51 protein-coding genes and 9 pseudogenes (1 of these 60 cut by a window edge) are annotated in these 57,202 nt (G+C 61.9%); 33 read left to right on the top strand and 27 right to left on the bottom strand.

The features are described 5' to 3' along the window. Positions 1-188 precede the first annotated feature (188 nt). The 7 genes and pseudogenes from L5014_RS26655 to L5014_RS26685 all read right to left on the bottom strand — a co-directional run bounded on the left by L5014_RS26655 (position 189) and on the right by L5014_RS26685 (position 9,290). Positions 189-1,742, bottom strand: a complete 1,554-nt coding sequence (locus L5014_RS26655) for a sugar ABC transporter ATP-binding protein (protein WP_238466805.1) — start codon at positions 1,740-1,742, stop codon at positions 189-191. Positions 1,743-1,832: 90 nt separating this feature from the next. After that, positions 1,833-2,861 carry a hypothetical protein gene (locus tag L5014_RS26660; RefSeq protein WP_238466806.1) on the bottom strand — a complete coding sequence of 343 codons (1,029 nt, stop codon included), beginning with the start codon at positions 2,859-2,861 and terminating at the stop codon, positions 1,833-1,835. A gap of 42 nt (positions 2,862-2,903) precedes the next feature. Further along, complete coding sequence (zwf, locus tag L5014_RS26665; RefSeq protein WP_238466807.1) at positions 2,904-4,385, bottom strand: glucose-6-phosphate dehydrogenase; 1,482 nt, start codon at positions 4,383-4,385, stop codon at positions 2,904-2,906. Positions 4,386-4,399: 14 nt separating this feature from the next. Further along, positions 4,400-5,338 carry a carbohydrate kinase family protein gene (locus L5014_RS26670; RefSeq protein ID WP_238466808.1) on the bottom strand — a complete coding sequence of 313 codons (939 nt, stop codon included), beginning with the start codon at positions 5,336-5,338 and terminating at the stop codon, positions 4,400-4,402. Between the two features lie 36 nt (positions 5,339-5,374). Next, the gene (pgi, locus tag L5014_RS26675) at positions 5,375-7,039 is read right to left on the bottom strand and encodes a glucose-6-phosphate isomerase (RefSeq protein ID WP_238466809.1); all 1,665 of its coding nucleotides are present in this window, start codon (positions 7,037-7,039) and stop codon (positions 5,375-5,377) included. A gap of 147 nt (positions 7,040-7,186) precedes the next feature. Next, a pseudogene (locus L5014_RS26680) lies at positions 7,187-8,407 on the bottom strand (ROK family transcriptional regulator); the annotation flags it as partial. Between the two features lie 361 nt (positions 8,408-8,768). Next, a complete protein-coding gene (locus L5014_RS26685; protein WP_238466810.1) occupies positions 8,769-9,290 on the bottom strand; it encodes a hypothetical protein in 522 nt (173 codons plus the stop codon). Here L5014_RS26685 and L5014_RS26690 point away from each other — a divergent pair. The 9 genes from L5014_RS26690 to L5014_RS26730 all read left to right on the top strand — a co-directional run bounded on the left by L5014_RS26690 (position 9,289) and on the right by L5014_RS26730 (position 19,950). Then, on the top strand, positions 9,289-9,717 hold the full coding sequence (locus L5014_RS26690) for a hypothetical protein (RefSeq protein ID WP_238466811.1): 429 nt from the start codon (positions 9,289-9,291) through the stop codon (positions 9,715-9,717). The two genes, L5014_RS26685 and L5014_RS26690, sit on opposite strands and share 2 nt — an antisense overlap. A 695-nt stretch (positions 9,718-10,412) precedes the next feature. Beyond that, entirely contained in the window at positions 10,413-11,702 is a 1,290-nt protein-coding gene (locus L5014_RS26695) for a quaternary amine ABC transporter ATP-binding protein (protein ID WP_238466812.1), read from the top strand. After that, on the top strand, positions 11,699-12,580 hold the full coding sequence (locus L5014_RS26700) for an ABC transporter permease (RefSeq protein ID WP_238466813.1): 882 nt from the start codon (positions 11,699-11,701) through the stop codon (positions 12,578-12,580). The genes L5014_RS26695 and L5014_RS26700 overlap by 4 nt, the downstream gene beginning before the upstream one ends. Before the next feature lie 81 nt (positions 12,581-12,661). Beyond that, positions 12,662-13,540 (top strand): glycine betaine ABC transporter substrate-binding protein, encoded by an 879-nt coding sequence (locus L5014_RS26705; protein WP_238466814.1) that lies wholly within the window; start codon positions 12,662-12,664, stop codon positions 13,538-13,540. Between the two features lie 101 nt (positions 13,541-13,641). Then, positions 13,642-14,937, top strand: a complete 1,296-nt coding sequence (glyA, locus tag L5014_RS26710) for a serine hydroxymethyltransferase (protein ID WP_338019335.1) — start codon at positions 13,642-13,644, stop codon at positions 14,935-14,937. Between the two features lie 73 nt (positions 14,938-15,010). After that, a complete protein-coding gene (locus L5014_RS26715; RefSeq protein WP_238466815.1) occupies positions 15,011-15,898 on the top strand; it encodes a dihydrodipicolinate synthase family protein in 888 nt (295 codons plus the stop codon). A gap of 9 nt (positions 15,899-15,907) precedes the next feature. Beyond that, a complete protein-coding gene (locus L5014_RS26720) occupies positions 15,908-17,239 on the top strand; it encodes an NAD(P)/FAD-dependent oxidoreductase (RefSeq protein WP_238466816.1) in 1,332 nt (443 codons plus the stop codon). Positions 17,240-17,256: 17 nt separating this feature from the next. Then, the gene (locus L5014_RS26725; RefSeq protein WP_238466817.1) at positions 17,257-18,750 is read left to right on the top strand and encodes an aldehyde dehydrogenase; all 1,494 of its coding nucleotides are present in this window, start codon (positions 17,257-17,259) and stop codon (positions 18,748-18,750) included. Between the two features lie 195 nt (positions 18,751-18,945). Further along, on the top strand, positions 18,946-19,950 hold the full coding sequence (locus L5014_RS26730) for a LysR substrate-binding domain-containing protein (RefSeq protein ID WP_238466818.1): 1,005 nt from the start codon (positions 18,946-18,948) through the stop codon (positions 19,948-19,950). Between the two features lie 139 nt (positions 19,951-20,089). Here L5014_RS26730 and L5014_RS26735 read toward each other — a convergent pair whose 3' ends face one another. Further along, entirely contained in the window at positions 20,090-20,818 is a 729-nt protein-coding gene (locus tag L5014_RS26735) for a GntR family transcriptional regulator (protein WP_238466819.1), read from the bottom strand. A 358-nt stretch (positions 20,819-21,176) separates the two neighbouring features. Here L5014_RS26735 and L5014_RS26740 point away from each other — a divergent pair, with 358 nt between their 5' ends. Beyond that, positions 21,177-22,226 (top strand): PDDEXK nuclease domain-containing protein, encoded by a 1,050-nt coding sequence (locus L5014_RS26740; protein ID WP_238466820.1) that lies wholly within the window; start codon positions 21,177-21,179, stop codon positions 22,224-22,226. A gap of 477 nt (positions 22,227-22,703) precedes the next feature. Here the strand turns inward: L5014_RS26740 and L5014_RS26745 are convergent, their stop codons facing one another. The 4 genes from L5014_RS26745 to L5014_RS26760 form a co-directional block, all read right to left on the bottom strand. Then, positions 22,704-24,170 carry a UvrD-helicase domain-containing protein gene (locus L5014_RS26745; RefSeq protein ID WP_238466887.1) on the bottom strand — a complete coding sequence of 489 codons (1,467 nt, stop codon included), beginning with the start codon at positions 24,168-24,170 and terminating at the stop codon, positions 22,704-22,706. A 165-nt stretch (positions 24,171-24,335) separates the two neighbouring features. After that, positions 24,336-24,764 carry a hypothetical protein gene (locus tag L5014_RS26750; RefSeq protein ID WP_238466821.1) on the bottom strand — a complete coding sequence of 143 codons (429 nt, stop codon included), beginning with the start codon at positions 24,762-24,764 and terminating at the stop codon, positions 24,336-24,338. A 90-nt stretch (positions 24,765-24,854) separates the two neighbouring features. Further along, positions 24,855-25,430, bottom strand: coding sequence for a DUF7713 domain-containing protein (locus tag L5014_RS26755; protein WP_238466822.1), 576 nt, complete (start codon positions 25,428-25,430; stop codon positions 24,855-24,857). 614 nt (positions 25,431-26,044) lie between these two features. Further along, complete coding sequence (locus tag L5014_RS26760) at positions 26,045-26,803, bottom strand: TonB family protein (protein WP_238466823.1); 759 nt, start codon at positions 26,801-26,803, stop codon at positions 26,045-26,047. Between the two features lie 346 nt (positions 26,804-27,149). On the opposite strand from L5014_RS26760, the gene L5014_RS26765 reads away from it, so the two are divergent. From L5014_RS26765 to petA, 4 genes are all read left to right on the top strand, one after another. Further along, positions 27,150-27,479, top strand: coding sequence for an undecaprenyl diphosphate synthase family protein (locus L5014_RS26765; RefSeq protein ID WP_238466824.1), 330 nt, complete (start codon positions 27,150-27,152; stop codon positions 27,477-27,479). Positions 27,480-27,630: 151 nt separating this feature from the next. Further along, complete coding sequence (locus L5014_RS26770; RefSeq protein WP_238466825.1) at positions 27,631-29,079, top strand: trypsin-like peptidase domain-containing protein; 1,449 nt, start codon at positions 27,631-27,633, stop codon at positions 29,077-29,079. A gap of 52 nt (positions 29,080-29,131) precedes the next feature. Next, positions 29,132-29,278 carry a hypothetical protein gene (locus L5014_RS26775; protein WP_238466826.1) on the top strand — a complete coding sequence of 49 codons (147 nt, stop codon included), beginning with the start codon at positions 29,132-29,134 and terminating at the stop codon, positions 29,276-29,278. A 74-nt stretch (positions 29,279-29,352) separates the two neighbouring features. After that, complete coding sequence (gene petA, locus L5014_RS26780; protein WP_238466888.1) at positions 29,353-29,973, top strand: ubiquinol-cytochrome c reductase iron-sulfur subunit; 621 nt, start codon at positions 29,353-29,355, stop codon at positions 29,971-29,973. Between the two features lie 177 nt (positions 29,974-30,150). On the opposite strand, the pseudogene L5014_RS39060 reads toward petA, so the two are convergent. Next, positions 30,151-30,845, bottom strand: a pseudogene (locus tag L5014_RS39060) (DUF4396 domain-containing protein). Positions 30,846-31,197: 352 nt separating this feature from the next. On the opposite strand from L5014_RS39060, the gene L5014_RS26795 reads away from it, so the two are divergent. The 7 genes from L5014_RS26795 (at position 31,198) to L5014_RS26825 (ending at position 36,280) form a co-directional block, all read left to right on the top strand. Then, positions 31,198-31,413 carry a CBS domain-containing protein gene (locus tag L5014_RS26795; protein ID WP_238466889.1) on the top strand — a complete coding sequence of 72 codons (216 nt, stop codon included), beginning with the start codon at positions 31,198-31,200 and terminating at the stop codon, positions 31,411-31,413. Continuing rightward, complete coding sequence (locus tag L5014_RS26800) at positions 31,359-31,649, top strand: CBS domain-containing protein (RefSeq protein WP_238466828.1); 291 nt, start codon at positions 31,359-31,361, stop codon at positions 31,647-31,649. The genes L5014_RS26795 and L5014_RS26800 overlap by 55 nt, the downstream gene beginning before the upstream one ends. Beyond that, complete coding sequence (locus tag L5014_RS26805) at positions 31,622-32,107, top strand: BON domain-containing protein (protein ID WP_238466829.1); 486 nt, start codon at positions 31,622-31,624, stop codon at positions 32,105-32,107. The genes L5014_RS26800 and L5014_RS26805 overlap by 28 nt, the downstream gene beginning before the upstream one ends. Continuing rightward, positions 31,989-32,318: a MarR family winged helix-turn-helix transcriptional regulator gene (locus L5014_RS26810; RefSeq protein ID WP_238466890.1), complete on the top strand. Its 330-nt coding sequence runs from the start codon at positions 31,989-31,991 to the stop codon at positions 32,316-32,318. Before L5014_RS26805 ends, L5014_RS26810 begins: the two co-directional genes overlap by 119 nt. 106 nt (positions 32,319-32,424) lie before the next feature. Then, positions 32,425-34,026, top strand: coding sequence for an APC family permease (locus tag L5014_RS26815; RefSeq protein WP_238466830.1), 1,602 nt, complete (start codon positions 32,425-32,427; stop codon positions 34,024-34,026). A 57-nt stretch (positions 34,027-34,083) separates the two neighbouring features. Continuing rightward, complete coding sequence (locus tag L5014_RS26820; RefSeq protein WP_238466831.1) at positions 34,084-36,048, top strand: chloride channel protein; 1,965 nt, start codon at positions 34,084-34,086, stop codon at positions 36,046-36,048. Beyond that, entirely contained in the window at positions 36,032-36,280 is a 249-nt protein-coding gene (locus L5014_RS26825; RefSeq protein ID WP_238466832.1) for a hypothetical protein, read from the top strand. The genes L5014_RS26820 and L5014_RS26825 overlap by 17 nt, the downstream gene beginning before the upstream one ends. 42 nt (positions 36,281-36,322) lie before the next feature. Here the strand turns inward: L5014_RS26825 and L5014_RS26830 are convergent. Next, positions 36,323-36,828: pseudogene (locus tag L5014_RS26830) on the bottom strand (OmpA family protein). Between the two features lie 373 nt (positions 36,829-37,201). On the opposite strand from L5014_RS26830, the gene L5014_RS26835 reads away from it, so the two are divergent. The 3 genes from L5014_RS26835 (at position 37,202) to L5014_RS26845 (ending at position 40,515) form a co-directional block, all read left to right on the top strand. Next, positions 37,202-38,401 (top strand): MFS transporter, encoded by a 1,200-nt coding sequence (locus tag L5014_RS26835; protein ID WP_338019336.1) that lies wholly within the window; start codon positions 37,202-37,204, stop codon positions 38,399-38,401. Positions 38,402-38,479: 78 nt separating this feature from the next. Continuing rightward, positions 38,480-39,793, top strand: coding sequence for a chloride channel protein (locus tag L5014_RS26840; protein ID WP_420800146.1), 1,314 nt, complete (start codon positions 38,480-38,482; stop codon positions 39,791-39,793). A gap of 47 nt (positions 39,794-39,840) precedes the next feature. Then, a complete protein-coding gene (locus L5014_RS26845; RefSeq protein ID WP_238466834.1) occupies positions 39,841-40,515 on the top strand; it encodes a hypothetical protein in 675 nt (224 codons plus the stop codon). 155 nt (positions 40,516-40,670) lie between these two features. Here the strand turns inward: L5014_RS26845 and L5014_RS26850 are convergent, their stop codons facing one another. From L5014_RS26850 to L5014_RS26875, 6 genes and pseudogenes are all read right to left on the bottom strand, one after another. Then, the gene (locus L5014_RS26850; RefSeq protein ID WP_238466835.1) at positions 40,671-40,862 is read right to left on the bottom strand and encodes a hypothetical protein; all 192 of its coding nucleotides are present in this window, start codon (positions 40,860-40,862) and stop codon (positions 40,671-40,673) included. 510 nt (positions 40,863-41,372) lie between these two features. Continuing rightward, entirely contained in the window at positions 41,373-41,684 is a 312-nt protein-coding gene (locus L5014_RS26855) for a Rossmann-fold NAD(P)-binding domain-containing protein (RefSeq protein ID WP_238466836.1), read from the bottom strand. A 36-nt stretch (positions 41,685-41,720) separates the two neighbouring features. Then, positions 41,721-43,808, bottom strand: coding sequence for a poly-beta-1,6-N-acetyl-D-glucosamine N-deacetylase PgaB (pgaB, locus tag L5014_RS26860; protein WP_238466892.1), 2,088 nt, complete (start codon positions 43,806-43,808; stop codon positions 41,721-41,723). Between the two features lie 288 nt (positions 43,809-44,096). Further along, positions 44,097-44,245: pseudogene (locus tag L5014_RS26865) on the bottom strand (transposase); the annotation flags it as partial. Between the two features lie 90 nt (positions 44,246-44,335). After that, the gene (locus L5014_RS26870; RefSeq protein ID WP_338019340.1) at positions 44,336-45,208 is read right to left on the bottom strand and encodes a hypothetical protein; all 873 of its coding nucleotides are present in this window, start codon (positions 45,206-45,208) and stop codon (positions 44,336-44,338) included. A 426-nt stretch (positions 45,209-45,634) separates the two neighbouring features. Then, complete coding sequence (locus L5014_RS26875) at positions 45,635-45,955, bottom strand: hypothetical protein (RefSeq protein WP_238466837.1); 321 nt, start codon at positions 45,953-45,955, stop codon at positions 45,635-45,637. Between the two features lie 417 nt (positions 45,956-46,372). Here L5014_RS26875 and L5014_RS26880 point away from each other — a divergent pair, with 417 nt between their 5' ends. Both L5014_RS26880 and L5014_RS26885 read left to right on the top strand, forming a co-directional pair. Continuing rightward, positions 46,373-46,669 (top strand): DUF4148 domain-containing protein, encoded by a 297-nt coding sequence (locus tag L5014_RS26880; RefSeq protein ID WP_238466838.1) that lies wholly within the window; start codon positions 46,373-46,375, stop codon positions 46,667-46,669. A 24-nt stretch (positions 46,670-46,693) separates the two neighbouring features. Further along, positions 46,694-46,975: pseudogene (locus L5014_RS26885) on the top strand (response regulator); the annotation flags it as partial. 920 nt (positions 46,976-47,895) lie between these two features. Here the strand turns inward: L5014_RS26885 and L5014_RS26890 are convergent. Together L5014_RS26890 and L5014_RS26895 are read right to left on the bottom strand one after the other, a co-directional pair. After that, positions 47,896-48,789 (bottom strand): Tar ligand binding domain-containing protein, encoded by an 894-nt coding sequence (locus tag L5014_RS26890; RefSeq protein WP_338019337.1) that lies wholly within the window; start codon positions 48,787-48,789, stop codon positions 47,896-47,898. A 65-nt stretch (positions 48,790-48,854) separates the two neighbouring features. Then, positions 48,855-49,028, bottom strand: a pseudogene (locus L5014_RS26895) (porin); the annotation flags it as partial. Between the two features lie 159 nt (positions 49,029-49,187). Between L5014_RS26895 and L5014_RS26900 the strand changes: the two are divergent. Then, positions 49,188-49,400: pseudogene (locus tag L5014_RS26900) on the top strand (hypothetical protein); the annotation flags it as partial. 445 nt (positions 49,401-49,845) lie between these two features. On the opposite strand, the gene L5014_RS26910 reads toward L5014_RS26900, so the two are convergent. The 4 genes and pseudogenes from L5014_RS26910 to L5014_RS39065 all read right to left on the bottom strand — a co-directional run bounded on the left by L5014_RS26910 (position 49,846) and on the right by L5014_RS39065 (position 52,024). Beyond that, a complete protein-coding gene (locus tag L5014_RS26910; RefSeq protein ID WP_238466841.1) occupies positions 49,846-50,490 on the bottom strand; it encodes a poly-beta-hydroxybutyrate polymerase N-terminal domain-containing protein in 645 nt (214 codons plus the stop codon). 97 nt (positions 50,491-50,587) lie between these two features. Then, complete coding sequence (locus L5014_RS26915) at positions 50,588-50,776, bottom strand: hypothetical protein (protein ID WP_238466842.1); 189 nt, start codon at positions 50,774-50,776, stop codon at positions 50,588-50,590. 95 nt (positions 50,777-50,871) lie between these two features. Then, a pseudogene (locus L5014_RS26920) lies at positions 50,872-51,005 on the bottom strand (cation:dicarboxylate symporter family transporter); the annotation flags it as partial. A gap of 111 nt (positions 51,006-51,116) precedes the next feature. Next, a pseudogene (locus tag L5014_RS39065) lies at positions 51,117-52,024 on the bottom strand (LysR family transcriptional regulator). A gap of 174 nt (positions 52,025-52,198) precedes the next feature. On the opposite strand from L5014_RS39065, the gene L5014_RS26930 reads away from it, so the two are divergent. From L5014_RS26930 to L5014_RS26950, 5 genes are all read left to right on the top strand, one after another. Continuing rightward, entirely contained in the window at positions 52,199-52,870 is a 672-nt protein-coding gene (locus L5014_RS26930; RefSeq protein ID WP_238466843.1) for an alpha/beta hydrolase, read from the top strand. Positions 52,871-52,887: 17 nt separating this feature from the next. Continuing rightward, positions 52,888-53,292 carry a DoxX family protein gene (locus tag L5014_RS26935; RefSeq protein WP_238466844.1) on the top strand — a complete coding sequence of 135 codons (405 nt, stop codon included), beginning with the start codon at positions 52,888-52,890 and terminating at the stop codon, positions 53,290-53,292. Between the two features lie 24 nt (positions 53,293-53,316). After that, positions 53,317-54,375: an LLM class flavin-dependent oxidoreductase gene (locus L5014_RS26940; protein ID WP_238466845.1), complete on the top strand. Its 1,059-nt coding sequence runs from the start codon at positions 53,317-53,319 to the stop codon at positions 54,373-54,375. Positions 54,376-54,689: 314 nt separating this feature from the next. Continuing rightward, entirely contained in the window at positions 54,690-55,115 is a 426-nt protein-coding gene (locus tag L5014_RS26945; protein WP_238466846.1) for a GNAT family N-acetyltransferase, read from the top strand. A 162-nt stretch (positions 55,116-55,277) separates the two neighbouring features. Then, complete coding sequence (locus tag L5014_RS26950) at positions 55,278-55,721, top strand: hypothetical protein (RefSeq protein ID WP_238466847.1); 444 nt, start codon at positions 55,278-55,280, stop codon at positions 55,719-55,721. A gap of 21 nt (positions 55,722-55,742) precedes the next feature. Here the strand turns inward: L5014_RS26950 and pobA are convergent, their stop codons facing one another. Beyond that, complete coding sequence (pobA, locus tag L5014_RS26955; protein ID WP_238466848.1) at positions 55,743-56,927, bottom strand: 4-hydroxybenzoate 3-monooxygenase; 1,185 nt, start codon at positions 56,925-56,927, stop codon at positions 55,743-55,745. A gap of 182 nt (positions 56,928-57,109) precedes the next feature. Here pobA and L5014_RS26960 point away from each other — a divergent pair, with 182 nt between their 5' ends. After that, on the top strand, positions 57,110-57,202 hold the 5' end (the start) of the coding sequence (locus tag L5014_RS26960) for a helix-turn-helix domain-containing protein (RefSeq protein WP_238466849.1). It continues 780 nt past the right edge of the window; 93 of the gene's 873 nt are visible here — the first part of the coding sequence; its start codon is at positions 57,110-57,112; the stop codon falls past the right edge of the window.

Consider the following 57,202-nt stretch of genomic DNA (forward strand, 5'->3'; position numbering starts at 1 on the left):
CCGTGCTGCCGGAAGTGGGCTGCGTGGATTGCGTGGGCTGGGCGGGCGACGCTGCAACGCCATGGCGGGGAAGACTGCTTTTCATGATGTCGTGCTCCTCAATATCTCTTCGACTGGTGCGTTAGCGAGTGCATCAGCGGGTGCATCAGCAGGTGCATCAGCGGGTGTGTCAGACGAGTTCGTCAAATTCAGGCGGCCTCGTCCAGCGCGCCTTGCGAGCCGGTAGCGAGTTCGATGATGGCTTCCTGCGTGATGGGCTTGCCGGTATAGCCGCCCAGTGCTCCGGCGAATACGCCCTCGCGCATCACGAGCACGCGGTCGGCCACGCCGATGATCTCGGGCAGTTCGCTCGAAATCACGATGATGCCCACGCCGGTTTTGGCGAGCTCGTTGATGATGCGGTAGATCTCCGACTTCGCGCCGATGTCCACACCGCGCGTCGGCTCGTCGAGGATCAGCACGCGCGGCTTCGTTTCCAGCAGGCGCGAGAGCAGCACCTTCTGCTGATTGCCGCCCGAAAGCGCGCCCACGTTCACGCGGGAATTCGGCACGCGAATGGAAAGGGCGCGGATCGAGTCCTTCGCGCGCGACGAGCCACGCGCGAGGTCGAGCACGCCGAAGCGCGCGTCGCGTCCGGCCACGGCCACGTTGATGTTGTCGCGCACGCTCATGTCGAGAAAGAGGCCCTGATGCTTGCGGTCCTCGGTCAGATAGACGAGGCCCGCTTCGATGGCGTCGCGCGGCCCGTGCACGGTGAGCGTGCGCCCGTCGATGGCGATATCGCCGCGCGCACGCGGCTCCGCGCCGAAGATCAGACGCGCCAGCTCGGTGCGGCCCGCGCCCACGAGGCCCGCGATGCCGAGCACTTCGCCCGCATGCAGATCGAGGCTGCAACCGCGCACGCGGTTGTGATCGGCCACATCGCGCACGGTGAGCACCACCTTGCCCGGATCGTAAGGCGCATGCTCTTTTTTGTAGAACCCCGAAATATCGCGGCCCACCATCATGCTCACGAGGCTTTCCGCGTTGAGCGCGTCGCGCATCAGCGTGCCCACATAGCTGCCGTCGCGCAGCACGGAAACGCGGTCGGACAGTTCGTAAATCTCGGCCATGCGGTGGCTGATGTAGATGATCGCGAGTCCTTCCTCGCGCAACTGGCGGATGAGCTTGAAGAGGCGCTCGGTCTCGCGCGAGGAGAGCGGCGTGGTGGGCTCGTCCATCACGATGATGCGCGCGTCGCTATGCACGGCGCGGGCGATTTCCACGAGTTGGCGCTCGGCGATGGAGAGCGAACCCACCAGCGTCGTGGGCCCGAAGGTGGCGCCCAGGCGCTTGAGCACGTCTTCGCAGCCGCGCTCCATGGCGGCGCGGTCGACCATGCCGAAGCGGCCGCCGCCACGGCGCAGCTCGCGGCCCGCGTGAATGTTCTCGGCAACGGAAAGATTCGGCGCGAGGCTCAGTTCCTGGTAGATCACGGCCACGCCCAGTTCACGCGCGGCGAGCGGGCCGTCGATCACGACCGTCTTGCCGTCGATCACGATCTCGCCGCCAGGATCGGCCTGATAGGCGCCCGAGAGAATCTTCATGAGCGTGGATTTGCCCGCGCCGTTCTCGCCCATCAGCGAATGCACTTCGCCGGGCCAGACCGAGAGGCGCACCTTGTCGAGCGCGCGCACGCCGGGAAACGTCTTGCTGATGCCCCGCATTTCCAGCAGCGGGGGCGTCGATTCAGAGCGCGACATGGCTCTCCTCCTGCGCTTGAGCGTAAGGGTTATCCGCTTTCTCGCCGTGATACCGGTCATCGGTGCGGGCATACGTCTGGCTCGCATCATTCATGGCGTCACGACCTCGAATCGATAAGCCATTTCAACCGGATGACCCGGCTCGAGCGAGACCGCGGTTGGAATCCCTCTCGCATTGATGGGGTTTGCCGCCAGCGAAGGGCGGCAGCCGAGTTCAAATGCGCTTGCCACAGGCTCGACGCCCACGCACAGGTTGCGGCCGTTCCAGGGGCTGTAAGTGCGGCCCCGGTTGCTGATCCATAGTAAAAGTGATGGGAGTATGGAGGCGTCCCATGTCAGACGATACGCAACTTCGGATTCCTCATTCTTCAGGGTGACCGCCCCATCCACGCCGCATAGCTGAATGATTTCTTCCGTATCGTGCGCGAAGGGCAAGCGGTCGAACGCCGCCGTTCCTCCCGCACGTAGCGGGACGTGATCGAGTTGCTCGAAAACGGCGCCTGGCGCGGCATGAGACACACCGGGTTCGGGGCCGGCCGGATGAACGACGCCAAAGCGAAACGCGCCAGGCTCGATTTGCAGGGCTCCGGCCATCGACGGCAATGCCAGGTTCGGATGCAGCCCAATCGGCCGGCGTGTCTTGCGGCGAGCCTCGATCTTCACGGAGAAGTCGATTGCGGGGCCGTTGGGGTCGGCACGGATCACGCGCACGACACGGGCGATCGACGACTCAGGCGGATAGTCGAGCGCAATCTCGATCGAGAGATCCGTCTGGCGCACGAGGGTCCATTCACCTACGCAGACATAACCATGCAGCAGATCATCGCTCGCATCCAGTGGGCCATCGTGTGCGTCGACTGACGCAGCGAGACTCTTACGCCAGCTTTCCACGGCCGACTCGGCCGACCAGGGCACCCCGAACGGAACGCAGGGAAATTCGCTTCTGAGCTGGCCGAGCAATCCCGCCTGCCTGGGCGTTTCATCGCTAAGCCAAGGGGCTTCGTAAAACGGCGCGACGCGCCCGTTACCGTTGCGCAGCGAAACGCCGCCGAGCATGCCGCCCCTTGCGTGAACGTCAAGGGAGCCGTGAGGCCATTCCAGGTGCCAGATTTTATCCATGCGCGTTGGTCTCGAGATGAAAGGGGAGAGCGCTGTGCCGAATCAGTTTTCTTCTTCCGGCCAGCAGGTGTTGTGGCGAGCGAGCAGTGCGCTGGCCGCCGCCGGTCCCCATGTGCCGGACGCGTAGGGCTTCGGCAAGCTGGTCTGGGTGGCCCAGTCTTCGAGGATCGGTGCGACCCAGTGCCATGCCGCTTCCTGTTCGTCGCGCCGTACGAAAAGGGCGAGCCGCCCGCCGATTACATCGAGCAGCAAGCGCTGATACGCCTCCATCCGGTCCTGCTGGAAGAATTGATCGAAGGCGAGATCCAGATGCACGCCTTGCAAGGTCATGCCCATGCCCGGCTGCTTGGCGAGGGCGCTGAGGCGAATCGATTCGTTAGGCTGCAAACGGATCGTCAGCCGGTTCGAACCCGGACGCAACGCCGTCGGACCCAGCGCCGAGTGCGGCACCGGCCGGAAGTTGACGACGATTTCAGCGATGCGGCCCGCGAGTCGTTTGCCGGTGCGCAGAAAAAACGGCACACCTGCCCAGCGCCAGTTTTCCACCTCGACTTTCAACGCAACGAAAGTCTCGGTCGTGCTGCCTTGCCGGACACCCGGCTCCGCGTGATACGCGCAGACGGAAGCGTCTTTGATGGCGCCCGCGTGATATTGCCCACGGACCACGCTCTGCCGGATTTCATCGCCAAGCACCGGCTTGAGTGCGCGCAGCACGCGCAGCTTCTCGTCGCGCACCGCATCGGCGTCCATGGAGCGTGGCGGCTCCATCGCGATGATGGAAAGCAGTTGCAGCAGGTGGTTCTGCACCATGTCGCGCAACGCACCGGTCTGATCGTAGAAATTGCCGCGGCTTTCGACGCCCAGTTCCTCGGCGACGGTGATCTGGATGCTCTCGACCCATTCGCGGCGCCACAATGGTTCGAACAACGAATTACCAAAGCGCAGTGCGAGCAGGTTCTGGACCGCTTCCTTGCCGAGGTAGTGATCGATCCGGTAAATCTGGTCTTCGTCGAAAATCTGGCCGACGGCGTCGTTGATCGCATTGGACGATTCCAGATCGTATCCGAGCGGCTTTTCCAGCACGATGCGCGAGCCTTCGGTGAGACCGGCCGACGCCAGCGCGCGGCAGATCGGCACGAACAGCGCGGGCCCCGTCGCCAGATAAAAAATGCGCCGGCCGGGAGCCGTACCGAGCGTATCGCGCAACAAGGCATACGTTTCAGGTTGGCCAGCGTCGAGCATGACGTAGGCGATACGCTCGAGAAAGCTTCGCCATGCCGGGTCTTCGATCGCGGCGCCGGCAATATGGGGCTTCACGTGCTCGCGAACCCACCGCAGATAGCCGCTCGTATCGAGTGCCGTCTGCGCGACCGCGACGATCTGGCCATCGGGCGCGAGCAGGCCGTCACGATGTGCCGCAAAGAGGGCGGGCAAAATCTTGCGCATCGCGAGATCGCCGGTTCCGCCGAACAGGACGAAGGCGAATGGAGGGTGTTCCGGCTCGCGGGTAGAGCGTTTCGTCATGGCGTTCAGTGCGTTCAGTGTTGGAGATCGGGACAAAGACTTGCGGAATCGGTCAGCGCAGCCACGTCGTCGCGTTGCGGCGCGTAGGCACCCTCGTGCGCGCACGTTACTGCGGCACACGCGGCGGAAAACGCCAGATGAGCGTTCAGTGGCGCATCGGGTCGCGTGAGCAGACTCGCCAGCCATCCGCCAAAGCAGGCGTCGCCGCAGCCAACGGTGTCGACCACCCGGGTCGCGAACGCTGGCTGAAACAACACCTCCCGCGCCGTGAACAGTTGCATGCCGTCGGCTCCGCGCGTCAGGAGGATGGCCGCCGTTGGCGCCCACGCGCGCAGTTGAGCGAGTGCCGAGGCTTCGTCCAGTTCGGGAAACAAGCCCCGCAGATCCTCGTCGGACACCTTGATGTAACTGGCCAGCCCGGCCATGCGACGCAGTGTGCTCCGATAGGCCGGGCCGGCCATCGGATCGCGGTAGTTCGGATCGAATGAGATGCGCTTGCCGGCCGCATGGGCGGCCTCCGCAATCTCCAGAAGGTGCGCGGCCAGCGGCTGCCGGACCAGGCTGAGCGAGCCGAAGTGAACGATCTGGGCCGCGTCCAGCCAACCCGAAGGCAAGGCACGAGCGTCGAACGCGAGGTCGGCGCTGTTCTCGCCGACAAAGAAATATTGCGGCGGGTGCTTCGAGACGACCATGGCGAGAAGCGGCGCGTGATCGACCTGGCGCGTGAAGCGCATGTCGAGTCCTGCTTGCTGGCTTTGCTGCATCAACTCGTCGCCGAAGGTGTCGCGGCTAACAGTGCCGGCAAAACCCGTGGGCACGCCCAGGCGCGCGCCCACGCGGGCGACGTTCCAGCACGATCCACCGGGCGCGCTACGCCAGCGCTGGTTGTCTTCGCGGATAAAGTCGGTCAGGGCTTCGCCGAACACGACCAGTTTGGGGAGATTCGTCGTCATTCGAATGGACTCAGTTCACCGAATTAAATTTCCGGCTCAGTTTGCCGATGCGGATTGCTGCTTGCGCCGCTGCCTGAAACGGTCGATCAGACCGTTGGTGGAACTGTCATGGGCGAGTGCCGCGTCCGGCTGGGCAACGTCATGGGCAACGTCATGGGCAACCTCGCGCTCGATCGTCACGGCCAGCCGCTTGCCGAGTTCCACGCCCCATTGATCGAACGAATTAATGTTCCAGATTGCCCCTTGCACGAACACCTTGTGCTCGTATAGCGCGAGCAGGGCGCCGAGCGAGGCCGGATCGAGCTTGTCGAGACAGATCGTATTGGTCGGGCGGTTGCCATCGAAGTTGCGGTGTGGTTCATTCGCCGCTGGCGAGCCATTCATCAGCGCTTCGGATTGCGCGAAGCAATTGGCGAGCAGAATCTCGTGGTGAGCGTCTAGCGCATGATGCGGCTGAATGCAGGCGATGAAGTCCGCCGGAATCAACGCGGTCCCCTGGTGCAGCAACTGGAAGAACGCATGCTGGCCGTTGGTGCCAGGCTCGCCCCAGATGACGGGCCCGGTCGCGTAGTCGACGCGCTCGCCCGCAAGCGTGACGGACTTGCCGTTGCTCTCCATGTCGAGCTGCTGTAAATACGCGGGCAGACGGTGCAGATAGCGGTCGTATGGTGCGATCAGATGGCTCGTCGCGCCGAAAAAGTTGATGTGCCAGATGCCGATCAAGGCGAGCAGCACCGGCAGATTCTCTGCGAGCGGTGCGTCGACGAAATGGCGGTCCATCGCATGCGCTCCACCGAGCATCGCCTCGAAGGCGTCCATGCCGATCGCGAGCGCAATGGGCAATCCGATCGCGGACCAGAGCGAGTACCGGCCGCCCACCCAGTCCCAGAACCCGAACATGTTCTCCGGATCGATGCCGAACCTGACGACGGTTTGGGTATTCGTGGAAACGGCCACGAAGTGCTTCGCGACGGCCGCTTCGGGCGCGCCGCTCGCCACTAACCATGCGCGCGCGGTTTGGGCGTTGACGAGCGTCTCCCGCGTGGTAAAGGTCTTCGACGCCACGACGAAGAGCGTCGTTTCCGGATCGACGCTGCGTAATACCTCGGCGATGTCCGCGCCATCGACGTTGGACACGAAGTGCATCGTCAACGCTTCGTGCGCATAGGGTTTCAGCGCTTCGCAGACCATGCGCGGCCCGAGGTCCGAGCCACCGATACCGATGTTCACCACGTCGGTTATCGCTCGACCGGTGTAGCCGCGCCAGATGCCATCGCGCACGGCGTCGGTGAAGCGGCGCATTTTTGCCAGCACCGCCGAGACTTCAGGAACTACGTCCTTGCCGTCCACACGAATCGGCATGGCGCTGCGTTCGCGTAGCGCAACGTGCAGCACCGCCCGGTCTTCGGTGGTATTGATCCGCTCGCCCGCGAACATTGCGCGCCGCCGTTCTTCCACGCCGGTCTCGCGCGCGAGCGCGCACAGGAGTTCGAGCGTTTCGGCCGTCACCAGATTCTTCGAGTAATCGAGGTACAGGCCGGCCGCTTCCAGCGAGAAGCGTGCAGCGCGATCTGGATCATCGGCGAACAGCTTGCCGATCGTCGCGTGCGCGAGGCTTGCTCGATGCGTGGTGAGCGCGCGCCACGCAGGTGACCGGGTGAGCGTGGGTGTGGCCGGTTGCTGCACGGTCGGTTGTGACATGTTCATCCCGCAGGTGAAAGAAGATAGGAGTCAAGGGGTTTCGCCAGCATTTCGCATTACGGAATCCTAAGTGCCATGCAAAAAATTAATGCTGGAGATCATTCGGCTTCGTCGAGTCTGGATGGCTTGCAGATGAACTGCACAATCGTCACGTTCTTGAACGTCACCGCCTTTTAGCGAGTCAGCGCGTGGAGAAAAGTTAAAGAACATGGGCAGCGTGGCGGCGCCGATCGCACTTGCATGCGCTCCAAACGCACCACGCAGGAGCCTGGGCGTCCCGCGCGCTTGCGGCGCGCCGGCGGCCAGCGCGACACGCAAGCGCCGTATCAGCTGCTCGATGAAGCCGGCGTCGACATCGGCATCGATCACGATCACCGGCACGTCGAGCACGCACACCATCGCGCGCAGGGCCGGGGCGAGCGCATCGATGCAATCGTCGAGCCACTCGTCGAGCGCCGGCAGGCGCCGCGCAATGCAGTCTTCGAGGCTCGCCCGATGCTCGACCGGTTCACCGCGGGAACGCAGGTGCTGTACGAGGGCATCGAGCGAGGCGCGCGAAAGCAGAAGGTCCCATCGACCCATTAGCTGCGGCGCCGACGCTAGCCTGTGGGGCGAAACGGGCATCGCGCCAAAATCGCCCGCATTGCCGCTTGCGCCGCGCAGACAGTCGCCGTCGACGGCGATGCCGCCGCCGATCGCCTGCCCGAGAAACAGGTAGAGAAAATCGTCGCGTTGGCGTCCGCAGCCGTAGAACAGTTCCGCAATCGTGGCCGCCGTTCCTTCGTTTTCACGCCATACCGGCAGCGAAAGCGCTTGCGAAAGTTCAGCCGGAAAATCGACTTCACCCCATGCACGGAGCGCTTCAGGTGGCACAGATTGCCCGCTTGCGGCGTAGTGCGGCTGCGCGACACCTACACCGGCGAGCCGAGCGCGTTCTTCCTCGGTGAGCAACCGCAGCAGGTCGTGAATGTCATCCCGGACGATCGCAAGGGCATCGGACGGATGCGGGGGGACCCGGTCGTGGACCCGTCGCTTGAGCAATTGGCCGGCGAAATCCACCAGCACCGTCTCGATGCGGGTGTGCTCCCGCCGCACGCCGATGCCGAATGCACCGCGTGGTGCGAGGCGTACGCGCGAGGCCGATGAATCACGCCGACTTTCGACATGCTGTTGGGCGAACTCGATCAGTCCGGCTTCGGCGAGTGACGCGATAGCGCTGTCCACGCAGGCGCCGGTCAGATTCGCGAGTCGGGCGAGGTCCGCTTGCGAGGCCTGCCCGGCACGACGCAGCGCCAGCAGCAGCACGCGCTCGTTATGCCGGCGCACATTTGCCGAATGGCGACCCTGGCCAGCATGCGGACCTTTCACGAATCTCCTCCAACGGGCGAGCCGTCTGTGCAGCGATTAATTAATTCAAGTTGATTTATTAAAGCGCGCGAAGGAGCATCTGTCAGCCCAGGGAAATCCCGGTGTGGAATCAGGTTGCCGACTCAGCGGATTGACCGCTCCCGGCGCGGTGGGCGGCGTCGCCATGTCGAGCACACGGACTCGGGCGGGCACACGGTGGCCGATGCTGGGGAGCAGTCGATCTACGCGCACTGAGTGGCGTTTGTGTGACGTTTGGGAGGATGAACGGGCTGCGGTCGGATCGCAGCCTGTGAAACGAGTCAAGATGCGCACTGGCCGCGGTTGCACTCTCGGGACGATCTGCGAGTGCAAGTGCAAGTGCTCATACGGACGTGGCGGGGCGGAAGCATTCCTCTTTCGTGTGCGGATGGCGTGCAAAAATAAGCTCATCGAACGCGTCGATCACGGACGGCGTGTCGTCTTCCCGGCCACGCTGCGAAAGAAGATCGACGCCAGTCTGAGCGCTGCTCGCGCCCGAAGCATGGCAGGCACTCGCAGTCTTTGTCAAAATACTGTTCGCAGGTTCCCACGCGCACCATTGGGCGTTCGTCGGGCTGCCTGTCGCCGCCAACGGCGACGAATATTGCCGAAGACGGCAACCGGAATCCATCCTCCTGCCTATCGCAGGACGCACCGTTACAGCAGGCACGACATGGCACACGAGCGATGCGAACAATGCGGCAACCTGACGCCGCCCTGGGACACCATACACTGCGGCTCTGGCGATGACCCGCTCCGGCTGCTGGGCGACCGGATTGCACTGGGTGCATTTGAGCTTCGCGGAGAACTTCGCGCTGGCTACAGTACGGTGCGCGAGCACATCAACCTGGGTGAGTAGAGCCATGGTCGCAGTCAAGCACGATGATCTTTCCTTGGCCTTCGACTTGGTCAGCTACGCGGCGCCAGCGGAGCATAACGCGTATGTCTCGCTCGATACGGGCAAGATCTATTGGACTTCTGATTCCAGCGACGCTCCCGACGAGGAGATTCCTGAGGACCTTGAAACTTCAGATCGCTACCTTGCGATACCGCACAAGAACGCGCTCGATCTCGGAAGACGTCTCGCCTTGCGCTTTGTCGCACAGGAGTTGCCTGCGTGTTACGACCAGGTCGAAGGATTTTTCCGGCGGCAACGGGCTTATGTGCGTTTCAAGGATTTGCTGGAGCGTGAAGGCGTTCTCGAGGGCTGGTATTCGTTTGAAGCCGATGCTGTCGAATGCGCGCTGAGGCAATGGTGTGCCGAAAACGGGCTTGAGCTTCTTGAGACATGACGGACGCTGTTGGCTCTCGCAACGCCAGGTGTGCTGTTTCCTGTGATCAAGCGCGGACATGTTCCGATGACGCGTCCGGTGCCGCGCAGCGCGATCGCCTGTGGGCCATGCGAAACTCAGCGATTCCACATCGCCAGGGGCCGCCTTTATGAACGTCTGCCGGTCGACGCAGCTACAGCCATATAACGCTCAATTTGAAAGCAAATTGACGCGCAAAATCCGCTTTCCTTCTTAATGCGGCGTGAACCGCCAGGTTTCAGGCCTCTTCCTGGTACTTTCCCTGAGCTGGAACTGGCTAAAACCTCCCAGGACTTTCCCTTGGATCGCCCGGCTTTCGGCAATTGACGAAGAATGGCCGAACGACGCGGTTGGAGTTATCCAGTCAGCCGCAAAGCCCCGCCCATAGAGGATTCCCGCCTCGTTTGCGTATTCGCCAAGCGTTTCATTGCTTACACAGTGTGCCGCTCGCATTACCAAAGGTATGGAAAAGGGTCCAGAAAATGTATCTGGAAGCCGCAATTTGAATTGATACGCTGCAATCACTGCATCAACGGCAGCAGCAGAAGCGAAATTGCCCAGGCATTGAATTCGAAGCCGGGTAAGCACTGATGTTAGCCGGTTCGCCACGCGAGCATTCCCGGCCGTACCGGAGTTCGCCAGTATCAATTTTTGAACCAGCCAGCTGGGAAAACCGAATGAGCCCAAATCTGACGTTCGCGCCGGGAGACGTGATCCCCCCAGGTGCAATCAACACGGCGGGCATGCCTTCAGTGGCCCGCCCCGTTGCCATATCCGGTACCGACATTTTGACGGTCAAGAACCTTTCGAAGATCTTTGGCCCGAAGCCCGAGGTTGCCGCACAACTGGTCAAGCAGGGCCTGGGTCGCGATGAAGTCTTCAAGCGCACGGGCAACATGGTGGCAGTCAACGACGTCAGCCTCAACGTGAAGGCCGGCGAGATCTTCGTCATCATGGGACTGTCCGGCTCCGGCAAGTCGACGCTCGTGCGTCTGCTCAACCGCCTGATCGAGCCGACGGCGGGTCAGGTCGTGCTCGAAGGCCGCGACATTGCACCGATGTCCACGCTCGAACTGCGCGAAGTGCGCCGCAAGAAAATGGCCATGGTGTTCCAGTCGTTCGCACTGCTGCCAAACCGCACGGTGCTCGACAATATTTCATACGGCCTGGAAGTCGCGGGCATGAAGAAGGCCGAGCGCTATGAAATCGCGCGGGCAGCGCTCAAGCGCGTGGGCCTCGGTTCGTACGAAAAGCTCTTGCCGGGCGAACTCTCGGGGGGCATGCAGCAGCGCGTGGGTCTGGCGCGCGCCCTGGCGGTCAATCCCGCCGTGCTGCTGATGGACGAAGCCTTCTCGGCGCTCGACCCGCTCATCCGCTTCGAAATGCAGAGCGAACTGCTGCGTCTGCAAAAGGAAGAGCAGCGAACCATCGTCTTCATTTCGCACGATATCGAAGAGGCCATCAAGATTGGCGGCCGAATCGGCATCATGAAAGATGGCTGCCTGATTCAGGTCGGCACGCCGGCTGAACTGATCCAGTCACCCGCCGACGACTACGTGCGTGACTTTTTCCGTCATGTGGACGTGTCGCGCTTCCTCAAGGCCGAAAGCCTGATGACGCGCGTGGAGCATGGACTGATCTCCGGCGACATTGGCGCGCCTGCCGAGCGTTACCTCAATCAACTGATCGACAGCGGCGCCGAGTGTGGCTATGTGTGCGATGAAGCGGGCCGCTACCAAGGCTGCGTCACGCCCGCTTCGCTGCACAAAGCGGGCGCCCAGCCCCTGCGCGAAGCGTTGCTCGGGGACATGAGCCCGGTCACGCTAGACACCGACCTGCACGAACTCTCCGCGATCGCCCTGAGCCAGCAACACGACGTGCCGGTCACGGACGCTGCCGGCAAGCTCGCGGGCGTCGTGTCGTGCCGAACGATACTCAAGCAGGTTATGGAGCGGAGGGCAGCATGAATTCGTCAGTCATCGGCAAGTTTGCAGAGAACGCCGTCAATTTCCTTTTTAATCATTTCCAGGGCGGCTTCAACGCGTTTTCTGCGGCGCTGGGTGCCGTCGTCAAGCTGCTGGAAAGCGGGCTGGGGGCCATTCCCTTCGTCGCGATGCTCGTCTTCCTCGTTGCGTTCGCCTTGTGGCGCCGTGGTATCGCGTTTGCGGTGTTCGTTGGCATCGCGCTGCTGCTCATTCATTACATGGGACTGTGGCCGCAAACGGTCGCCACGCTCGCGCTCGTCGTGGCCGCCACGGTATTCAGCCTCATCGTTGGCGTGCCGCTCGGTATCTGGGGTGCGCGAAACAAGCGCGTGGAAATGGTGCTGCGCTCGCTGCTCGACTTCATGCAGACCATGCCGGCATTCGTTTATCTGATTCCCGCCGTGATCCTGTTCGGGCTGGGCCGCGTGCCTGCCGTGATCGCAACCGTGGTGTTCGCCATGCCGCCCGTGGTGCGGCTCACCACGCTGGGCATCCGCCAGGTGCGCGAAGAACTGCTGGAAGCAGGGCGCTCGTTTGGCAGTACCGACGCGCAATTGCTCTGGAAAATCCAGTTGCCGAACGCGTTGCCTTCCATCATGGCCGGTGTGAACCAGACCATCATGATGTCGCTTTCGATGGTCGTGATCGCTTCGATGATCGGTGCGGGCGGCTTGGGCGAGTACGTGTTGAGCGGTATCCAGCGCCTTGATATCGGTATCGGCTTCGAAGGGGGGCTGGGTGTCGTGCTGCTGGCCATCGTGCTGGACCGCCTGACGGAGACGTTTGGTGTGAAGTCGAAGAAGAGGAGACCTGTCACGAAAGTGGGCAAGGCGGGCGCTACCGAAGCGGCGCATAGCTAACCGGCCTCAGGCCTGCCCAGCACCACCGGCAGGTCAACCGTGGCGGAATGAGTAGTTTCAATATAAATACGGAGTACTAAGATGATCAGCGATATTCTCAAATCACTCACGGCGAAGGTGGCGCTATCGACAATCGTCGCTCTGGGCGCTGTTGGTTCCGCGGCGGCGGCGGAGCCGATCAAGCTGGCGATTACCGACTGGGCAGACGTTCTCGCCACGGCCAACGTCGCCAAGTACGTCCTCGAAGCCAAGCTGAATCAGCCCGTCAAGTTCGTCAATGCGGACATCGGTATTCAGTTCCAGGGCGTCGCGCGCGGCGACCTCGACATCATGGTGGGCGGCTGGCTGCCGGTTACGCATGCCGTGTACTACGCGAAGTACAAGAACGATCTGGATGACGTTGGCGTCATCTACACGGGCGGCCGGAACGGCTGGGCCGTGCCCGCATACGTGCCCGAGTCCGAAGTTTCGTCGATTTCGGATCTGAACAAGCCGGACGTCAAGAGCAAGCTCGACGGCACGATTCAGGGCATTGGTCCGGGCTCGGGCCTGATGCAGGCCTCCCAGAAGTCGGTCGAGGCTTACGGCTTGAACGGCTACAACCTCCAGTCGTCCAGCGAAGCCGGCATGCTGGCCGCGGTGTCGCGTGCGTATCAGACGAAGCAATGGGTGGTCGCTACGGTCTGGAGCCCGCATTGGCTCTGGCAGAAATGGCAGATGCGCTATTTGAAGGACCCCAAGGGCACGCTGGGCGGCGAGGAGCAGATCCACGCGTTCGCTTCGAAGCAGTTCGCCACCAGGTTCCCGCGCGCCGACGTGTTCTTCAAGCATTTCAAGCTGACGCTGGCCGACGTGGAAGCCATCGAACTTGAAGGCAACAGCACGAACGACTACGCCACCGCCGCGAAGAAGTTTGTCGATGCGCACCCGGACAAGCTGAAAGCCTGGCTGCAGCAGTAACCATAAGGTTCGTGTTCAGGGAGCAGGAAGGGCCCGCTGCCCCCTGGCGATCTTCATGTTCTGGCAGGGCCCCTTGACACGATGACTTCATGGAGTGACCTGTGAGCGAGAATTCGTGCTTCTTTTCTGAAACGCTCCAGAGCCGTGACCCGGTCATTGCATCGGAGATCGCGCTCGAATTGCGCCGTCAGCAAACGCAGATCGAATTGATTGCTTCCGAGAATATTGTTTCGGCCGCGGTCATGGAAGCGCAAGGAACGGTGCTGACCAACAAGTATGCCGAGGGCTACCCGTCGAAGCGCTACTACGGCGGCTGCGAACACGTCGACCGGATCGAGGCGCTGGCCATCGACCGCGTGAAGGCGCTGTTCGACGCAGACTACGCCAACGTGCAGCCGCATTCGGGCGCCCAGGCAAACGGCGCGGTCATGCTCGCGCTCGTCAAGCCGGGCGACACGGTCATGGGCATGTCGCTCGACGCGGGCGGCCACCTCACGCACGGCGCGCGGCCAGCGCTTTCCGGGAAGTGGTTCAACGCCGTGCAATATGGCGTGAGCGCGCAAACGTATCGTATCGACTACGACGCCGTGCGCCGGCTCGCGCAGGAACACCGGCCGAAGCTCATCATTGCGGGTTACTCGGCTTACCCGCGGGCGCTCGACTTTGCAGCCTTCCGCGAGATCGCGGACAGCGTGGGCGCGTTGCTCATGGTGGACATGGCGCATATCGCCGGTATCGTCGCGGCGGGGCGTCATGACAACCCGGTCAAATACGCGGACGTGGTGACGTCGACCACGCACAAGACGCTTCGCGGCCCCCGTGGCGGTTTCATCCTTACCAACAACGCCGACATTGGAAAGAAGATCAATTCTTCCGTGTTCCCAGGCTTGCAGGGCGGTCCGCTCATGCACGTCATTGCGGGCAAGGCGGTGGCGTTCGGCGAAGCGCTGCGACCCGAATTCGCGGGCTACATCGGCCGGGTGCTGCACAACGCCGAGGTGCTCGGCAAGGTCCTGCAATCGGGCGGGCTCTCCCTCGTCACGGGCGGCACCGACAACCACCTGCTGCTCGTCGATCTTCGTGCGAAGCGCATCACGGGCGCGCAGGCCGAGAAAGCCCTGGAGCGCGCCGGCATCACTTGCAACAAGAACGGTATTCCGTTCGACACGGAAAACCCAACGGTGACCTCCGGCATCCGGCTTGGCACGCCTGCCGGTACGACGCGCGGATTCGGCACCGCGCAGTTCGAGCAGGTCGGGCAGATGATTCTCGAAGTCCTTGCGGGCCTGGAGCGTACGCCCGGCGGCGACGACCAGGTCGAGCGCGCCGTGCGTAGCCGCGTGAGAGATCTGTGCAACCAGTTTCCGATTTATTCGCACGCCGACGCGCTCGCCTAAGCCGGGTGGCCCGCCTGCAATTGCAACGCAGTCCAGATTATTTGTTTGAAGATTACTGAAGAGAGGAATCGAAATGAGCTTCGAGGGCGTCCATACTCCGCTGGTCACTCCGTTCAAGGAAGACGGTGAAATCGACCACGTTTTGCTCGGCAAGCACGCAGCGAATCTCGCAGGCCGCGTTTCAGGCCTCGGGATCGGCGGCACCACGGGCGAATACTACGCGTTGAGCTTCGAGGAACGCGTGAAGACTTTCAACACGGTTGCCGAGGCAGCAGGCGGAAAAACGTATCTGACCGCGGGCATCAACGCGACCACGACGAAGGAAGTGATTCGCCTCGGTCTGGAGGCCAAGCGGGCCGGCTTGTCGTCGCTGCTGGTTGCCGCGCCGTATTACACCCAGCCGACACAGGAAGAACTGCTCAGCCACATGTTGAAGGTGGACGACGCACTCGACATGCCCATCATGCTCTACAACTTTCCGGCTCGCACGGGAACGGAAATCGGCGATGGCGTGCTGACAACGCTGCTTGAGCGTCCGAACTTTGTCGCCATGAAAGAAAGCACCGGCGATATTTCGCATCTGCACCACCTCGTCACGCATTTCAAGGAGCGGCTGGTACTCAGTTGCGGCATGGACGACCAGGCGCTCGAATTTTTCGCGTGGGGCGCAAAGAGCTGGGTGGGCGGCGCCTCCAACTTCCTGCCGGAAGCGCACACGGCGCTTTTCGAAGCATGCGTGAAGCAGAACGATTTCGTGCTGGGCCGCACGCTGATGACGCAATTGCTGCCCGTGCTCGAACTGCTCGAGCGCAGCGGCAAATTCATCCAGTACGTTCGCTACGGTTGCGAACTGGTAGGGCTTCCGGTAGGCGTTGCACGTGCGCCGCTCGGCTCGCTCACGCAAGAGGAGCGCAGCGCGTTTGCGCAACTGGTCAAACCTCTGATTCGCAACGCCCAGTAATAACAGACCATGGCTTCGAATCTGGAATTCGCGCGGTTTCCGGCGCCCGATGGCGTCAATGGATGGTGGGAGAGCCTCCCGCCTGCGGCGCCTGTCAAGGCCGTGTCGTCGCAGCATCGTTACGACTGGGTCGTGGTCGGCGGCGGCATTACCGGGCTTTGCGCTGCTCGCCGGCTTGCCGAGCTGGCGCCCGATGCGTCGATTGCGCTCGTCGAGGCCGATCGCATCGGGCGCACGACAGCCGGGCGCAATTCCGGATTTTTCGTCGATTTGCCGCACGACATCAGCAGTGAAAGCTATTCGCGCAGCGTGGCGGAGGACAAGGCCGACGTAAGGTTTCAGCGGCACGGGATCGACTACGTGCGCTCGATCGTGCGCCAGCACAATATCGATTGCGATTGGCGCGACGACGGGAAATTCCACGCCTCGGTGAATAAAAAGGGCTTCGACGCGCTGACGCACTTTGCGCAAGGATTGTCGCGCATCGACGAACCATTCGAGTGGCTCGATCAAGCGGCCATTCGCGCGGTGACGGGTACGGACTTCTATCAGGGCGCACTGTTCACGCCGGGATGCAGCACCGTGCAGCCGGCTGCGCTCATGCGCGGTCTGGCGGCTACGCAGCCCAGGAACGTCACGGTATTCGAGCAGAGTGCGGTGACCGAAATCGAGCATCGCGGCAACGAGAAAGTCCTGCACTTCGCGGGCGGCAAGATCGTCGCCGGGCAAGTGATTCTCTGCACCAACGCTTATGCGGCGACATTCGGCATGCATCCCAATGGCTTGCTGCCCGTCTACACGTTCGCATCGATGACTCGCGTCTTGAAGGCGCAAGAGGTTGCGAGACTGGGCGGCACATCGTCGTGGTCGCTGATTCCCGCGGACCCGATGGGTACGACCGTGCGCCGTCTCGGAACGAACCGTATTTGCGTGCGCAACCATTTCGCATTTCGTCCGCGGCTGCAGGTGTCGGACGCCGATCTCGCGAAGTCGAAAATGCTGCATCAGCGCTCGTTCGCGCGCCGGTTCCCGATGCTCGAGGGCGTCGAGCTCGAGTACACGTGGGGCGGCCCGCTGTGTCTTTCCGCGAACAACGGTGCGCTGTTCGGGCGCCGCGACGATGGCATCCTGGAAGCGGTGGGCTGCAATGGTCTTGGGCTCAGCCGAGGCTCTTCGTCCGGCAAGCTGATTGCGGAATATGCGCTGGGCCGGACCAGTGAACTCGTGCTTCAGCTTCTGAAGCAGCCGCATCCGCGTTCGCTGCCGGTTCGCCCAATTGTGGATGTGGCGGTCTCGGCAACGATCTGGGCGAAGGAAATGTCGGCGGGTGCCGAGCTTTAATTAACCAAGGACACGAGATGACGACGCATCAGGACTGGAAGCACAAAGCCGCAAAACTTTCGCTCGACGGCCGGGCATTCATTGCAGGCGAGCGCAGTCGCGCAGCGTCCGGCGAAACGTTCGCCACGCTCAACCCGGCTTCGGGCCAGGTACTCGCGGAAGTGGCGAAATGCGCCGACAAAGATGTGGATCGCGCGGTCGCCGCCGCCCGGGAGTCCTTCGAATCCGGCGTGTGGTCGAAGGCCTCGCCCGCTCACAGGAAGTCGGTGCTGCTGCGCCTTGCGCAGTTGATCGACGAGCATGCGGACGAACTGGCGCTTCTCGAAGCACTGGAGGCGGGCAAGCCGATCAGCGAATGCCTCGGGCTCGATATTCCCGAGTCAGCGGCCTGCATTCGTTGGCATGCCGAAGTGACTGACAAGCGTTACGACGCGCTTTCGCCTTCGGGTGCCGACGTCGTGAGCATGATCACGCGCGAACCGATCGGCGTAGTGGCCGCGGTGCTGCCGTGGAATTTCCCGGCGCTCATGCTGGCATGGAAAATCGGGCCCGCGCTGTCGGTGGGCAATAGCGTGGTCGTGAAGCCTGCGGAGCAAACATCTTTGTCGACCTTGCGCATTGCCGACCTCGCGCTCGAAGCAGGCGTTCCAGCAGGCGTGTTCAGCGTGGTCACGGGCTTCGGCGAGGGGGCGGGGCAGGCGCTGGGCCGCCATGCCGATGTCGACCTCGTGGCATTCACAGGCTCGACCGAAACCGGCAAGCGCTTTCTGCATTATTCGGCGGACACCAATTTGAAGCGCGTGGTGCTGGAGTGCGGCGGCAAGAATCCGCAGGTGATTCTTCCCGATGTCGCGAATCTCCAAACTGTTGCAGAGCAGGCCGTCGCCGCCGCGTTCTGGAACATGGGAGAAAATTGCAGCGCGGGTTCGCGCATTATCGTTCCTTCGAGCAAGCGCGCAGAACTGGTCGAGAAAGTCGAGGCCGTGCTCGCGGGCTGGAAGACGGGCGATCCGCTCGACCCGGACGCGAAACTCGGCGCGCTGATCGAGCAAAAGCACTACGAGAAGGTGCTCGCGCACATCGAGAAGGCGAAGGCACAAGGCGCGCGCGTGATTTGCGGAGGACGTGCCGCGCTGAGCGAAACGGGCGGGTGGTTCGTCGAGCCCACGATCTTCGATCAGGTCACGCCGGATATGGCCATCGCACGCGAAGAGGTGTTCGGGCCGGTCGTGTGCTTTATCGAATACGACGACGTGGAGGACGCTATCCGGATCGCGAACGACACGTGCTATGGTCTTGCAGCCTCGCTGTGGACGGACAACGTAAACAGCGCCCATAAGGTTGCCGCGCGTATCCGTGCAGGCACCGTCACGGTAAACTGTTTCGGTGAGGGCGATCTTTCCACGCCGTTCGGCGGCTTCAAGCAATCCGGGTTTGGCGGGCGCGACAAATCGGTCTATGCGCACGACCAGTATTGCGAATTGAAGACCACGTGGCTGAAGCTCACTTGACGCGGCAGCAGTCAAGCGCGCGAGGGGCGCGTAGCCCACCGCGCACAATGGCGGCATTCAATATAAGGCCCTGATTCTGGATCTCCTCACTTGCCACCGGGCAAACGGGCTCGCAAACTATTCTCATCCGAATCCCTTTATGGTTCGTGGCGCGCTTGAATGCGCCATGCGAGCACCGTTTATAGAGCGCACGCCATGTTAAAGAAGCAACTATTCGCAGACAGACTCCTCGCTCAGATGCCGTCGCTCAGGGCGCTCCGATGCTTCGTAACAGCGGCGCGGTACGAGAGCTTCACGCAGGCTGCGGAGGTGCTGTGCGTCACCCAGGCCGCAATCAGCAGACAAATCAAGGAGCTCGAAGATTCCCTCGACGTCGCGCTGTTCGAGCGCACGGGCCGGCATATCGCGCTGACCGATGCGGGACGCATTTTGTACAACGCGTCATACCTTTCCATCATGAACATCGCAGAAGCGGCGGAGGCCGTGCGCCGCACGGACAGACATGCGTTGACCATTTGCGTATCGCATACCTTTTCGGCGCTGTGGCTCTCGCAGCGCCTGCCGGCGTTTCGCGAGCGCTTTCCGGAGGTCCGGCTGCATGTGATGGTCACGGAGCACTTCATGGAGCTGGACGAACTCATGGAGCCCGACATCATCATTACGAAAAATCCGCCGCGCGAGCCGGAATACGAGGTCGAGCCGCTGTTTCACGACGTCGTCTACCCCGTGTGCAGCCCGACGTTTTACGACCGGCATTTTCGCGGCAAAAAGCTCAAGCCACTCGACCTGCTCTCGGCGCCCACGCTGAATCTTTCGCTGCTGGGGCGAGCCCAGGTCTGCGAACACGTGGACTGGCGCGTGTGGCGCAACTGGTTTCAGCAGGGGGACGGCACGGACATACCGGGTGAGAACAAGAATCTGGAGAGCAACGACTATCGGCTTCTCGTCGCCCAGGCCGAAGCGGGCGAGGGAACGCTGCTGGGCTGGCATCATCTTCTGCATCTTCAGGTGGAGCAAGGGCGCCTGATACGGCCTGTACCCGACGCGCTCGTCTTCAAAGACCGCTACCACTATCTGATTACGCACCGCAACGCACGGCCCCGCACCGAGTATCTACAGTTTCGAAACTGGCTCAGTGATGAGGCGAGCACCATGATGCACGATTGGCTTGACGCAGGCGTTGCGGTGACAACCGCGTGAATTGGTGGGGGAGACGTGACGGTCAACTGCTTCGGCGAAGGCGACGTGACGACACCGAATCATCTGAAGCAGGCGGGGAGTATGAGAAGCAGGAACAAGGCAACGCTAATCGGTTTCAGCGGGAAAGCGTTCTTGATGCTCAGACGATGCCGATCGGCACATTGACGCCTTCAGGCACGGCGTATTCCGCCATACGGATGCGCGACAGTTCCCAATGCGCCTTAACGAGTTCGCCAGCAGTGAGCGCATCGTGCCGTGCGATGGCGTCGATGATCTGCTCATGCTGGTCGACCGCGTCCGCCATGTCCTGCTGCATGTTTTCGACGGCGGGATGCCGATAGAAAATCTTGCCGAGCCGCGCATGATCGATCAGTAGACGGCGCAGACTCGGCATCAGGTAGTCGTTTTGCGCCATCTTGCCAATTTCCAGATGGAACGCGTCGTTATAGAGCACGCGGCTGTCGACGTCGTCCTCCTTGAGGGCGGTCTTGAGGCGTTGCTGAATTTTCCTCAGGCGATCCACGTCGGCCGGCGTGGCATTGGTGGCGGCCAGTTGGGTTGTGGCAATGTAGATCAGCGGTGCGGCGAGAAAGAAACTGCGCAACGACTGATAGTTCATCGACGAAACGCGAGCAGCGCGATTGGTTTCGAGTTCGATGTAGCCTTCCGCCGCCATCTGGCGCATCAGTTCGCGCACCGGAGGCCTGGAGAGGCCGAATTCTTCAGCGAATGCCAACTCGTCGACGACTGCACCTGGGCGCATTTCCATGTTGAGGATGCGGTGCCGCAAGGCCTCACCCAGCGCCGCCTTACGGTCGGTCGGCGCTGCGGGCTCGGCGTCCGGGTCGATATTGGGGCTTGCTTTCATGAGGGCGCTCTGTCTTTGATTTGTATACTATGGATCTACTCTTTTATAAATTCTAGCCAGGCAGATCCCGCAGAGAGGCTCGCGAAGGGTGGCGCCTCCCGCTTTTAATCTCTGCGCCAGGTTCAACGTCTCGCTCTCGGCTTTCATATCCGAAGTCCGCAAGGGCGCTGTGGTTGCAAAGAGCCCTTGCGGTTGTTTGCTTAAAATTTTACATAATAAAATTTAGCGAAGTTTTTGATGGGGTGCGATGCTATAATCCGGCTTCGACTAGTCGGCCACCGGCCTTGCCGGCTACGTGCCGCCAACAGGATAATTGACCTTCGATGGTCCGACGACCGGTGCATAGCGCCCGCAATGCATGACAAATGACCTCACCAACCTCGCCGGGAGCGACGACTATCGTCGCTGGCTTTCCGAGCTGAAACAACGCGTCGAGCGCGCGCGCCAGCGCGCGGCCGCCAGTGCGAACCGGGAGCTGATCCAGCTGTACTGGCAGATCGGGAGCGATATTCTCCAGCGGCAGCAGCAACAAGGATGGGGCGCCGCCGTCGTGGATCAGCTGGCGCGCGACCTCAAGTCCGCGTTCCCGGACATGCGCGGTTTCTCGCCACGCAACCTGAAATACATGCGCGCGCTTGCGCAAGCATGGCCGGATCCGGAATTTGTGCAGCAGCCTGCTGCACAAATTCCGTGGTTCCACCTTTGCACCTTGCTCGACAAGGTCAAAGGTACCGCGCATCGCGACTGGTATGCCGCCAAGGTGCTCGAACACGGCTGGTCGCGCAGCGTGCTGGTCATGCAGATCGAGACGGCCGCGCACGCACGCGCTGGCAATGCGGTCACCAATTTTGCAGAGCGGTTGCCGCCACCGCAATCCGATCTCGCGCGCGACGTGCTCAAGGATCCGTATATCTTCGACTTCCTCGGCTTGACCGAGAACGCCCAGGAGCGCGACATCGAGCGTGCGCTCACCCAGCACATCACGCGCTTCCTCCTCGAACTGGGCGCCGGCTTCGCGTTCGTGGGGCGCCAGTACCGGCTGGAGGTGGGCGGCGACGAGTTTTTTGTCGATCTGCTTTTCTACCATCTCAAGCTGCGTTGCTATATCGTCGTCGAACTGAAAACGACGCCGTTCAAGCCCGAATATGCGGGCCAGCTGAACTTCTACCTGTCCGCAATCGATGCGCAGGTCAAGGCGCCTGAGGACCAGCCGACCATCGGCCTGCTGCTGTGCAAGGAAAAGAACCGGCTCGTGGCGGAATATGCGCTGCGCGGCGTGGCCAAGCCAATGGGCGTCGCTGAGTATCAACTGATGCGCGAGGTGCCGCCCTCGCTGGAGACTGGGCTGCCGACCATCGATCAGATCGAGGCCGAACTGCGTCCTGACCTGCCGGACGGCACCGTGTAAACATCGCCGGGCGACGCGCGCCGCTTTCACCGGCAGGTACTAGCGTCGGTGACCGCCACATAGACCTGGCGACGCTCATCCTCGTCCGGTATCGGGCTGCCGTCGGCACCGCGCAGGCAGAAATCATTGCCCACCTTGACCCGCTTCCATCCTGGACGCGAGAGATAAAGCTTTTGTGTGCGAGTCCGACTCTATATTTTCAGCCAGCTTGGATCTTCCGCCGCGCGTCCTATACTAGATATGAGCCGCGCGGAAGCCGGCCCTGAAGCAGTAACGGACGGGAAACCCCGTTCAGTGGGGCGCGGTAGCGGGGCCACGGAAACGCCTGCGTGAACAACGTGGGCGTTTTCTTTGGCGGTTCCCGGCCGCGTGGCGCAGCGGGCGAGCGACAAACGCGGCGTCCGTTCGACCGTGCCAACCCGCTCAGCCCGATGCAGGGCCCCCGCAACAATTTTCACCGTGACGGGCCGGCGCGTTCTAGCGCCGAAGACTGAAAAGCCGCAGCAACTCGTCGCGCAACTCCGAGATATCGAGAACATGCTGCGCACGGGTCACGGCTACGTAGAGCAGGCGAAGCTCGCCCTCGTCCGGCATCGGGTTGCCATCGGCACCCCGCAAGCGGAAATCGTTCGCCACCTTGACCCGCTTCCATTCGAGGCCCTTGGCGCGGTGGACGGTCGAGATCACGTAGTCGGCGGTGCCTTCCGCCGCCGAGCGCTGCGCCAGCGCCCGCAGATAGCCGGTGCCCAGTTCGTCGACGATGCGCACAACCGGCAGCAGGTCCTGGCCGAATGCACTGCGCGCAAACGTCTGTGCGTCGCCCCACGTCTCGAACAGCGAAAACGCCGCCGGGCGGAACGCGCGTTGGCCGGCCAGCAGCCGGTCCGCGCCGTCGGCATAGGCGAGAATTTCGGCCGGACTCATCCGTATCGCCGGTCGATGTCCCGCCTCGAGTGCCGCCGCGAACTGCCAGATCGCCGTGACGTTCTTGCGGCACAGGATTGCATCGACCGGCGGCGCCAGCGCGGGGTCTTCCACCATGATCGAGCCGATGGCGCCCTGTCCACGGATGGGCGTGCGCTCACCGAGCAGTGCGAGCAGCCGGCTGGCGAGCGCCGCGAACGTGGTGCCAAAGCGGAACGACTCCGTGAGCGCGCATTCGGGTGCGTCGATCTGCGCCATCGCATTAACCGCGCCCCGCCACTCGTAGATCTGCTGGTAAGGGTCGCCCACGTAGATGATCTGCGCGTGGCGCTGCCGGCCAAGGACCGACAGTATGACACCGTCGCTGTCCTGCGCCTCGTCGAAGAGGATGTAGTCGGCTTCAATGCGTGGCTCCGAGAACGCCCAGAGCTTGAGGAGCACGTCAGGCGAAATGGCGCTCGTGGAGCGCACTGCTGCACCCTCTTCCCACAGCCGCCCGACGTAATGCAGCAAGTAGGTGCGCAGTTGCGCGGCCACCGCTTCGTCGATCTTTTCATCGACGACAATGTGCTGCGCTGCCGGCCGGACATCCGCGGACCGGCAAAACCTGTCCAGCCCATCGGCGATCATCCGCCCGATTTCGAACGGGGCGATCTCGACGGCCTTGCCCGTCACTGTCCGCACTTCCAGCGGGCCAAGCCCGTAACGCGCAGCCAGTTCGTGCGGCGGCTCGCCCTGAAGACTCATCCGGTTTCGCAGCGACGGGCTGACGGAGGCCCACGCCAGCGAATGCATCGTTCGTGCGTCGATGTGAGGTGGAAAACGCCGGGCCGCGCTCGCCGCGATTTCCCGGTTGAATGCGAGGTACGTGCCACATCGCTGGCCGAAATGCTCGGCCACGAGCTGGAGTGTGGAGGTCTTGCCCGCGCCGGCAAACGCCTTGATTTTCAGGTCCCCGGCGTGCAGCGCTGCCTCGATCACGGCCTGCTGCTCGCCCGTTGGGACAAATCTCCTTTTCACGAGATACCAGACCTCATGTGCGGTCGCTCCTGGCGATGTGGAATCGCTGATTTTCGCAGGCCTACAGCCGATAGCGCTGCGCGGCACCGGACGCGCCATCAGAATACGTCCGCGTTTGACGACCGGAGACACCACGCCTTGCGTTGCGGAAGCTGACAGTGCCCTTCACGTCTCAAGAAGCTCAAGCCCGTTTTCGGCACACCACTGCCTCAGCGCGCTATCGACTGCATCGGCTTCAAACGAGTACCAGCGCTCGAGAACGCCTTCACGCTCCAGCAAATCCTTGAAATGCGCATAAGCCCCTTGCCGCCGGAAAAATCCTTCGGCCTGGTCGTAACATGCAGGCAACTCCTGCGCGACAAAGCGCAAGGCGAGACGTCTTCCGAGATCGAGCTCGTTCTTGTGCGGTATCGCAAGGTAGCGATCTGACGTTTCAAGGTCGTCAGGAATCTCCTCGTCGAACGCGTCGCCGGAATCCGAAGTCCACCAGATCTTGCCCGTATCGAGCGAGACATACGCGTTATGCTCCGTTGGCGCCGCGTAGCTGACGAAGTCGAAGGCCAAAGAAAGATCATCGTGTTTGACTGCGACCATGGCTCTACTCACCCAGGTTGTACATGTCAGGTCGGCATACCGGCCCGGGGCCGGGGTTTGCCGCCCGTTTCGCCGCGTCGGCAACACGACTCAAAGCTCTTCGCTCGGGTCAGCGATATCGAGCCGGAATTGCCATCCTTCCGTGCTCATGAGCATTCGCCCGAGATCGTCCCACGAGAGCTCCTTGCCGTCGACCACCACGAGTGGCAGGCGCCCCGCCTGCGACTCGTCCCATTCGATGTGCCCGCGCACCGTGCTGTCAATGATCCGGCGCTCATGAAAATCGATGTGCCTGACCGATAACGCGCGACGTATCTTCTCAACGAGGCGCCCGAGCAGCACGAACACATCGCCGTCGACCTCGCAGATCAGCTGGAACCGGTAACCGGCGCGAAGTTCTCCGCGAAGCTCAAAGGCATCCAGTGCAATCCGGTCGCCCAGCAGCCGGAGCTGGAAATGGAACTGGTGCGGCTCTCCGTGGCAGTCGATCATCCGGATGGGGTCAAACCGGACGTTCTCGAAATCGGTGAATCCAGTGGACTCGGCAATCCTGGCATTGAAGCACTGCGTGCAGAGCAACTCATAGCGGCCATCGCCGGAGCCGCAGTGTATGGTGTCCCAGGGTGGCGTCTGGTTGCCGCATTGTTCGCAACGCTCTTGTCCCATGTCGTGCCTGCTGTAACGGTGCTTCCTGCAATCGCCGGGAGGATGGATTCCGGTTGCCGTCTTCGGCAATGTTCGTCGCCGTTGGCGGCGACTGGCAGCCCGACGAACCCGCAATGGTGTGCGTGGGAACCTGCGAACGGATGCGGATATTTTGACAGAGACTGCGAGTGCCTGCCATGCTTCGGGGGCGAGCAGCGCCCAGACTGGCGTCAAGCTTCTTTCGCAGCGTGGCCGGTAAGGCGACACGCCGTCCATGATCGACGCGTTCGATGAGCTCATTTCCGCACGACGTCTGCACACGAAAGCGAAACGTCCCCGGAACCCCACCACGTCCATATGCATCGCTGACGCAGCGCTACAGGGTCCGGAGCTTCAAAGCCGACACCGCTTCGACCCACAAATACAGGAATGCGAATTAAAATGTGATCATGTTGCTTATGTAAAAGTAAGTTAGAAGACCAGAGTTATTTATTGCCATCGCTGGCTTACACGATTCTGTGAGCCAGCAGACGCGAAAAGCGTCTCGCTGTCGCTAGCAGTCAATCGCCCCAAGGACGCGATTTTTCGCAATCCGCCCGTCTCGATCAGGCCGGGCGATGAATTGCGTGTATCCCTCATCCCTTCGGTCGGAGCGTCATGACGAAGCTCGTCGGTGTGCTGCCATTGCCGTCCGCCGGCATTGGCTCCGAATCCTCGATGGCGGCCACCACGGCACGATCCCACTGCGGATTTCCGCTCGGACGTTGGACCGTTACACTGAGCAGCGCCCCGCTGGGGGTGCACGTGACAGCGACTACCGCTGACGGGTTGCCCTCGATGTCGAAAGGCGCGAGGACGTTGGCGCGCACCCGACGTGCCACTTGCGAGGCATACGCTGCCAACGCGGCATGTCCACCATCTAGCAGCGGCCTCCCGGCCATTGCCTGAAGCGCAGCGAGCCGTGCTGCGCGCTCCCGGTCCAGCGACCGATTTCGCTGCTGCGCGACGCTCGGTTCCGCCGTCCGCGGCGCCCGAAGTGTCGCTCCAGCGCGCGCGATCCTCAAGTCGAGTCCACGCCGTTGCTCGGGCTTGACTGCCGTGTTGCGATGCCGCGCAAGCGGCGCCTGGTTGTTCGCGGCAACGAGCCGGGACTTCCCCGTCAGCCCTGATGCCCAGCTCCGCTTGTCCATGCGCGGGACTGGGACAGCAAGCATCAAAGGCTCTACCGACCCGGAAACGGCCATCTGCGGACCGGCGGATGCAGTTTGATGGTCTCTGGCGCCGGCAAACAGAAACGCCAGCAGCACGATATGCAGGGTCACCGCGAACCCAAACGCAAGCCCCATGCCGTGCTCGCGCGGCGGTCGTAGCTGCAGGCTGGACTTCGTGCTCATGGTGGATTGACGCCGACCCGCGCCCACACTCTGATGACGCGGCGAACTGGTGCCCGGTTTACTGCCACTTCCAGTGTAGTCCCGTTGCGGCGGAAAAACCCGGCCGTTGATTCCCTGATGCGTCGCCGCAACTGCAAACTGAGTTTGGGTCATCCATCAGGTCGGATTGGTGCTTCGCGTTCAAGCCGCGGGGGGGGGGGCGCCCCCCCCTCCGGGCTGTTAAGCAAATCTTGAAGATGCCGTGCCAATCTTGTTTCGTCGGCTGCGGAGGAACTCACTCGTTCACGCCTGAGGATCTGGCATGAGCTAAATCCGTTCGACTGTTTGCGTACCTGATGTGGGGGCCGTGTCGCAGCAGATCGCCATCGTCATCGATGGAAATGGGCAGTGGGTGACGCAGCGTAAATTGCCTGGGATGGCGGAGGCGGTATGCACGATCGTCGCAAGCTGCTCTAAGCGCGGCATCGGCTACCGGACGCTGTTCGCGTTCAGTTCGGAGCACTCGTTTCGCCCTCGCGCAGAAGTACCGTTTCTGATGTGCCTGTTCACCTCGGTGCTCAGCCGTGAGACGGCGCGGCTGGACAAGCACGGCATCCGGCTGCGAGTCGTGAGGGATCGCCGATGTTTGACGCAAGACCGCTCTCGCCTCCTTTCGGGCGAGGGAGCGTCGCAGTGATCGCGCACTTTCAGTCCCAGCGAAACGGCGAAGCCTTTTAAGTTTCTTTTAACGATATCCGCCTATATTGCAAGCGCTGTCATTTGGCGCCTGGCGCCTGCCATTCTAACGGTCTGCAGCGCGCGACGGCTCCGAGGAGCGGAGTGGTGTAATGAAATTCGGCCATCTCAAGGGTCTGGCGACCCTTTTACTGGCGGCGATTTCTTCAGGCTGCGTGGCGCAACCACCATCAATGCAAGGCTATTCTGGCAAGCCGGGCGGCTATGGCAAGGCCGAGTCACCGGGTCACGCACCGGTTATCGTGACGGACTTCTCTACACTCGTTCTCAGGAACGGGCCGGCGGTGGTTAATATCAGCACGACGACCCCGAAACCCACCGCCGAAACGCGGCGTCTCTGGCCCCCGGCGGGCAGAAACGACGATCCGTTCTCTCGCTTCTTTGAACAGTTTTCGTCCGCAACCCCCGGATTTACGGGAGATCCTTCGCAGAACCTCGGATCCGGCTTTATCGTGAACGCCAGCGGCTACATTCTCACGGCGTCCCAGGTCATCACCGGCGCCGCGAAGGTCAAAGTCACCCTCAACGACGGGCGCAAGTTCAAAGCCACGGTCGTCGGAAATGATCCTGCGAGCGGGATCGCGATGCTGAAAGTTCCGGCAACGAACCTTCCGACGCTCAAGATTGGAAGCGTAGCCAGCGAAAAGGCCGGAAACTGGGTTGCATCGATTGGCAATCCTTATGGAATGAGCGACACGGTAACCGCTGGCATCATCAGCAATATGGCGAGGGAACTGCCCCGCAGTTCATATATCCCCCTGATTCAAACCGACATGACGGAAAGCGCGGGCGACGCCGGCAGCCCGGTCCTCGATCCTGGCGGACACGTTATCGGCATGGAAACGCCTGTCATGCGCAGCTTTGGTGGCGTGGACGGACTGGCATTTGCGATTCCGATTGACGAGGCCATGAAGGTTGAGCAGCAGTTGCAACAGCATCATCAGGTCCGGCACGGACGGCTTGGCATCACCGTCCAGGACGTGAGTGCGCCGCTCGCGCAGGCGTTCGGCATGACAAAAACAAAGGGCGCGCTCGTCAGCTTCGTCAACCCGGGTGGGCCAGCGGCCAGGGCGGGTCTGCGCTCGGGCGACGTCATCCTTCAGATCGACGGGGCCGCTACCGATTCCACGCGATTGCCCATGAACGTGGCAGATCTCAAACCCGGCACCACCGTACATCTCGTGTACTGGCGCGACAACGCCGCGCACAACGCGTCGATCGTACTGGGCAAGCGGGGCAACGGCGCGCAATCCTCCACTGCTTCCGCTCGGGCCACGGCATCGGATGGACTCACGGTGCGCGGCCTGACGGCCGAGGAGCAACACGACGCAGGAGTCAAAGGCGGTGTCCGCGTCGTGGAGAGCGCCGGTCCCGCCGCATTCGCCGGCATCGAAGCGGGGGACATCATCCTGATGGTCGACAACAAGCCCATATCAAGTCCAATGCAGTTCCGCGACAAGGTCGACAGCAGCGGGCGTTCGCTTGCACTACTCGTAGAGCGCAACGGTGAACGGATGTTCGTGACCATGGATACGGGCTAGCCTCAATGGGATGCGCACGCCGGTCATCGCATGATCAATCGAGGAAGCCGAAATGAAACGTGCAGCAACGCCGCCGGACGAGCGGCGGGAATCCCATCGGCGCCTCTGGGTGCTCGTTTTCGCGCTTCCCGTGCTGATCATTGCCATGGTCACAGGCCTTGGAATTTTTGGCCTGCTCGTGCGATGGTTCAGCGCCTGAGTGCAATCTGCCTCTCGCGACGATCAGCCGGCACATCATGAACCGATGTCGACAGTCGAAGTACGGAGATTATGATGAAAGCTGCTCTCGATGAACCCGTTGACCCGCAACGTCGCATCTGGGTGATCGCAACCTCGACGGCAGGTGGTATCGCCGGCGTCGTGACGCTCATTCCCTTCATTGACTCCTTTGCGCCGCCCGCGAGCGCCAGGGACGCCGGCGCACCCGTGCATGCGGACCTGACGAATCTCATCCCGGGCTCGATGATGACCGTCGCCTGGCGCGGCAAACCGGTCTTTATCGTCAATCGCACCCCGGAAATGCTTTCTGCCGTAGTGAAAGCGAATCCGATGGTTGCCGATCCATACACCGGGCATCCGTTCTCCATGCCGTTGCCCGCTTATTGCCGCAACCAGTACCGTTCCCGCCCGGACCACCCGAATTTTCTCGTTGTTGTCGGCGTGTGCACGCATCTGGGCTGCACGCCAGTTCCCCGCTTTCAGGCCGGCGCGCAACCGGGTCTTCCGGATGACTGGCCCGGCGGCTTTCTCTGTCCGTGCCATGGCTCGACGTACGACCTCGCCGGACGTGTCTTCAAAGACAAGCCCGCGCCACAAAACCTCGATGTGCCGCGCTTTATGTTCACGTCTGCTACGAGCGTTGTCATCGGTCAGGACGAAATCAGTCAGGACTGACCGCTCGCGGGCACTGTCAGGCACGATGCAGGGACGCACGGCGGCACTGCGCTCGGTGAGCCTCTGGACGGCAGCCGACGCCTCGGCAGATCAAAGCGCCGGTGTCCGGCAATCGCGTTGCTCCACGGCCGCGCATTCACGCGGTTCGTGGATTCGGGCCACCGTGCCGCGATGGCTTCACATCCTCTCCTTCATGCCGTGCCTGATGAGCCACCAGTTCACCGGCCAGGTGGTGACGAACCCCGCTACCATCGCGATCTGCATGAATACCCAGTACCGGGCATCGACCGGCCTGAGCCCCGGAAACCCCTGCGCGAACGCGATCATGCGGCCAAACATGCCCAGCTCGTAGGCGATGAGCGAATGCGTATCGGCTTTCACCGCGGCGACAATGCCGGCGCGCAGTCTGAGTCCACGCATGGGTGCGATGAAAAATACTGGAAAGCGATGCCGATCAGATAGGCCAGCACAAACGCGAGAAGGAGTTTGCCACCAAGCCGTGATCCGGCCACGGTAATCGCCAGTCCGTACGCGAGCCATTCGCCGATAAAATCACCGGGCGCGCAGCCAGCCCCGCAGTGTGTTGCTCCCAGGAACGCGGCACGCCACATCGAAGGCGCACCCGGCGTCTTCCCCTGCCCGCATCGGTCTGCGTTTGCAGCGGGCTGCGCGCGTCCAAAGCGATATAGAAGATGAGCCTCGGAAGCCCCCAGTACAGTATTGTCAACGGCCACACGAAGACCATGACGGCCATCCGCTGATGGCGGGCGCCTCCCGTCACGTCCCAGGTAACCCAGGTGGCCGTAAGCACACTTACTCCCAAAGACTTCAATCATGCATGTCCCATGCGCTGCGCGCTCCGACAGTTGCATGGCCCGGCATCCGGAAGCGGGCTCGCCGGCCGGTGAGCGGGAGAAGGCATTCGTCGCGTCGAGCGACCGCGGAGGCGCAATTGCTGTTCGGCACCGGTGTTTTCCATGCAGGTCGTATCGCAGCAGCGGTCTGGACTGCGCAGCGACGCGAGTTGGTACAGATGGAGGACCGCAAACTGGATTGTGTTCGGCGCTTCACCTGATCTGGTGCAACTGCAGACGTCCGAACGACCCGAGCTCACCGGCTCTCACGGCTGACGCAATCGCTCCCAGCCACCAGTCATCGTAAGAGAGGGACAGCGATACCGCGATCGATGTAATGGCTACCGCGGTGGCCTGCGCACGACCGGACATGACCATTCATGAGGCAGCACGAACGCTTGCCGGCAAACACATCAGCTACATGTCCGTTGTCGACGCAACAGGTAAGCTGGTCGGGACGATTTCCGAAAGTAATTTGCTACATCGCGCGGAAATCGGCACGGAGTCGAAGCGGCGCGGGCGGTGGTCGGAATGCGCCCGCGCGAACTCGCCAGCGAATACGTCAACGAACACGCGCGCCTCGTAGCTGACGTGTTGACCACCGACGTTCTCACGGTGGCTGAAGATGCGTCGCCTGGCAAAATCGCGGAGTTGATGGGCAAGCATCGAATCAAGCGCATTTCCGTTCTGAACAATGGCAGGATAACCGGGCTCGTCAGTTGCGCCGATCCCATTCGTGCGCTGGTGAGTGTCGAGCCCGATTTACGCGGCGTATCACGCCAGGCGACCGAGAAATGCGCGAAGCCATTCGCGCCGCATTGAGCGGGAGCCGCTGGGCGTTGTTGCCGCAGAACGTCATCGTCAGCAACGGCGTGGTGCACCTGTGGGGCGCGATTTCGAGCGAAGAAGGACGCAAGGCCATTTGCGTCACCGCCGGGAATGTCGCGGGCGTCAAGGAAGTAAAAAATCACCTGGACTTACAATGGCCTTTTGCACGACAGCACAACTGCGCCTATATTTTATGTCACACAGTGACCTGTTTCTGGTTCAACGCCCTGAATGGAGCGATCTATGCCACCGAAGCCCCGCAAGGTGACAGAGGAGGTCACGAGGGCCGACCTGGAGGAGCTCTCCGAGTTCCGCTATCGGCTGCGCCGGTTCCTGCGGCTTTCGGAGGCAATCGTGCACGCAGAGGGTGTGACGCCGCTGCAGTACATGCTGATGCTGCACACGCGCGCGTTTCCCGACCGCGACTGGGCCACCGTGGGCGAACTCGCTGAGCGCCTGCAGGCTTCGTCGCACGGCACAGTCGCGCTGGTCACACGCTGCGAGGCTGCAGGACTGGTCAGCCGGGTGCCGAGCGCTCACGATCGCAGGCAGGTTCAGGTGCAACTGACGCCCGAGGGCGAGCGCTGCCTCAAGAGGCTGGCCGCGGCCCACAAGACGGAAGTCCAGGCTTTCGGCTGGGCATTCAGGGAAGAGAGAATCTAGCACCGACAGGCAGCGGCCCGTAGAGCCGCGCCGACATTCAAAACGCCACACACAGGAAGAAGAGCAACGCACAAGGTCAGGGGCGACTGAAAGCAAGGAGTTCGGTATGAGCACACCCTCAAGCCTGACCCTCGAAGGCAAACTCCGGCGCGACGCCGGAATCGTAGGGCTGCTGTTTGCCAGCACCACCAGCATGATCGGCTCGGGCTGGCTGTTCGGCGCGTATCACGCCTCCCGCATCGCAGGACCGTACAGCATCGGCAGCTGGATCCTGGGCGCCATCATCATCATGTTGATTGCGCTGTGCTTCGCGGAGCTGGCCGCGCTCTTTCCGCGCAGCGGCGCGCTGGTCCACATGAGCCACGCCAGCCACGGCGAAGGGCTCGGCCGCATCTGGTGCTGGCTGCTGTTTCTGGCCTATGTGCCGGTGCCGGCAGTCGAAGCGGAGGCGATCGTCACCTACGCGAACAATTATTTGCCGTGGTTCATCCGCCCTGGCAGTTCCGGGCTGCTTACGTTGACGGGGTTCATCGCCTGTGCCGTGCTGCTCGGCGTCATGGCGCTCCTGAACCTGATGGTGGTGCGCTGGCTGCTCAACGTGAACTCCACCATCACGTGGTGGAAGATCCTGGTGCCGCTCGTCACCATCGCCGGGCTGATCGTGGCGAGCACACACTGGGACGTCATGCAGGCTGCGCCCGGCACGTACAAGCTTTCCGGCATGTTCACGGCGTTGCCGGCCGCCGGCATCGTCTTCAGCTATCTCGGCTTTCGCACGGCCATCGACCTGGGCGGCGAGACCGCCAACCCGCACCGCGACATCCCGCTTGCCGTGGTAGGGGCCGTGGTGCTGGCCGCCGTCATCTACATTCTGCTCCAGGTCGCGTTCATCATGGCGCTCTCGCCCGGTGACCTCGCGCACGGCTGGGCGCAGTTGAGCTTCAAGGGCGAAATGGGACCGTTCGCCGGACTCGCGGCCACGCTCGGGCTCGGCTGGATGGCGACGCTGCTCTACATCGACGCCTATGTCTCGCCGGGCGGCACCGGCCTCATGTACATGACGGGCGGCTCGCGCGTCCTGTTCGCCAGCGGTGAAATGAATGCAGGCCCGCGCGCGCTCACGCGCCTGAACGACAACAAGATTCCATGGGTCGGCGTGCTCGCGATGTGGGTCGTCGGTGTGCTGTTTCTGCTGCCCTTCCCTGCGTGGCAGCAAATGGTCAACTACATTACTTCCGTTACCGTGTTGACCTATGGCCTCGGTCCCGTCGCGCTCATGGTCCTGCGGCGCAATCTGCCGGATCTCCAACGGCCGTTCCGCATGAGCGGCGCCGGCATCATCGCCCCGCTCGCCTTTATCTGCAGCAACCTCATCATCTACTGGACGGGCTTCAAGACCAACAATTTCCTGTTCTCGCTGGTGGCGATCGGCTTCGTGCTCTATGCGCTGCACTATCACCTCATCGCGCGGCGCAGCGTGCACGACTTCGGCTGGCGCCATATCGCGTGGCTGCTGCCCTGGTTCGGCGGCCTGTGGGTGCTGTCGTGGCTCGGCGGGATCGGCGGAGGGCGCGGGGCGATCAGCTTCGGCTGGGACATCCTGGTCGTCACGCTCTGGAGCATCGTGGTGCTGGTGCTTGCGCTGCGCTGCTCGTTGAACGCGAATGAGACGGCGAACATGATGTCGCGCATGAACAGCACCAGCTAGCGTCGACGACCCGCCGACTACGGCACAGCAACCGATGATAGCCGGGAGCGCGTAGCCATGAACGATGAGACGAGGCAACAGGCGATCAGCAAGGCAGCCCGCCGTGCCGTGCACGTTGCGTCGGGGCGTGCGGCGCCAGCCGCCGTGCCCGACGACGACACACAGCCAGTCGGCATCTATCTGCTGTGCTTTTACGCGTTCCTCGTGGGCATCGTCACCGGCCTCGGTGCCGTCGTGTTCCGCGGCCTGATTGGCGCCGTGCACAACACGTTCTTTCTCGGCCGCCTGTCGTTTTCCTACGATGCAAGCCGGTTTACGCCCGCCGCCCCCTGGGGCGCATGGGTGATTCTCGTACCCGTGGCAGGCGGCCTCGTGGTCACCTGGCTCGTCAGCACTTTCGCGCCCGAGGCGAAGGGGCACGGCGTCCCGGAGGTCATGGATGCGATTTACTTCCGGCGCGGCGTGATCCGGCCGGTCGTCGCCGTCGTGAAGTCGCTCGCGTCGGCATTCGCCATCGGCACCGGGGCGGCGGTCGGGCGCGAAGGACCCATCATCCAGATTGGTTCGGCGCTGGGCTCGACACTGGGCCAGGCAATGCCGATGGCCGCCGGCCAGCGCATCACGCTGGTCGCGGCCGGCGCGGGCGCGGGGATCGCCGCCACCTTCAACACGCCCATTGGCGGCGTCCTCTTCGCCACCGAACTGATGATGCCGGAAATCAGCGTCAATACCTTCTTGCCCGTTGCCCTCGCGACGGGTACGGCCACTTTCGTCGGGCGGCTTTTTTTCGGCGGCGAACCCGCGTTTCTCGTGCCTGTGCAACTGGGCGCGTTGCCCAATCATCCGGGCAGCGCCCTCACGATGCTGCTGTATGCGGTACTTGGGGCGATCACCGGCGTCGCCGCAGCGGGGCTCATACGTGCGCTGCACTGGGCCGAGGATAGCTTCGACCGTATCCGGTCGCGTTACTGGCGTCACGCGCTCGGAATGCTGCTTGTCGGTTCCCTGATGTACGTGTTGATGCGCCATGCGGGCCACTACTATGTGGAGGGCGTCGGCTACGCGACGATCCAGGCGACACTCTATGGGCAACTGCAGGGTGGACTATTTCTGCTCGCGCTCGCCCTGGCCAAAATGTTCGCGACTTCAGTCAGCCTGGGCTCGGGGTCGTCGGGCGGGGTCTTTTCGCCGTCGCTGTACATGGGCGCGACGCTCGGGGCAGCAATCGCGTCGGCGTTCCAGCTCGTTTTGCCAGGCGTTCCGGTTAGCGCGCCTGCCTTCGCAATGGTGGGCATGGGCGCGATGGTCGGCGCGGGGACTGGTGCTGCGATGACGGCGGTGGCGATGATCTTCGAAATGACCCGCGACTACGACATCGTGCTGCCGATGATCATCGCCGTCGCTTTTGGTCTCGGCGCCCGTCGTCTGCTCTCGCCAGAGAGCATCTACACCCTCAAGCTCACGCGCCGCGGACACGTGATTCCGAACGCACTGCACGCCAACATGTTCATGGTGCAAAGCGCTGCACAGGTCATGGAAACGGACGTCCTCGTGCTCGATGCAGCGGTGCCGTTCCGCGATCTGCTGCGCTCGCCCGGCGACCCGGCGTTTCGTCACGTGGTCGTCACACGCAATGGACAGATAAACGGCGTACTGCGCATCAATACCGGACTGCGCAAGGCGGTGAGTCGCGACGATCCATCCGTGACACTCGGCCGGCTCGCGCAGCACAATTACATCGTCGTTGCCGAGTCCGATGCCGCGTTCGACGTCATCAACCAGCTGCGCCAGCACCGGGCGACGATGGCCATCGTCGTCACGGGCGATGCTTCGGCGATGCTGCGGGTCAGCGGTGTCATCGCCAAAGAACATATTGCCGACGCAGTCGCAAGCAGCATCCGCATTTTCCCGGCGCGTGCGAACAAGGGCACCCGCAGTTCGCCAGAAGCTGGCGATCCGTCGCGAGGTGACCCGCCGGCCTCTGGAGCAAAAACGGAGAATCGTCGTGAAACTGAAAGCTGAATGGCGTGAAGTCCGCACGCGCATCGAAGCCGCGTTGCATCCAGCAAAGCAACACGATACCCCGGGATTCGCCGGCACGGTCGAGGATGACCGCGAATGGGTGGTCGTCTATCGAACGGCAAACGGATTTTGCTGCATGTATTGTGGGCTGCCCGTCGATTTCGAGGACATGCTGGACGTCCAGACGTGGGCGGATGAAATGGATGTACGTACCTATTACATGGGATTGTGAATCGTGTGGCGGCTCAGGACGTCCGGACCAACCTGATATGGATTACTGATGGTAAAGCAGGTCGGCGCGCCGGTTCTGGGCCCACGACGCCTCGTCGTGACCAGGCGCCACAGGCTTCTCCTTGCCAAGGCTGACAGCTTCAAGCCGGGAGCCCGAGACGCCGAGCGATTCGAGTTCGTGCAGCACGGCTTCAGACGGGCGCGCCCTGAGCGCGAGGTTGTACTCGTCCGTGCAACGCTCGTCAGTATTGCCCTGGATCAGTACATGCTGCGCCGGGTGGTCGCGCAGATAGCTGGCGTGATCGCGTGGTAGCGGCAGGTAATCGATCTTCACGTCATAGCTGTCGAAGTCGAAATAAATACTGCTTTTGGCGAGCGGACTGTTGGGGCGCTGAGTTCGTCGACCGACGAAAGGCTCCCGGTGACCGGCTGCGTGGTAGCAGCGTTCATGTTTGATACGCCACCTGATGCCGGAACTGTGGTCGTCGAGTGGCATCCGGCAAGCAGCGCGGCCAGCAGGATTGCAGTGCAGGTTCGGCTCAGGCGCATGACGGCCTCCGGTTCGGTAGCGAAGCATCGATATTCCGGTTGCAGTCCAGGTGGCAACATCGCAGGATTCCAGCGCATTTTGCGTGTCGAATGTGTATTTCCGTGAGCAGAGCCACGCACCGGAGTGATCAGGCGCAATGGCGTGCCAGAATCGACAGATTTAAGCTTCCTTTAAGTATATCGGCGTAAAGTGCCACAAATGTCACGCCGTGACATTTCTTGCGATATGCTTGCAGCGAGCGCACCGCATGATTAGGCGTCATCGTTGTACCCTCAGCTTGCTGGACTGAAAACGTCCAGTTGCCACCGGTAGAGTGCCGGGGGCAGCTCCCCTGACCCAGCGTTGCCGCTGGGTTTTTTTTCGATTGCCCAGATGCGCACCTCCTCCACGTCGCCGACTCCCTCCTCGCGCATGAGCGCGCCCGAAATGCGCGCGACCGTGTCGCTGGCCGCGATCTTCGCGCTGCGCATGCTGGGCCTGTTCATGATCATGCCGGTGTTTTCGGTCTATGCGAAAACCATTCCCGGCGGCGACAACGTGCTGCTCGTCGGCATCGCCCTTGGCGCCTACGGCGTCACGCAGTCGCTTCTCTACATCTTTTACGGCTGGCTTTCCGACAGGATGGGCCGCAAGCCCGTGATCATCACCGGCCTCGTGATCTTCGCCCTGGGCAGCTTCGTGGCGGCCTTCGCGCACGACATCACCTGGATCATCGTCGGCCGGGTGATTCAGGGCATGGGCGCGATTTCCTCGGCGGTCCTCGCGTTCATCGCCGACCTCACCTCCGAAGAGCACCGCACCAAGGCCATGGCGATGGTGGGTGGCTCGATCGGCCTGTCCTTCGCCGTGGCGATCGTGGGTGCGCCCATCGTATTTCACTGGGTGGGCATGAGCGGCCTGTTCGCGCTCGTCGGCGTGTTCTCGATCCTCGCGGTGGGCGTCGTGCTGTGGATCGTGCCCGATGCACCCAGGCCCGTGCATGTGCGTGCGCCATTCGCCGAAGTCCTGCGCAACGTGGAACTGCTGCGCCTGAACTTCGGCGTGCTCGTGCTGCACGCCACACAGACCGCGCTCTTTCTCGTCGTGCCGCGTCTGCTGGTGGACGCGGGTCTGCCGGTCGCCGCGCACTGGAAGATTTATCTGCCGGTGATGGGTGTCTCGTTCGTCCTGATGGTGCCTGCCATCATCGCCGCAGAAAAGCGGGGCAAGATGAAGGCCGTGCTGTGCTCGGCCATTGCGCTTGTCCTGATCGGCCAGCTTCTTCTCGGCTCGCTTGCGCATACCATTGCAATCGTGGCGGCCGTGCTGTTCGTGTACTTCCTTGGGTTCAACATCCTGGAGGCTTCGCAGCCCTCGCTGGTGTCCAAGCTCGCACCGGGCAACCGCAAGGGCGCGGCCACGGGCGTCTATAACACCACCCAGTCGATCGGGCTTGCACTCGGCGGCGTGGTGGGTGGGTGGCTGCTCAAGTACGGCAGCGCGAGCGCCGTGTTCTACACGTGTTCGGGGCTCGTGTTCTGCTGGCTCCTGATCGCGGCCAGCATGAAGGCGCCGCCGCTGCGCCGTGCCTGATTTTTTTGAGTGCCGGCACGAACTGAAGGAAACGCCTGTACCATCAACATAACGACAATCGACAAACAGGGGATACCGATCTTGCGAATCTTCGGTCTGGTCGACAAGCGAACGTTACAGCGCGTCAACCGGCTGTGGCTCCACTATGGCGTGTTCTGGCTGGGCGCGATCGCGGTCGGCCTCGTCGCCGTGCTCTACGCAAAGCTGATCGACTTCGGTTACGCGCTGTTCCTGCATTACGCGGCTGAGCGGTTCTGGCTGCCACTCCTCGTTGCGCCTGCAACGGGTGCCGTGACGGTCTGGCTCACGCGGCGGTTTTTCGCTGGCTCCGAAGGCAGCGGCATTCCGCAGGTCATTGCGATGCTGCATGGGCCGAACGAGCTCGGGCCACAACTGCTCACGCTGCGCATCCTCATCGGCAAGATTTTCATCTCGTTCCTGGCGATTCTCGGTGGATTCACGATTGGCCGCGAAGGCCCCACCATTCATGTCGGCGCCGCCCTGATGTTCAGCCTGCGACGCTTCTATCCACAGCGCTTCCTCGCCATCCGGCCAGGTGTGCTCGAACGCAGGCTGGCGCTCGCGGGCGCCGCCGCCGGCCTCTCCGCGGCATTCAATGCGCCGCTCGCCGGCGTCGTGTTTGCCATCGAAGAACTCATGCGCAGTTTCGAGCAGCGCACGAGCGGTGTCCTCGTCACGGCCATCATCTTTGCTGGCGTCGTTTCGCTGGGGCTCCAGGGCAACTACGTCTATTTCGGCACGATCGATATCGGCTCGGGGCTGCCCCGCTCGCTGAGCCTCGCCGTCGTGCTGATTGGCGTGTTCGCCGGCGTGCTGGGCGGATGTTTCTGCTGGCTGCTGCTCAATACCCGGCGCTGGATGCCGCAGGTGCTGCTCGACATGCGCGCACAACGGCCGGTGCTGTTCGGGGCGCTCTGCGGCCTCGTCATCGCCATCGTTGGCGTACTGTCGCACCGTCACACGTTTGGCAGCGGCTATGCCGAGGCGCGCGGCATGCTCGAGGGCACTGCGCACGTCAGCGCGGCGTATCCCATTCTCAAGCTCACCTCGATGGTGGGCTCGTACCTGCCGGGCGCACCCGGCGGCCTGTTCGCGCCGTCGCTGGCCATCGGCTCCGGCATCGGCAATACCTTGCACATGGTGTTCTCGCACATGCAGCTCCCGATGCTGATCGCGCTCGGCATGGTTGGATATCTCGCGGCGGTCACTCAGAGTCCGATCACGGCGTTCGTGATTGTCATCGAGATGATCAACGGGCACGCACTCGTCATTTCGCTGATGGCCACCGCGCTCATCTCGAGCCGCGTCTCGCGCTTTTTTGCGCCACCGCTGTACGAGGCGTTATCGGAGCGCTATCTGCGCGAGTCATGACTTCTAGGCCTGCCGTGCGCGCCTGTCCAGATACCAACGGGGTTGAAATGAAGATTGCCGACAAGGTCGAACAGCGTCTGCTGGGCACGGCGCGTACGCTGTGCCTCATCTCCCTGGTCGCCGCCGTGCTGGCGATGACCGCCCTCATGTTCGCGCTAGCCGCGCCTGGCAAGGCGCAACCGGTCGCCGATCCGCCGGTGCGCGCGACCGACGTGCTCGCGTCGATCCCGGGCTCGGAGGCGTCCAACGATGCGATATCTGACAACAACGTGGGCAACAGCGCGAGCGACGGTGCGGCCGCGTTGTCGATCCAGGCCGCTGCGGGACTGACGGTCTCTGCCCCGCTGCGTCAGGTCCTGAGCCAGGACAACGCAAGCCAGCCGCTCCTGGAAGCGTGGCTGGATAGCGTACCCCTCCCGGACCGGCAGGCATTCCTCAATGAGCTTTCCGACGTGGTCGCGCATGCCAACCAGCATGCGGCGGCGTGGGAATGGGATGATCGCAACCGCTACGTTGCGGCAGCGATGAATCAATATGCCCGTGTCAAGACGGAGCGCATTGCGTCCGCGCAAAGCGCCATCGCCGCGGCGCACGACCGGATCGCGCAGTTCAGGTCGTCGCTGGGGACGCTACTCGCGCTGACCGGATTCCTCACGTTGTTGCTGGTGCTGATCTCCATCGAGCGCAACACCCGTCATCTGCGCGCCGAACGAAAGGTCTGATGCAATCGACCGCGAGCGTTCGAGCTGCACAACCGGGCCGCGCTGGTTGAGCGATGCGTACCCGGACGTGTCGATTCATCGGGAATGGTCGTCCGGAAAAGGAAAAAACTCTCCCGGCATCCGCGGCGCAAGCCACGCGCCAATCTGCGGGACGCTCATCTCACTACACAATCGCGCACGAGAAGTCCGACACGGCTGCGCGGCGTGAATGAGGCCGCGAAGCGCATGGCGGCGTCCTGCTGACGCAACATGAAGCCCCGCAGACGTTGCTCATACGCTGAAAAGGCACGTGCGAAATCCCCATCTGCAATGTTCAACCCTTCCGCCAGAACATAGGCGCCCAGCATCGCAAACGCTGCGCCCGCACCAGCAGCAACGAAGGGCTCTGCGCGGCATCCCCCCAATAGCGCGACCCTGCCCCTTGTCCATCTGGGCATGCGAACCTGGCTGACTGCATCGAAATAGAGCTCAGGCGTGATATCGAATTGCGCCAGAATCTCACGTGTTTCCTAGCCATCGCAGGCAAAACACGCACGGAGCCTGGCCTTCTGCGCGGCCACATTGTGAGCGGCAATGCCAGCCTTTGTGGTCTCTGCAAACACCAAAAGAAATGCGTTTCGGCCTTCTCGCATGGCGTATCGGCTGATCTGCCGGCCAGGCCTCGCGAAACTCACATAGGTCGCTTCATCCCGATGCGGATAGCCAGCAGATCAAAGCATCGCCTCTCTCCCCCCGAGAGCTCGACCACGACGCCTTGGGCGTTCTGGATCACCGAATGCATGGAGACGCTGTATAACACCTCAACCCGGTCGCTGATCGTGTCGTAGAGCGTTCGCGCCAGGTCGCCGCGTGGAATGCTAAAAAACCTTCCGTTCAACGCCTTGCGCAACATGGCCCCGCCCAAATCCCGAAACTTTTCGTCCCCGCTCGTCGACGAACTTCAGACTGTCGAACTGGTAGGCGCGTTCTTGCTCCGATCGCAACAGACCATAGCGCTCGACGATGTCACATCCGGTACCCCACACATCGATCAGGTAGCTACCATCGCGGAACGCAGCGGCGCGTTCGATAACCGTGGGTTCAAAACCGTACCGCAAAAGCCGGTGAGCCAGGGACGGCCCGGCAATCCCCGCGCCACAGATCAGAATTCGGCGGTTCCCTGTCGCCAAGGCTGGATCTCCTCCGTGACTACCGCGCGTCATGCGTCAGCGGTAAAGCTTCCCGCTGGTGCTGGCCTGAAACAGCGCCTTGATGGAATCAGGGTTGAGTTGCGATCGTGTTGATATAACATCGTTGAGCGCAACAGCCTGCGGCTGATCGCGGGCGAAGTTGTCGGGATAGTAACCGTAGCTCACCATCCCGGTCATACGCAAATGACGCATCTGGTTCACGAGGCGCCCCGTTGGGATACGTGCGCCGGTATGGGCGTCGGTGGCTTCCAGCAGGAAGACCGTCCTGTGAGCGCCGTTCGGCGCAGACCGCACGTCTGCGCTCAGCGAATCGAGCCAAGGGTCCACCGAAGTAATGCCCTGGCGAGAAGGCATGGCGAGCAGCCCGACGTAGTCATACGTGCCGAGGAACGCCTCATAGTTCTGCGCATAGTGCCGCCCCGCAACAGGATCGAGCACGGCATCGGGAAATATCGTGCGCACGGTCAGAACCTCGTCGCTGTTCTGGCTGTCGAGCACGATTTTCCTGAGCTCCTTTGTGAAGTCGAGCAGATACCGGGCCTTCATGTCGCCCCAACGCTTCGCGAGGTCCGGGGTGGAGCGGATCTGGCCAATACTCTGCGGCAAATCCCAGCGGGCAAGCGTCTGTCGTGCATGCTGCCCTGCGTCCTCATAATCGGTAAGCATCGCATCCTCGCCAAACAGCACGCCGTTGAAAGCGGAATATTTGCCGAGGTCCTCGTACAGTTCGCGCACATACGCCCGCGCAGCGGGATCGAAAGGACTGAGCCGCCGCACGCCCGAGGCACCGGGCGGCAGGCGGCTGCCGGCTGCCGCCGTGACGAATTCCACCCGCCTGTCGAGCTTCGCGGGGACGGCGAAGGCGAGCACCGGTAACCACGCGTAGATCTCCACGTGAGCACGCGTGTTCAACTGCCATGCTGCTCGGGAGAACAGATCCGAGCGCATCGGCAGGTGCCTGTTCGGAAAGTACACTGCCCGTGCGAACCCGGAACGTCCGGGGTCCGAGTAAGCCTGAAGGTACACGGAGCTGGGGCGCAATGCATACATCCGGTCGATCAGCTCGCCGAGCTTCTTTTCCTGGGTAACAGGCGACGGGTCGTAAACGTCATCCAGCGCAACCACGGCGACCCGCTCCACCGGGTTGATTTCCCCGCGGTTCTGCGCGGGCTCTCGCATCGAGCGCTCCACACCACCAACGTCGATGTCGTACGTCGCCAGAATTCGGCGCAGCCGGTTGAGCGGCACATCACGCGTGTTCGGGCCGTCCTCGAGCGTGAACTGCGTGGGCATGCCAAGGCCCGATGCAATATTGCGTACAGCGAGATTCTGTGCCCCGTAAGGCCATACCATCGCCCGCACCGAAGCGCCTGTCTGCGCCTTGATTTGCGCCATGCATGTGGCGAGGTCCGACTGCACGCGCGAATGGAATTCGGCGTCCGTCTCGTAGCGCTTCTGATCTTTCAGGTACAGGTGCGATGTCGTCGCCGGCAACTCATTGCCCTGCGGATTGGCGATGGCGCCGTGATGCAGGTCGTGCGTGTGGCACGCCAGCTCGACCAGCCCCGACGCGGCCACGTCGCGCACCTCATCCCATGACATGAACGTGTTGCGCGGTACGACCAGCTTATCCGAAAGACGAACGCCGCTTTCGACAGGCGTATCGATCCATGACGTCACGATGCCCATGACACCCGGATAGCGAAAATCCTTCAACAGCGGCAAGACCTTGTCGTGGTGGCTCTTGAAGCCGTCGTCGAAGGTCAGCAGTACCGGGCGCGGCGGCAGCGGTTCGCCGCCTGTGCGTGAAGCCAGAATCGCGCCGATCGTGACAGGGTGATAACGGTTGTCCTCAAGCCACGAAAAAATCGACGTCAGCGTGCCGGTATCGACCGCATATGGATCAATCACACCGTTCCTGTGGACTTCGGCGCGCAGATTGTCACGCACGTCATGGAAGCACAGGACTCGAAAGGTCACACCGTCGGCCGGATCGGCCGGTGGAAGAATGTCAATCAGCCTTGCGGGGGCGAGCGACGGGAAGAGCGTACAGCCGGTCATGGCGCCCAGACACCCACAGACGAAACGTCGCCGAGTCTGCATCATCGGCCTCCTTTCAAAATCCAACGTCAGAATCGAACCGTAAGCGCGGTGTATGACTTCAGCATTCATGCGTTCGCGTCCACACCTTCGCATCATGCCGAAGCCGCGCTTGCTACAGGCTTCAGCAGCGCCAACCGATGCGCTGCAAGAAGGCCCTTTCGCCCCTGCGTCAAATTTCTATGCGTTCTGCCCGCCGCATTGCCCGCAACCGGGTAGCGTATGCCAGCCTTGGAATAGCGCAATCGCTATACCCGAAGCCCTTTAACTTCAAAGCAGGCTTCTGAAGGGACGCGTACGCGTCGTGCAATGACGTACCGTCGCGAACGTCGACTCGATCGCGTTGGTCGTGCGCAAATGCTGCCAGTGCCCCGCGGGGAAGTCGCAAAACGCCAACGGCTTTCCCTTTTCAGCGTATCGGTTGCCTTCGGATATTTCGCCGCGAGGTCACGCCAGCTCCATGCCCCATGCTCCTCGGCCCACTGCGTCTTCAACTGACTCACGACATTGCAGAAGCACCGTTCCCTCCTCTACTCTCCCGTCTGCTGGCGTCGGCATTCTTCCTGTTTCATTTGCATGTACTGCTGTCGATCGATTTCGTGTAGCTGTCGCGGATACTGTTCGCTCGCGCTAAACCAGTAGCTCAAGCGTTGCTCCAGTCGCGTGTCCGGCCGGCCCGGCGGATCATCGAGCCAGGCATCGATGGCCAGGTAGTAACGCATGGTGTTGCGCTCCACGAGACCGCGCAACCCCGCAACGTAATCCGGCTGTGCCGCAGAAGAATCCGCGATATTGGTGAAGCCGACCTTGCCGCTACCGAACGTGGCCAGATAGCCTTTCATGGCAAGACGACCGATAGCGCCGTAGCTGTATGCATAGGTCAGGTGGAGGAACGTGCGGTCGCGACTGAGCGACACCGCTTCCAGGACGATCTGATAATCCCGGGTGTTCAATGGCCCGCTGTCGGCGTGAAGCTTTACGCGGAAGTATCCTGGGCTCGTAGCCGCCGGGGCGTAGTCGAATTGCAAGCGGTAAGTGGATGCAAGATCTTCAGCGGCTTCCCTCTGGCTGACGTTCACGGTCAGGGTGTTGCCGCTGCTACCGCCAGAGACATGGCAGCGCTTGATATTGGGATGCAGGATCAGCATATCGCACCAGTTCGTCGGGGCTCGCGACGAATCGTTAAATGCGTCGCTGACGGTCGAGAACGGGTAGTTCATCACCGCATAGATTTCGCCCGTGACCGTGGACGGCGACTCTTCCGAATCGAGATACAGCTTCCGATGGAACGCGTTATGGTCGAGCTGCGGTTTCAGGTTCTGGTAGATGACACGCAAGCGCGCGGCATCGTCGGATGTCTGAGCCGGCAACCCCGGGCATAGCGCGCCGCACGCTGCCACGATGGCGAGCGGCCACACTGTCCTGCGTATTAGATTGCTGGCCCGGCCTCTGCGGGAGCAGTGAATTTTCTGGCGCGGGTCACATGATGGGCAATGCTGCTCGTCGGAGTGCGGTGACTCGCATGGTTTAAAGATCCGCATCGAGTTGCTTACCCTGCAACAGGCGGTTGCCCCCGCCCAACCTGGGCGCCAGCCGACGTACGTATGCTGCGGAGTGCGTATCGGCTCCATGGGCCTGCAAATGACCGGTTATTCATATGTCATCTCCCGCACGAGCTTCCTTCGTTCAGCGCATATGTCAGTCCCGCGGGACGCAGGATCCCACGCGAAGAAAACTTGCTGATCCCGCACTCTTCAGCTGAAGCACGAAAACTTGTGACTTCCTCGCGCAAAATAGCGAAAAGCGGAAGTCCGCTCTTCTGCACACCATCATTTCACGGCGTTGACGACAAGCGTGGCACGCATTGCGTCGCGATAGTGCCCTGGCTCGTTACAGAAGGCGATATAGCGACCTGGCTTGAGTACGAGCCTTGCCGTGACCGTCTCGCGGGGATTGAGGTCCTCCACGCCTTGCAGATCGCCCAGGCGTGCTTCGTTCACCTGTTGTGCTTTCTGATCGTAAGGTAGCGCTGTGCTGGCACTGGACCACGGCAAGATCATGAATTCGTGCTTCAGCGCGCGAGACTCATTGGTGATCGTGAACTCGACCGGTCCGGCCGGTATCGTCGATGGCACCAGAGTCAATGACATCCCTGTGCCTCCCCCGTCAGCAAGACGAACCGTTACCGTGGACGGTTCTGCGGGTAGTGCACCCGACGAGACTCCAAGGAGACCTGCAGTCGCCACTGCCAGTAATGTGCTGCGCTTCATGACTCCCTCCCGTTCGACAGCAACCATCAGCACTTTCACGAGTGTTGCAGTCAATGTAATTCCGGTCGCCTTAAGGTGGACTTAAGATCGCATCCGGGATGCCCGGAACTGTGTCGTTATCCTTTCATTTTTCGGTTAATGATCGGAAACCGTTAGCCAGCGGTTGCAGGCCTGCAATATGCATGCGGCTACCACAGGCATCGTGTTAACCGTGTCTTAAGTCTGGGGTTTCAAACTGCAATTGCTGGAACATAAAGACCAGCACACCCCAAAGGGCTAACATCGGAGGTACTAGTCATGAAAACCCTCATCAAGGCGCTTGCCCTGTCGCTTGCCGTCGCCACGCCGATATTGTCGTTTGCACAAGACGCAAACGATTCATTGACCCGCGCGCAGGTCGAGGGACAACTGATCCAGCTCGAACATGCGGGTTACCGGCAGAACAGATCGCAGTATCCTGCTGACATTCAGGCAGCCGAAGCCCGCGTGGCAGCGCAATCAGATACGGGCTACGGTGGTATGCCAACCAGCACCTCGCAATCCAGCGACCACGTCACGCATCACACGTGGAATACGGAGTACGGCCACCATTGACGACAAGCCGAACAGAACGACAGCATGCGGATACTTCTGGTAGAGGACGATGCACTGATCGGCAGCGGCTTGCAGCAGGGGCTGCAGGGCGAGGGGTTCGCCGTGGACTGGGCCCAGGATGGCAACGCGGCCGCCCTCGCCTTGCGCACGACATCATACGGGCTCGTCCTGCTTGACCTCGGCCTGCCAAAGCAGGACGGGCTGACCTTGCTCACCCGGTTACGCGAGCGGGACGACGACACTTCCGTCATTATCGTCACGGCCCGCGACGCCGTTCCGGATCGGGTGGCGGGGCTTGACTGCGGGTTGCTGCGCCAGCGGACGGGCGGGCGGTGAGGTGTGTGAAGGGGTTTGCACGAAGTGTATCCTCGCGGTTAAAGGCCGGTGTCGCATGGCAACCAGGCTTTCCAGTACGCGCCGGCCCGTGATCTGATCAGGGGATTCTGCTGGTGGCTTTGGCGCTCATGCGATAAATCGTCTGCTGATGCCGGGTCCACCGGAATATCACCGCACGTCATGCGGTCTATATTGCAAATGCGTCATCGCAGGGTGTCGAGTTTCTGGCGGGAAGACATTCCAGCTACCGTTATCGTGGCGAAAAAAGAAAATCGCGTCCGCCGTCTGCGACCGTGAGAGTGAGACATGCACATAGCGCCTCGAACTTGCATCACGATGCCGGATGACCCTGATGGGATTGGTCGCAGTACGCCCAACCCATTTGTCGATGACCGCACGCAGAGATATTCTGTTTTCGGTCATGGCCGGCTCCTGCGTCGATGAATGAAGCGCGTAACGTCCATGTCTCTCTTCAGGTTCCCCGACAAAACAGGATCGCAGCGCCGATAATTCCCGCGAGGAACACCCAGAAAAGCGTGCTCTCAACCCTTGCCGGGCCGAAGAGCCTGAGACAAAGGGGCCCGGCACTGCCAACACCCCCGAGAATGAGCAGTAGGTCGCTACATGTCCGGGCGACCGCGCCATCAAGCGGGGATGCGCATTGCCCGAATGCATACGCTTTTAACATCAGACCACCCAGCCAGAAACACATGAGGATTGCCAATGGCCACCGGTCGACCTCGGTATCGTTCATCGCTGCATCCACACGTTGTGCTGATCGATTGGGTGATTCCAGGCCTGCGCCATGTTGAAGCGGATTATAGAGATCGCATCCCTTCCCCCAGCTTTCTGTGCTGCCACGAAATCGTGGGTGTTAACCCCCAGCCCTTTCAAGGTCCATAACGCACCTGTGCCACCGCTGTAACGAGGCCGGCCTGCATGCGCGCGAGCGCGGCGAGGAGGCGCCCCAATTCATTCGGGCGCTGCGTATCGATCGTATTGGTCAGGTCGCCCGCCTCGATCCGCTCGAAATGATGAATCGCCGCATTGATCGGCTTCACGATCAAGACCGTGAGCGCATGGCGTGCGAACAGGCCGAGCCCCAGCGCCGCCGCCCCGATCGCCCCGAACATCCAGAGCAGCAGGAGGTAGTTCTGCCGCGCCGATTCGAACAGCGCCTTTTGGCGCTGAATCTGGAAATCCTCGAGTGCGAGCGCCGCGCGCTTGTAGTCGCTGAACACCGTTTCAGGCGCCTGGCGCTCCTTCGTGCGGAACGTCATGAAATCGTCCTGGTCCAGCGCCGCGATCTCAGGCGTCAGCACGTCGTTCACCACCTTGTCACGTCTGGCGTGCAGCGTGTCCGCGAGTGCCTTCTCCGCGTCGCCCACGCGGTTCAATACGGTGTAGCCCGCCGCCAGCTCACGATTACTGTCGGCCAGCTCCGCATGCACGCGGGCCAGTACCGGGGCAGTGGGTTCGCCTTGTGCGACGAGCGTTTCGTACGCGCCAAGATCGACGCGCACCTGCAACAGGGCTTCGTCGCTTGCGGTCAGTTGTTGAAGCACGGCGGTCTCTTCGCTGTACATCTTTTCGAGCGCGCGGTTGGCGGCTTGCAGGCCGGCAATCGACGCCACGATCACCAGCATCAGCGACGTCGTCAAGCCGGCAATCGTCAGCGTCAGCGCCATGCGAACGGTAGCATTCCTTAGCACGGTTTCCCTCTCGATGCATCGAAAAGAAAACAAGGCGGCGAACGAACAATCCGCCGCCGCAAAACGGAGCACATTCCCGTCGAGATGTGCTGCGAGGAGGAAGACCCTGGATCGGAAACGCGTATGGATGCCCGTCGCTCGCCGTCGTGACCCATGCTGGTCACATGGTGGCCGGCTGCGTCCGCGTTCGTCGTGTAGGCAAGCGCGGACAGGTCAATAAGGCCATAGAGCTGCACGCTCGATTGTGCGTGGGCGTTGCCCGCTGCGAGTGCGCCTGCTGCGACGCCGAGCGCGAGGTACTTTTGCTTCAAAAATCGACTCCCCAGATTGCTGCGTTGAATTTCTGATTAGTCCGCTGTCGCTTGTCACCGCCGGCCAGGTCACTGCCCGCAGCGACGATCAACGGATGGAGGCGAATCGTAGTTACCTCAATCCTTCACGCTCCTTTCCTGTCTTATTCGAACAACTAAGTGGTATCACTGATTGGGGCAGTCAAAATCCCACCTTTCGCCAAGCTACTGGCCTCCATTTTCAAGACACGATCGTTCCAGTTTCTGGTCGATGCAGTTGGCGCGGAGAATATCGCGATCGCACTTGAATCAAATATGACGCGCGTGGCCAAACTCCGGAAGGGCGAGAGGTTTACGCCCGAGACCGCCTTTCACATGGAAACCACGCTGGGCTGCCTTCCGTCACCAGCCTGGTCAATCTTCACGGTATTGAACCGATTGCGGAAGCATTGCTCAAGACGCTCGCAGGCAAAGCACGCACGGGTCGACTGGACGAACTGAAAGCGCTGGAACTCTTGCAGCAAGCGGTCTTGCTGTGAGTCGACGGTAGCGTGCCATGACGCATCAAGCGCATCGAGGTAACCCGGGCTCGATGCGCTTGAAAAAAATCGCCTGATTCGGATCGACGGACGACTGCGAATTCCGTCGCCGACCGGTGCCCCTGTTTCAGCGAGGGTATTATCTGATTCTTCTGCAAATGATGAGAGGAAGAATTCGTTGGGCTATATCCGCCCGCTGACTTGTCTTGCCTCGGCGCCAGAAGAATTTATCGTGCGCGTGCCATCGCAGGTCATCGCGGATGTACCGGTCAACGTGCCGCGCGCGCTGCTGCCGGAATTCAGCGCTCGACGCCGGCAGGCGGCTTTTTCAGGGCGACTCGCCACGCGTCTTCGATCGCGTTGCGTGCGCCTTGCGCGAGATTGAGGCCGCAGGTCGCGGCAGTGCGCTGCAGGACCTCGGGGTTGGTCGGGACGAAGTTGGCCGGCGCGAAGAGATCGAGCCACTGCCGCGCGACGAAGGACACGACGTCTTCGTGGTGGCGTGTCGTGCCCGGCACTTCGCGGGTGGCTGCGCGCCACCATTGCTCGGTCAGCAAAAAGGCCCGCTGCCAGAGCTGGAACGGCTCGATTTGCCACACGTCGGCACTGTAACGGTCGTCTTCGGGTAGCGCCGGCGCGGGTGGCTGCAGCGGTTTCCCAGCCTGCGCATCCGCCAGGCTTTCCAGCAGCCGCCGCGTATTGTCCGCAGCCAGCGTCATGAGTTCTAGCCGTTTGCCGGGCGCTGCCTGGACATGGATGAACCAGTCGGCAAATGCAAGCGTGAGCGCAGCAGGCGAAAATCCGCCAGTCGCGCGCGCGATCAGCGCTTGTTTCGCGTGATCGAGCGAGCGGAATGGGCTGGTCGAAGTAGCCCCTGGTTGGGGGTGACCCGGTTCCTGCTTCGTACCGGTGCCAACTGGCTTCGCTTCTCGTTGAGTACCCATCTGGGTTCCACGAATCGAGATGAACTCGGAACAAGTGCAACCGAGCTGCCCTTCTCTGTTATCCGTGAGGGCGCTTGAGCCTGCTCCGTTGTGTGCCTCAATCGTCCGGCTTGTGCGCTATCTCAGAGAGATCATCCACACGCTGGACCTCGCGGACCGGCGCGTCTTCGTCAGAAGGCCCGCAAACGTCGATGGTTGAAGCCCTTTCCTCGTTGCCCTTACCATCTTCGAGTTGTGCGTTCCCGCCCGCCCCTTTCTTACCAGGCATCTCACCCTGTGCTTTCATCTCATCTTCCCTGGTTAGCAACCACCTGTTGCATAGAGCAAGGATGAGCAAAGTTCGCTCCCATACTGGAAATCGAGCGAGTCGTTTCGGCCCACGTCGAGATTGAACGAATAGCCCGCGGGCAGCACGAGCCCCACTACGCCCTTGTCGCAGCCGAGCGCCTCAGCTTCGCGATCAGGCGCGGCAGCACCGGCTCCGTCGACGACGTTGCCAGGACGATGAGCAACTCTCAGCGAATGGCGCGCGCCAGCCCAGTCAGGCTTGTCGAAGCGACTGCCTCCTGCTTGCCGCCCTCCCGTTTTGGGGCGCCACGCAAAACTTGAATCATGTCCGGTACGCCTCACGCTTCTGGGCGGAGGTCCCAGGGCGGTACGCGAAACGCGTCCGACAGGAAGTCGATCAGGCAACGCACTTTTAGCGGCAACTGCTTCCGGCTTGGATAAACTGCGTAGATTCCGAGTTCGATTGAACGATATTCCGGCATCAACCGGATCAGCCGTCCGGCCTTCACGTCCTCGCCAATCATGAAGTCCGGCTGCAGGATGACGCCACCATCGCGCAGCGCGATGGCGCGGCACGTGTCGCCGTTGTTCGAATACACACGGGCTTCCGTGCGCACAAGCACGTTGCCGTCCGGCCCATGAAAGTGCCACTCATCGCGGCCGGACAAATGCGTGTAGGCAAGCACACGGTGCGCGGCCAGATCGCGCGGATGGCGCGGCGCTTCCGCGCGAGATAGCCAGGCGAGGCGCACACCACCATCGCGGTCGAGGCCAGCTTGCGACACACCATCGACGAATCCGGCAGCGTACTGATCCTCACGGCCAGGTCGTAGCCTTCATCGACGAGATCGACAACGCGGTCGTTCAGCGTGATGTCGAGGTCGATCTGCGGCCAGGCGGCCATGAAGTCGCCCCACAGCGGGGCAAGATGCGACACGCCGAAGCTGAGCGGGACGTTGACCCGCACCAGCCCGCCCGGCACCTGGGTGCGCGAGCTCACCTCGGCTTCCGCGTTGTCCATCGCCTCGAGGATTTCGCGCGCCCGCTGGTAGAACAGGCGCCCCTCTTCGGTCAACGACAGACGGCGCGTCGTCCGGTGCAGGAGTCGCACCCCGATGCGCTGCTCAAGCGATTCGACATAGCGCGACACGGCCGCCTTCGACATACGCAACGTATCGACGGCGCCGACGAAGCTGCCCGCGTCGACGACTGCGACGAATACCGCCATTTCCTGACTTCGGTCCATCTATTGTCTCGTTTATCGGGATTATTAATCCACGGCACCCAAGTTTATCTCCATTGCTGAGATCAATAGAATCTGCCCATCCCATCTCCCGCGGAAAACAAGGCGCAAGTCTGAAGCTCATTGCCATCGCGCCGGCCTGGAGCGCGAAGTAACGCTATCGAAGCCTCTCAACTCATGGACATCCTGCACAACGACATCCCCTCAGGTCTCTCGTTCCGCCTGCGCCCGGCGGCGGGCCAGGCGGCCGCCCGCCTTTTCCTGCTTCACGGCGTGGGCGGGAACGAAACGAACCTGATGCCGCTCGCGCAAGCGCTCGACTCTCGCCTCGAACTCGTCTTCGTACGCGGACCGCTCTCGCTCGGCCCGGGACAGCACGCCTGGTTCCATGTCCGCTTCAGCGCACAAGGTCCCGTCATCAACGCCGGGCAGGCAGACGAGAGCCGCACGCGTCTGCGCGAACTGGTGCGCTCGCTGGCGCGCGCCGACGCCCCCGTGGCACGGCCTGCCGTGATGGCCGGCTTCAGCCAGGGCGGCATCCTCAGCGCGAGCGTCGCGTTGTCCGCGCCCGAAGACGTGTCGCGCTTCGCGATCCTGAGCGGCCGCATTCTGCCCGAGATCGAGCCGCATCTCGCGTCGCCGGACAGGCTCGCCCAGGTCTCGGCGTTCATCGCGCACGGCCAGCACGACGACAAACTGCCCGTGAGCTTTGCCGGGCATGCCGATAACTGGCTCACCCGCCTCGGCGTCGTGCACGACACGCGCCTGTACCCGGTCGGCCATACGCTCAGCGCCGACATCGCGAGTGACTTCTCGAGCTGGATTCACCAGCAGATCAATCTGGACTAACCCAACCGGAGCCCATCATGACCAATACCCGCACCGCCCCGTATGCCGCTCTCCTTCTGCGCCTCGCGCTCGGCCTCATGTTCGTCGCGCACGGCCTGACCAAGCTGCTCGTCTTCACGCCGGCCGGCACCGCGAAATTCTTCGAGTCCGTGGGCTTTGCCGGCTGGTTCGCCTGGCCCATCATTGCCTTCGAGATTGTTGGCGGCGTGCTGTTACTGACGGGCGTGTACGCGCGTGCCATTGCCGCGGTTGCCGCGATCGAGCTGTTCATGGCCTCGACGGTCCACTTCGGCAACGGGTGGATGTTCACCAGCGCGAACGGCGGCTGGGAGTACCCGGTTTTCCTCGCGGTCGCTGCAGCTGTCCTGGCGCTGCTCGGTGACGGCGCGTTCGCGCTCAAGCCGACGCTGCGCAACGCATGACGCGCCTTGCCCGGGACTGATGCCATGGAATTCGGCATTTACACGTTCGGCGATCTCGCGACCGGGGCGTCCGGCGCCACCGGAGCGCAACGACGCATCGAAGCCATCATCGCGGCCGCGAAAGTCGCCGATGAGGCCGGCATCGACGTGTTCGGCGTCGGCGAGCACCACCGCGCGGACTTCGCCGTTTCCTCGCCGTCCGTCGTATTGGGCGCGATTGCCGCCGTGACCCGTCGCATGCGGTTGACGAGCGCGGTCAGCATCCTGAGCTCCGAGGATCCCGTTCGCCTCTATCAGCAGTTCTCGACGCTCGACCTGATCTCGGGCGGACGTGCGGAGCTGCTCGTCGGGCGAGGCGCATACGTCGAATCGTTTCCGCTTTTCGGCTATGCGCTTGCGGACTACGAGGCGCTGTTCGAAGAGAAGCTTGCGTTGCTCACGGCAATCAACGAGCAAGCGCGCGTCACGTGGTCGGGACGCCATCGCGCGGGCCTCACCGACGCCGCGATCATGCCGAGGCCGGTGCGCGGGCGTCTTCCGATCTGGCTGGCAGCGGGCGGCACGCCGTCGAGTGCCATTCGCGCCGGCCGCGCCGGTCTGCCGCTGAACCTCGCCAACATCAGCGGATCGCCGGAGCAGTTCGCGCCCTTCATCGATCTGTATCGCCAGACCGGCCTCGCTGCGGGGCACCCGGCCGGGCATCTGCACGTGGCCATTTCCGGTCATTTCCACGTGCAGCGCGATGGCGCCCGCGCGCGCGACGACTTCTTTCCCCACTACCGCCGCTACATTGCGAACAACCTGCCGCGCGGCCACCTTGAAATGTCGCGTCGGGACTTCGAATCCCTGGCTTCGCCTCGTGGCGCGCTATTCGTCGGTAGCGTCAATGAGATCGTCGACAAGATTCTCTTCGAATACGAGCTATTCGGGCACCAGCGTTACATGGCCCAGATGGATATCGGCGGACTGCCATTCGACAAGGTCCGGCAATCGATCGAGCTGTTCGCTACCGAGGTCATACCTGCAGTGCGCCGTGCGATCACACGAAGCGCAGTTCGGGAATCATCGTCCTCGTCCCTTTAGCGTACCGCTCTCCTGAAGGTTTTTCTCCACGCACTGCGCACCTCGCAGGCGTGTTTCGGGGGAGGCCTGTCCGGGCCTCTCCTTCTTTTTCTGACGCCTTCCAGGAGCGAGGCGCGTGGGTCTGCGCATGGATTGCCAGGAGGCACCACAGCCGGATGGGTGGCGAGATTCATGTCGAGTGCCGCCCTGGTCGCGGCAGCACTTTCTCGTTCGCACCGGACGTCCCGATATCACCTTACGAAGTATCCCCAGGCGCACGAACGACCGCGGCGATATAGGATCGACACCAGTGTTTTGATTGTCGAGATGGTGTGATGCGTCCCCGCTATGCAACTACGAAAGACGTCCCCGAGGTCGAGGACCTGCTGCGTACCTGCCAATTGCCGATCGAGGGCGTCCGCGAACACATCAATCGCTATCTGGTGTCCAGGGACAGCGGCGGCATTATTGGATGCGCCGGCCTGGAGCAATATGGCAAGGTCGGGTTACTTCGATGCATCGCCGTCGCACGACGCGCGCGGTTCGCGGGGCTCGACGACTTCATCCTTTCGCTGCTCGTCGCCGATGCGCGCGAGCGCGGGATCGAGTCACTGGTCGTCCACTCCACAGGCGCCGAACGCTATTTCGAGCAGATCGGATTTACGGCAGCCGAGACATCGGAGTTGCCTGACGATCTGCGCCGTTCACTAGAACGCACGTCGCCTCGTGCCGCGCTCGACATCATGCAGGTTGCGTTGTAGTAGCCATTCATGTGCATAGGCAGTCAGCACGTTCGAATTGTTTGTAGAAACGAAATGCAATATCCCCTGCGCCCGCATCCGCATCGTTTCGCGAATACACGTGGTAACTAATGCGTGTCGTCGGGCAACGATATTGAGCCGAATGCAATCCACGGTCATGCAATGAAAAAGCTCCTTCTCGTCCCTCTGATTTCCGCAGTCGTAATGGGTGGCGGAATTTTCGCAACGTCGGCGTTCGGACGCACGCTCGATGAACAGTTCGCCTGCAAATCCAATGCACACTCGTTCATTGCCAACCTCATCAATGATCAGTCGATTGACCCCACCCCGATTCACGTCGAGGCGGACTCGGTCAATGCGTTTCGTCCCAGTCATGCGACGGATCTCACTGCTTACGGATTGCGGGTTCGCGCAGTGTTTGGATACCAGCCGGGTGACCCATTCTTCAAACCCGGAAATGGCAAGACTTCCTCGGGTCCAGTCTACGGAGCGGTGGTATTCGGTTCGACCGACTCTGTCGAAGCCCTCGTGCGAAAAGCTGGCGGTCATGCAGAAATTCACCAGGTCATACCGCTGATACTATCGGCAATTGTCTGCGAGGCGTGACGTGCATTTCGCATTGCTGCTTCATTCAATGGCTTCATACGGCAAACCAACGTAGTTTTCCGCGATCGTCTTGAGCCCGGCTTCCGAAGTCGTGTAGTAGTCGTAGTCGGTACGCTGCATGCGCTTGTCGAAGGCGTCGCGCTCCGAAAACTCGTGCAGGAGGTTCGTCATGAACCACGAGAAACGCTCTGCCTTCCACACCCGGCGCAGCGCGCTCTGCGAATACTTTGCCAGTAGATCGGTGCGGCCGTCGCGGTAGACGCGATTCAGAATCCGATATAGCGTGCTCACGTCGCTTGCGGCGAGATTCAGTCCCTTCGCGCCGGTCGGCGGCACGATATGCGCCGCGTCGCCCACGAGGAACAGCTTGCCATACTGCATCGGCTCAACCACATAGCTGCGCAGCGGCGTAATGCTCTTCTCGAGCGAGGGACCCGTGACGACCTTCTCGGCCACGTCCTGTGGCAGCCGCGTTTTCAACTCTTCCCAGAAGCGTTCGTCGGACCAGTCTTCGACCTTCTCCGTCAAGGGCACTTGCAGGTAGTAACGGCTGCGAGTCGTCGAACGCTGGCTGCAGAGCACAAAGCCGCGTTCGTGGTGCGCATAAATCAGTTCGTGATTGACAGGCGGGGTATCGGACAGCATGCCGAGCCAGCCAAACGGATAGACGCGCTCGTAGTGCGTGAGCACCTCCTCAGGGATCGTCTTGCGCGAAACGCCATGAAAGCCATCGCAGCCCGCAATGTAATCGCAGTCCAGACGGTATATCTCGCCGCGCTTTTCAAATGTGACGTAGGGCGCTTCGCTTTTTACGTCATGCAGTTGAACGTTGGCTGCTTCGTAAATCGTGGTCGCGCCGCTGACCTCGCGCGCCGCCATCAAATCGCGCGTCACTTCGGTCTGGCCATACACCAGCACCGACGCGCCACCCGTGAGCTTTTTCAGGTCGATCCGGTCACGTCGCCCACCGAACACCAGTTCGATGCCGTCGTGAATCAACCCTTGCGCATCCATACGCTCGCTCACGCCCGCTTCGCGCAACAGGTCGACCATGCCCTGCTCGAACACGCCCGCACGGATTCGGCCAAGTACGTATTCGCCGCTTTGGCGTTCAAGAATGACGTTGTCGATGCCAGCCTTGTGCAGCAACTGCCCCAAAAGCAGGCCGGATGGCCCCGCGCCGATGATCGCTACTTTGGTCTTCATGACCGATGTCTCCCATATTCCTCTACACTGCGGCTTCTGCTTTGCTCTACGAGCCCCAATAATTAATGCCGCGGTTGAATTGCATTTTTCTAGAAATATGCAGCGCTGATAAGGCAATTTTTTCGATTAAAATTGGACTTTTAAAAAGTCCCAACCGGTCCCGATAATTCAGTGATGAACCCATGAAGCATCCGGCGCAGCACGACATTCCCGTCTTCAAGTTATACGGCGAAGGGCCTGACTGGAGCACGCTCGATTTGCTGCACTGCGAGTCG

The organism is Paraburkholderia tagetis (genome assembly GCF_022213065.1).
GTDB lineage: Bacteria > Pseudomonadota > Gammaproteobacteria > Burkholderiales > Burkholderiaceae > Paraburkholderia > Paraburkholderia tagetis.

Bases quoted from the DNA above. Each gene is read 5' to 3' on its own strand.
- L5014_RS26695 (WP_238466812.1), top strand. From the start codon at position 10,413: ATGAGCCCAAATCTGACGTTCGCGCCGGGAGACGTGATCCCCCCAGGT.
- L5014_RS26660 (WP_238466806.1), bottom strand. From the start codon at position 2,861: ATGGATAAAATCTGGCACCTGGAATGGCCTCACGGCTCCCTTGACGTT.
- L5014_RS26910 (WP_238466841.1), bottom strand. From the start codon at position 50,490: ATGGGTACTCAACGAGAAGCGAAGCCAGTTGGCACCGGTACGAAGCAG.
- L5014_RS26775 (WP_238466826.1), top strand. From the start codon at position 29,132: ATGAAACGTGCAGCAACGCCGCCGGACGAGCGGCGGGAATCCCATCGG.
- L5014_RS26755 (WP_238466822.1), bottom strand. From the start codon at position 25,430: ATGGGACAAGAGCGTTGCGAACAATGCGGCAACCAGACGCCACCCTGG.
- L5014_RS26820 (WP_238466831.1), top strand. From the start codon at position 34,084: ATGAACGATGAGACGAGGCAACAGGCGATCAGCAAGGCAGCCCGCCGT.
- L5014_RS26850 (WP_238466835.1), bottom strand. From the start codon at position 40,862: ATGCTGGGCGCCTATGTTCTGGCGGAAGGGTTGAACATTGCAGATGGG.
- L5014_RS26950 (WP_238466847.1), top strand. From the start codon at position 55,278: ATGAAAAAGCTCCTTCTCGTCCCTCTGATTTCCGCAGTCGTAATGGGT.
- L5014_RS26730 (WP_238466818.1), top strand. From the start codon at position 18,946: ATGTTAAAGAAGCAACTATTCGCAGACAGACTCCTCGCTCAGATGCCG.
- L5014_RS26720 (WP_238466816.1), top strand. From the start codon at position 15,908: ATGGCTTCGAATCTGGAATTCGCGCGGTTTCCGGCGCCCGATGGCGTC.
- L5014_RS26815 (WP_238466830.1), top strand. From the start codon at position 32,425: ATGAGCACACCCTCAAGCCTGACCCTCGAAGGCAAACTCCGGCGCGAC.
- L5014_RS26760 (WP_238466823.1), bottom strand. From the start codon at position 26,803: ATGAGCACGAAGTCCAGCCTGCAGCTACGACCGCCGCGCGAGCACGGC.
- L5014_RS26880 (WP_238466838.1), top strand. From the start codon at position 46,373: ATGAAAACCCTCATCAAGGCGCTTGCCCTGTCGCTTGCCGTCGCCACG.
- L5014_RS26845 (WP_238466834.1), top strand. From the start codon at position 39,841: ATGAAGATTGCCGACAAGGTCGAACAGCGTCTGCTGGGCACGGCGCGT.
- L5014_RS26770 (WP_238466825.1), top strand. From the start codon at position 27,631: ATGAAATTCGGCCATCTCAAGGGTCTGGCGACCCTTTTACTGGCGGCG.
- L5014_RS26930 (WP_238466843.1), top strand. From the start codon at position 52,199: ATGGACATCCTGCACAACGACATCCCCTCAGGTCTCTCGTTCCGCCTG.
- L5014_RS26685 (WP_238466810.1), bottom strand. From the start codon at position 9,290: ATGGCTCTACTCACCCAGGTTGATGTGCTCGCGCACCGTACTGTAGCC.
- L5014_RS26725 (WP_238466817.1), top strand. From the start codon at position 17,257: ATGACGACGCATCAGGACTGGAAGCACAAAGCCGCAAAACTTTCGCTC.
- L5014_RS26750 (WP_238466821.1), bottom strand. From the start codon at position 24,764: ATGGTCGCAGTCAAACACGATGATCTTTCTTTGGCCTTCGACTTCGTC.
- L5014_RS26945 (WP_238466846.1), top strand. From the start codon at position 54,690: ATGCGTCCCCGCTATGCAACTACGAAAGACGTCCCCGAGGTCGAGGAC.
- L5014_RS26715 (WP_238466815.1), top strand. From the start codon at position 15,011: ATGAGCTTCGAGGGCGTCCATACTCCGCTGGTCACTCCGTTCAAGGAA.
- L5014_RS26735 (WP_238466819.1), bottom strand. From the start codon at position 20,818: ATGAAAGCAAGCCCCAATATCGACCCGGACGCCGAGCCCGCAGCGCCG.
- L5014_RS26915 (WP_238466842.1), bottom strand. From the start codon at position 50,776: ATGAAAGCACAGGGTGAGATGCCTGGTAAGAAAGGGGCGGGCGGGAAC.
- L5014_RS26670 (WP_238466808.1), bottom strand. From the start codon at position 5,338: ATGACGACGAATCTCCCCAAACTGGTCGTGTTCGGCGAAGCCCTGACC.
- L5014_RS26935 (WP_238466844.1), top strand. From the start codon at position 52,888: ATGACCAATACCCGCACCGCCCCGTATGCCGCTCTCCTTCTGCGCCTC.
- L5014_RS26940 (WP_238466845.1), top strand. From the start codon at position 53,317: ATGGAATTCGGCATTTACACGTTCGGCGATCTCGCGACCGGGGCGTCC.
- L5014_RS26740 (WP_238466820.1), top strand. From the start codon at position 21,177: ATGACAAATGACCTCACCAACCTCGCCGGGAGCGACGACTATCGTCGC.
- petA (WP_238466888.1), top strand. From the start codon at position 29,353: ATGAAAGCTGCTCTCGATGAACCCGTTGACCCGCAACGTCGCATCTGG.
- L5014_RS26805 (WP_238466829.1), top strand. From the start codon at position 31,622: ATGCGCGAAGCCATTCGCGCCGCATTGAGCGGGAGCCGCTGGGCGTTG.
- L5014_RS26700 (WP_238466813.1), top strand. From the start codon at position 11,699: ATGAATTCGTCAGTCATCGGCAAGTTTGCAGAGAACGCCGTCAATTTC.
- L5014_RS26795 (WP_238466889.1), top strand. From the start codon at position 31,198: ATGACCATTCATGAGGCAGCACGAACGCTTGCCGGCAAACACATCAGC.
- zwf (WP_238466807.1), bottom strand. From the start codon at position 4,385: ATGACGAAACGCTCTACCCGCGAGCCGGAACACCCTCCATTCGCCTTC.
- L5014_RS26655 (WP_238466805.1), bottom strand. From the start codon at position 1,742: ATGTCGCGCTCTGAATCGACGCCCCCGCTGCTGGAAATGCGGGGCATC.
- L5014_RS26835 (WP_338019336.1), top strand. From the start codon at position 37,202: ATGCGCACCTCCTCCACGTCGCCGACTCCCTCCTCGCGCATGAGCGCG.
- L5014_RS26800 (WP_238466828.1), top strand. From the start codon at position 31,359: ATGCGCCCGCGCGAACTCGCCAGCGAATACGTCAACGAACACGCGCGC.
- pgi (WP_238466809.1), bottom strand. From the start codon at position 7,039: ATGTCACAACCGACCGTGCAGCAACCGGCCACACCCACGCTCACCCGG.
- L5014_RS26875 (WP_238466837.1), bottom strand. From the start codon at position 45,955: ATGTCATTGACTCTGGTGCCATCGACGATACCGGCCGGACCGGTCGAG.
- L5014_RS26690 (WP_238466811.1), top strand. From the start codon at position 9,289: ATGGTCGCAGTCAAGCACGATGATCTTTCCTTGGCCTTCGACTTGGTC.
- pgaB (WP_238466892.1), bottom strand. From the start codon at position 43,808: ATGCAGACTCGGCGACGTTTCGTCTGTGGGTGTCTGGGCGCCATGACC.
- L5014_RS26705 (WP_238466814.1), top strand. From the start codon at position 12,662: ATGATCAGCGATATTCTCAAATCACTCACGGCGAAGGTGGCGCTATCG.
- pobA (WP_238466848.1), bottom strand. From the start codon at position 56,927: ATGAAGACCAAAGTAGCGATCATCGGCGCGGGGCCATCCGGCCTGCTT.